This window comes from Hyalangium versicolor (genome assembly GCF_020103695.1).
Lineage (GTDB): Bacteria > Myxococcota > Myxococcia > Myxococcales > Myxococcaceae > Hyalangium > Hyalangium versicolor.
This window is the reverse complement of the sequence record NZ_JAHXBF010000001.1, coordinates 807400-864562: the sequence shown is the minus strand read 5'-3', so window position 1 is coordinate 864562 and position 57163 is coordinate 807400. Positions and strand designations below refer to the sequence as shown.

Below are 57163 nucleotides of genomic sequence, written 5' to 3'. Positions count from 1 at the left end.
CCCGAGGCCACTGTCAATCTGCGCCGGGTCTCGGAAGTGAACCCCGGAGCACTCGCCACCAGATCGTAGCTACCGGGAGCCAGGCCGCTCACGGAGAAGTGGCCCGTACCATCGGTGACGGCTCGGCCCGAGTCCCCGTTGCGGCCCGCGGGGCTGACGTCCACGCTGGCTCCCGAGATAGGCTCTCCGGAAGTGCGCGTCACCACCCGGCCCTCCATCACCGCGCCCTGCCCCAGACGGATCTTCAAGTCTCGCAGCGTCTTCCCCGCACTCACGGTCACGGGCCCGTCCAACGAGCCCGCCTCCTCGCCTCGCCGCGCGGAAAGGGTGTACGAACCCGGCTCGATCTCCACGGAGAAGCCACCTCCCTGCCCGCTCGTCGTCACCTGGGGCACGCGCCCGCCCACCTGCACCTGGGCATCCGCGACCGGGGCCCCCTGCGCGTCCTCCACGAAGCCTTCAATGACCGCCGCCACCTGCAGCCCCACCGTCAACGGCCCCGAGGCCGGCACCTGCACGCTTCGCATCACCGCTCGCGCATGGCCTGGCGCTCGCGCCTCCAGCGCGTAGCTCCCGGGCGCCAGCCCCTCCACCCGGAAGTTGCCCCGCGCATCGCTCGAGCCATACACCCGCTCCTCGGCGGGAGAGGCCGCGTTCTCCCACCGATCCAACTGTCGGCCATGCGCCGTCAAGGCGAGCTCCACCATGGGCAACGGCTCCTCGGTGCCCCGCACCACCGTGCGCCCGGTGAGCACCTGCCCGGCCTGGAGCGTCAGCCGCAGGAAGGTGCGCCTCTCTCCGTACGGGCGCACCACATCGCGAAGCAGCGAGGCGTATCCCTGGACGTGCACCGCCACCTGGTACCCCCCGGGCTTCGAGGCCAGCCGCGCGTACCCCTCGGCATTCGTGGTGCCAGTGCTCGCCAAGCGCCACGACACCTCACCCAGGTTCGGGTCCCGAGGCCCTCGCCAGTACAGCTTCACCTCGGCGCCCGCCACGGGCTTCTCCCCCGCCATCACCACCACTTCCAGCACCCCGTCCTGCTCGGAGGGTGCCTGCGACAGGCTCGGCGTGCTGCCCGCTTCGGCGGTGCCTCGTGCGCCCACATCCGCGGGGTTCCCGGCTTGCACCACCCGCACCGTCCGAGGAGCCGGCTTCGACGCGCCAAGCTTCTCGGGGCTGGCCGATGGGGATGACTCAGCCCCCTCCTGTGACACCGCGAAGAAGACGATCAGACCTGCGACCACCAGGATCGCTGCCGCGACGAAGAGCTTGCGCATGAGTGGTTTCCGGGACCCCGACACGAATGCAGCAGGCCGACCTTACCGCTGCTCGGCCCGTGCGTTCGACCCCTCACGGCAACTCGCGCCAAGACGCTACGGCAGCTTGACGCGGCACGCCTTCACGTTCGAGCCAGTCGTCCCGTTGCACTCGTAGCTGTCACGGCAGTCACCCGAGTTCTCGCAGATGGGCGCGCACAGCAGCGTGTCGAACTGCCGGGTGCAGACGCTGTCCTCCGGGCATCCCCCTTCCTGCCCCTCCTGGGTACAGGACTGGGTGCAAAAGCCTCCGGGGAAGTCGGCGCGGCAGGTCAGGTCAGAGCCACAGCCGTTGCTCGAGCACGTATCACCGATGGTGCTTCCACAGGCGAACAGCGGGAGGGCCATCAGAACGGTCAGCAGGATCTTGCGCATGGGAATTCATCTCCACATCGAGCAGGGCCGGCCCCCTGAGAAGCCATCTTGCCCGCCCGAAAGCGCCAGGTCCATGAGCGCCCGGTGAACCTCGAAGGCTCAGGGCGAGAGCGCCACGTACTGCTGCACGTCTCCACGCTGCACGCGGAGCAGGACATTCGCGCCCGAGCCACCCTTCTCCAGCGTCGCGCGCACACTCGCCACATCCTTCACCCGGCGGCGATTCACCTCGGTGACCAGATCCCCCGCGGTCAGGCCCGCATCAGCCGCGGCGCTGCGCGGAACGACGCCCGTCACCAGCACGCCCGTATAGGGCTCGTACCCCATCTGCGTGGCCACGTCCGGCGAGAGATCCCTCAGCACCAGGCCCAGCTCCTCCATGTTTCCGGGGCTGGACATGGCCTGGAGCGTCTCCGGCGCCGGGCGCGCGGACAGCTTCACCGACACATCCCGGGTCTCGCTGCCACGCATCAGCGTCAGCTTCGTCTCGGTACCGGGAGCCAGCAGCGCCACCTTGCGCAACAGCTGCAGGTACGAACCGATAGGCTTGCCGTTCACCGCCAGCACGCGATCTCCCGCGCGGACCCCCGCGACGGCGGCGGGGCTCTTGCGGTAGACCGACTTCACCACCAGCGCGCGTTCACCCGTACGCCCAGCCTCGCCGGGGAGCGCATCGTCGATGTTCACCCCGAGCCACCCGCGCTCCAGCCGGCCGTTCTCGCGCAGGTTGGGCAGCAGATCCTTCACCATGTTGATGGGCACCGCGAAGCCGATGCCCTGCCCCTGGCTCATGATGGCGGTGTTCACCCCCACCACCTCGCCGCGCATGTTGAAGAGCGGGCCGCCCGAGTTGCCCGGGTTGATCAGCGCATCCGTCTGGATGAAGTCATCGAACACGCCCACGCCCAGCACGCGCTCCTTGGCGGAGATCATCCCGTGCGCCACCGAGTGATCCAACCCGAACGGGTTGCCGATGGCGACCACCCAATCCCCCACCTCGAGCTTGTCCGAGTCTCCCAGGTACACCGCCGGGAGATCCGCCGGCCCCACCTCACTCAGCCGCAGCAGCGCCACATCCGTGGACGCGTCCCGGCCCACCACCTGGGCATCGAACTCGCGCCCATCCGCCAGGCGCACGACGATCTCCTGAGCCTGGGCCACCACGTGGTTGTTCGTCACCACCAACCCGTCCGGCGTCAGTACGAAGCCCGAGCCCGTCGAGCGCCCCGAAGAGACTCCCGTCCGGTCCTGCACGTTCTCCGTGGTGATGTTGACGACGCCCGCCTCCACCGCGTGGATCAGCGGCGCCAGCGAGGTGGGCGGAACGAAATGGGGAATGCCCGGATCCTCCCCCGAGCGCTCGCGCCACAACCCCAGGGGCGCGCCCATGCTCGCGGGCCTCTCCGTGGCAGCATTCAAATAGGCCGCCTGCTCACGTGCCCGCGCCTGCAACCAGGAATCCACACCGGAGTCCGCCCACGCGGACGAGGCGAGCACCAGGGTGAGCAGGAGCAGGCGACGGGGCGAGCAGAGAGCGAGCTTCATTCGGGACATGGCGACGGAGGCAACAGACACCCCCCTCGCCTATTTCCCGCCGGGCTGCCGGTCAAGCCTGCGCTGGGGCAACGTACTTGGCCACCTTCACGCGGGCCGGACGGATGATCCGATCCTTCATCCGGTAGCCGGCCCGTACCTCGGCCACCACCCGCTGATCGTCCTCCGGCTGCGGGGTGATCTCCATGTCCGCGGCCTCGGCCGTGTTGGGATCGAAGGGCTGGCCCACCACCTGGAGCCGCTCGATGCCCAGCGACTGCACCTTGGTGAGCAGCCCGTCCCGGATCATCTTCACGCCCTGGCCCAGGGGTGAGTTCGCTTCCTGGCCGCTCATGGTGAGGCAGCGGTCCAGCTCGTCGATGGCTTCCAGGAGCGAGACGGCCACATTGCCGCGCTCCACATCCATCATCCGCTCGCGCTCGCGAGTGAGCCGCTGCTTGAACTCCTCGCGATCCTTGTTCACCGCCTGGTAGGCCCGCGCCAGCTCATCCACCCGGCGACGGGTCGCATCCAGCTCCGCCTCCAGCCGCTGACGCTCTGCGTCCACCGGGGGCGGGGCTTGCTGCGAAGCCGCCTCCTGCTGCTCCGAGGAGCCATCTGAGGGTTGACCCTGCTGCGAAGCCACCGCCTCATCGGGGCGGGACTGATCCTGGCTCTTGTCCTGAGTACGGGGATTGCCGTCCATATCGAACCTGCGTCGATCCATTGACGCGGGAGTACGCGCCGTTGTGGGTGTCGTTCAATTCCTACATCCCTGAACAGCCCGAACGTAACCGCCGTGTCGGGCCTGTCAACGCGCGTGTGAGGGGCTAGTGCTCGGAGGGGGCCGGTTCCTGGTCCTCGAGCATGAAGCCGTGGTCCACCTGTCCGGTCACCTCGTCGATGATCTCCACCTGGGCGGCGCGCAGGGAGTAGTACAGCAACCAGCGCTCTGCCGCCGTCAGCGTGCCCGCGGGCAGCGCAGTCTCGATTTCCTGCACCGTCAGCCGGCCCTCGCGCAGCCCCTTCGCGAAGAGCGCCTTCCGAGCCATGTAGCTTTTGCCAATCCTGTTCTCCACGGCCGCCGCCTCCTGTTCAGCGAAACGTAATTCTTCTTTTTGACGCTGCAGGGCACGGCCCGTTCCGGCGCCTGCCCTGCTGGGAAGCAGCCTCTCAGGCGTCGGTGGAGGCGCTCGTGTGCTGGGTAGGAGGATTCCCTTCCTGAGCACCGGCCGGATGCGCCGAGACGACCTGTCGGGCCTCGGGGTGGATCAGGCCACGATCGGCGAGCACCTTGGGCCCCAGAAGGGTGACCATGGCGTCCTCCTCCACCACCTCGGTGGCGAGCAGCCGCGCGGCCAGGGCGTGCACCTTGTCCCGATTCATGGTGAGCACCTCGCGAGCCCGATCCAGCGCCTCGGTGACGAGCTTGGTGACCTCTTCGTCCACCATGCGCGCCGTCTGCTCGGAGTACACGCGGGACTCGGGCATCCCGGCGGAGCGCAGGAACGCGGCCCCATGCTCTCCGCCGAGCGACACCGGCCCCAGAGTGCTCATGCCGTACTCGCGCACCATGAGCCGGGCGATCTCCGTGGCCTGTTTGATGTCGTTGGAGGCACCCGTGGAGATCTCCCCGATGAAGAGCTCCTCCGCGGCCCGGCCGCCCATCATCCCGGCCATCTTGTCGCGCAGCTCCTCCAGCGACATGAGGTAGCGGTCCTCGAGCGGCAGGGACATGGTGTAGCCCAGCGCCGCCAGGCCGCGCGGGATGATGGAGACCTTCGTCACCCGCTCGGCGTGGGGCAGCATCCAGCCCACCACGGCGTGGCCGGCCTCGTGGTGCGCGACGATCTCCTTCTCGCGCTCGTTCATGCGGCGGTTCTTCTTCTCCAGACCCGCCACCACGCGCTCGATGGCCTCCTCGAAGTCCGCACGCATCACGGAGTCGCGGTTGCGCCGGGCGGCCAGCAGCGCCGCCTCGTTCACCACGTTGGCCAGATCCGCACCCGCGAAACCCGGCGTGCGCGCGGCGATGGCCTTCAGGTCCACGTCCGGCCCCAACTTCACGTTGCGCGAGTGGATCACCAGCACCTGCTCGCGGCCCCGCTTGTCCGGCCGGTCCACCAACACCTGGCGATCGAAGCGGCCTGGACGCATCAGCGCGCTGTCCAGGATCTCCGGCCGGTTGGTGGCCGCGAGGATGATCAGGCCCGTGCGGCCGTCGAAGCCATCCATCTCCGCCAGCAACTGGTTGAGCGTCTGCTCGCGCTCGTCATGGCCGCCCGCGATGCCCGCGTTGCGGCTCTTACCGATCGCGTCCAGCTCGTCGATGAAGATGATGCACGGCGCCTTGGCGGCCGCCTGGGCGAACAAGTCACGGACTCGAGCGGCGCCCACACCGACGAACATCTCCACGAACTCGGAGCCAGAGAGGCTGAAGAACGGCACCCCCGCCTCGCCCGCCACGGCCCGCGCCAGCAGCGTCTTGCCGGTACCCGGAGGCCCCACCAGCAGCACGCCCTTGGGGATGCGGCCTCCCAGACGGCGGAACTTCTCAGGCGTCTTGAGGAACTCGACGATCTCGCGCAGCTCGTCCACGGCCTCGTCCACGCCGGCCACGTCCTTGAAGCCCACGCCGGTGTCGGCCTCGGCCTGCACCTTGGCCCGAGTCTTCCCGAAGCTCATGACGCTCTGCGGACCCTGGCCCATGCCGCCGGTGACCCGCCGCATCATGAAGCTCCAGAAGAGCAGCACGAGCCCCATGGGGATCAGCCAGATCCACAACACCTCGGAGAAGCCGGATTGGGGCACCGCCTCGTACTGGACGCCCTTCTGCTCCAGCAACTCCACCAGCTTGTCATCGCCAGGGACCTTGTAGGCCATCCACGGCAGCGCGTTCAGCTCGCCGCGCAGGGCCCGCTCCTGGCCCGGCTGCGCCTCGGGCGGCGCCGCGTTGTCCTTCTGAAAGCCCTTCACCCACTCGGGAGAGATCTGCACCCGGCTGAACTGCCCCTTGTCGATCGCCTCACGGAACTGGCTGTAACTGACCCGCTTCACTCCCGCGTCCTGGAAGACATTGCGGAAGAGCAAGAAGCCCAGCACCAGCAGGAGGATGTAGCCAAGCGGTGAGCCCAGCTTGAACCCCTTGCCTGGTGTTGTGGGCTTCTCGGGCTTCCGGGCCCTCGGGCCTGGCCCCCCAGAAGGGATTGGATCCTGCTGCTTCATCGTCGGCACGCTCGCCCTCCCCCAGCCCCGCACGACATGTGCCGAGGCGTCACACCTGTCGGCCAAAGATGGTCACCCCCGCCAACCCGTCAACCCGACACACTCGAAGTGGTGTCGTCACCTGAACTACGGGTCAACGGCACTCGGTCCGATACAAAGGTTGACCAGCGAACTCCGAGCCCAGCAGGTACCCGCGATCGCCCGGGGTGAAGGCGATGGCCTCCGACTGGGCCTGGCTGGCACCGGGCACCTCGGCCACTTCTCCCGTGATCAGCTCCTCCAGGCTCTGGGCCTTCGGGCGCCGCACCTCCCAGACGCGGGTATAGGTGCGCAGCAGCAGGCGCTCGCCCGAAGCGTTCAGATCCGCACCGGTGGTCAGCCGATCCACGTCCTGCGGCGCGTGGAGCGTCCCCAGCTTCCGGGCCTTCACCCGCTCCCCTGGGCTCAAACCATCCAGCGCGTAGACGTCGCCCAGCGACTCGGGTGTCTTGGTGATGACAGCGAGGCGGCCCGTGCGCGCGTCGATGATGAGGGACTCCGCGTTGTGGGGAGCATCCGGGTAGGTGAACGCCAGCGCCTCGACCGGGAGGGTGGCATCCACAATCTGCTCCGGCTCTGGGAGCCGGTAGATGCGGGCCTGATCCCGCCGCTGGAAGTTGTCGCCGATGTCCGCCAGGTAGATGCACGGAGGCGCCTCGGCGCGCGGCTCGCACGGGCCCACGGCGATGTCCTCGATGTCCCGCGGCGTGGAGCCCGTCAGCGTGAGCGTGGCCCGGATCTTCCCGCTGTCCTCCATGGCGAACACCCGGAAGGCGTTGTCCGAGTCGTTGTGGGCCCAGAAGATCCCCGGGTGGCGTGCGCTGGCGGCCAGCCCGGACAGCTCTCCCAGCTCGGGAGGAACGGTGCCCGTCTGCCGGGGCTCTCCATAGAGCCTGCACCCAGGCAGCCCGGTGGCGGGAGCGAAGAGTCCTCCCGCATCGGGAGCGGACTCCTGCGGGGACGTCACGGGCTTGGAGCTCGAGCAGGCACACCAGAGGCCCGCGAGCAGCACCGGGGCCAGGCGTCGCACGTCACGCTTCCAGATCGAGCAGCTTCGCCAGCGTCTTCGCGTCCGCGTCGGGGAACTGGTACTGCGACATCTCCTCGAGCGTCACCCAGCGGTGATCGTGGACGCGCAGGTGCTGGATGGGGGCCTTCGCGTCGGCCAGGCGGCAGCGGAAGACGCGGAAGTCGATGTCGTAGTTCGGATACTCGTGGTGGGTGTGCATGGCCTGATCGAGCACCACCACATGGACTCCCATCTCCTCGAGGATCTCGCGGGCGAGCGCCTGGGCATCGGGCTCACCTTCTTCGACGCGGCCGCCGGGGAACTCCCACAGCAGGGGCAGCGATGCCTTGGGAGGGCGCTGCGTGATGAGGTAGCACCCTTCGTCGTTCTGCAGCATCGCGCCAACGACGCGGATCTGACGGCGACCCATACGTTCTCCTGTCTGCTCGGAGGGGAGAGCGGCGGACTAACACAGCGCTCGGCCCGGCGCCAATCACCGTGAAGCTTGGCACGGTCAGCCGAGGGCGCCAGCCCTGCCTGCCCTCCCCCTCCTACCGGGAGGACGCCTCCTTCTTGCGGCGCCCGGTCGCCGAGGAGCCTCCCCTCCGGCCCGAGCTTGCTCCCCCGGCCTTCGAGGGCGAGGCGCTGGTCCCGGAGGTGACAGCCCGGGCCGGCGGTGCGCCCTTGGTCTTGCCGCGAGAGCCTGCTCGGAACAGGGCCGCGACCTCGCGCTCCGCCTCCTGCCGGCCATAGAGCTGGCCGATGCGCCAGAGCTGGAGGCGCAGATCATGGCCGAACTCCTCGCACGAGGTGTAGCGATCCGTCCGGTTTGGAGCCAGCGCGCGGCGCAGGATGGGACGCAGCCCCGCGGACAGGGTGCGCGTCGCCTCTCCGATATCCCGAGGCGTCAGCTTGCGGATCTTCTCGATGAAGCCCCAGGTCAGCTTCCGGATCTGGGCTCTCAGGTCGATCACCAGCGCGACCGCGGCCTTGTCCCCGGTCCCCAGCGCGACAGCCTCTTCGACGCGCCGGCGCAGCGCAAACAGCTCCTGGGTGACGCGGTCCGAGCCCTCGATCAGCGGCCGGCCCGTGAGCAGGTGCAGCAGCACCGCGGCCAACGAGAACTGATCCGCGCGCCCATCGATCACCCCCTTGCGCGTCAACTCGGGCGAGGCGTAGGCGAGGTTGCCAGGCAGCACGTCGTCCTCCGTGGGTTGGCGCTCCGGCAGCGAGGCCCAGACGGCCCCGAAGTCGGTGAGCTTCACCTCGCCCCGGATGCCCACCATGAGGGTGCGCGGCGACACGTTGCGGTGGACCAAGCGCATCCAGCGCCCTCCCTCGGTGCTCAGCATGTGGGCGTGGTGGAGCGCGTCCGCGGCCTCGGCGCCCACGTAGCACGCGAAGGCCTCTGACAGCGGCTTGCCCAACTGGGCGGAGAGCTCGAGGATCGCGTCGAGCCGGTGCCCCTCCACGTACTCCAGCACCAGGTAGGGGTCTCCTGGAGTGCCCTCCAGATCGTGCATGCCGGCGATGGCGGGGTGCCGCAGCCGCGCGGTGATGGCCACCTCCTCCATGAGCCGCCGGTAGTCCTCCTCGCGGCAGTCACGAGCCAGTCGCTTGAGCACGACATAGTCTCCGGCGGTGGAGTCGAAGCGCCGCCGCGCCAGCAACAACTCTCCGTGAAAAGTCTGCTCCAGCGGCTGCACCAGCTCATAGGTCGTGCGACCGGACTGCAGGAGCACGGGACCTGTGGCCGGCGAACGGTCCGTGGGGGTGCTCGACATGAAGGGGCTCCTCATTTGCGTTCGGTAGGGAGGGTGCTTCCCTCCGGGGGACAACCCAAAGGGTAAATTTACTGCGACTCTACGTCGAGAGTAGCCCTCGCGGGGAAGATCGAGCGGGGAAAGACTCGATGCGTCGTCCTGGCGTAGGCTGGCCCCCTGACGGAGTTCCCCTTTCATGAGCCAGAGACAGCGGGCCCTTGCCCTCGGAGCCGCCATCCGGGCCGCCCGGGAGCGCGCCAGGCTGACACAAGAAGACGTTGCCGCCCGGATCGATCTGCACCCGATGACCTACGGGGGCATCGAGCGAGGCCGGCTGTTGCCGAGCATCTCCACGCTGACGCGCATCTGCGTCGCGCTGAAGATCGACCCGGACACCCTGCCCGACCTGCGGGACGTGCGGGACTGACGCAGGGCGCCGTGCGCTGCATTTGACTCGAAACTCCCGGCGAGCTGCTGAAGACTGAGGCTTATGGCCTCCATCCATTTTCTTGGTGCCGCGGGCACCGTCACCGGCTCGAAGTTCCTGCTGGAGCACGAGGGGCAGCGCGTGCTCGTCGACTGCGGCCTGTTCCAGGGCCGGAAGGAGCTGCGCCAGCTCAACTGGGAGCCCCTGCCCGTTCCGGTTTCGAGTCTGGATGCGATCGTCCTGACGCACGCGCACATCGATCACACGGGCGGGCTGCCACGCGTGGTGCGAGACGGCTACACCGGTCCGGTCTACTGCACCTCCGGGACGCGGGATCTATCGGCGCTGCTGCTGCCGGACTCGGCGCACCTACAGGAGGAAGAGGCGCGCTACGCCAACAAGGAGCACTTCTCCCGGCACGCGCCGGCACTGCCGCTGTACGGCGTGGCCGACGCTGAGCGCACGGTGAAGCTCATGGAGACGTTTGGCTACGAGCGGCCCAAGCAGATCCTGCCGGGCATCACCCTCACCTTCTATCGCGCGGGCCACATCCTCGGCTCGGCGGTGTGCGCGTTCGACTTGAAGAGCACGGGCCAGCGCGTGGTGTTCAGCGGGGATCTGGGCCGCTACAACGCTCCCATCCTGAGGGATCCCGAGGGCGTGAAGGCCGCCACTACGCTGGTGGTGGAGAGCACCTACGGCAACCGGGAGCACGGTGAGACGCAGCCTCAGGAGGCGCTGTGCAATGCGGTGAAGCGGGCCTTCGATCGCCGGGGCATGGTGATCATCCCCGCCTTCGCCATCGGGCGCACCCAGGAGTTGCTCTACCACCTGCGCAACCTGGAGGAGGCGGGCCGCATCCCCGAGATGGATGTGTTCGTGGACTCGCCCATGGCGTGCGATGCGACGCCCATCTACCTGGCGCATCCGGAGGAGCATGACCTGGCGATGAAGGATCTGGTGGAGCGCGGGAAGACTCCGCTGGCCACGCGGCGCACGCGCTTCGTCACCTCGCCGAACGACAGCAAGCGGCTCAACATGCAGGAAGGGCCGGGGATCATCATCTCGGCCTCGGGCATGGCCACGGGTGGGCGCGTGCTGCACCACCTGAAGCACCGATTGCCGGATGCCCGCAACACCGTGCTCTTCGTGGGCTACCAGTCCGAGGGCACGCGCGGGCGGCGCCTGCTGGACGGCGAGAAGGAACTCAAGATCCACGGGCAGATGATCCCGGTGGAGGCGGACATTCGCGTGGTGAGCGGCTTCTCCGCGCACGCGGACTGGACCGAGACGCTGCGCTGGATGGAGGGCTTCGAATCCCCACCTCGGCAGACGCTGCTGGTCCACGGTGAGCCCGCGGCGCTCCAGGCCCTCAAGCAGCGCGTCGAGGCCAAGGGCTGGAACGCGGCGGTTCCGCAGTACCTGGAGCAGGTGGAGCTGGCCGCCTGAGTCCTGCCTGAGCTCTCTCGTTCGCCCCTCGGGCGCGCGGGAGAGCGTTGCCAGCGGTCCTTCCGGTCACGACCTTCACTTTGCGCGGGGCTCACACCAAGGCCTCCGCGAGGAACCGCCCTGCCGGCCAGACGCCGGGCGAGGGCGCGAGCAAGGGGCTGGGGACAAGCCCCTCGGGAGGCCGTGATGGCTGACAAGCGAGATGACCGAGAGCAGCACAGGGGTGAACGACGGGATCTGGAGAGCGAGCGGCGGTTCGATCGACGGGCCGAGCCATATCGGGGCTCGGACGAGCGCGGCTACGGAGGAGGCGAGCGGCTGGGTCGGGAATGGGAGATGGAAGAACCCGGCGGGCCGGAACGGTCCGGCCGGGGCGAGCGCCTTCGGAGCTCAGATGAGGAGAGATTCGAGCGAGGAGGCCCGGAGCGCTACAACCGGGACTGGGAGGAGCGCGGCTTCCGGGAAGCACCGCGTGACCACGGCGAGCGCAGGTTCCGCGACAGTGGACGTGACCGGGACGTGCTTCGTGCCTCCCGCTGGGATCGGGAGGATCTGCGCACCAGCCCGAGTGGCTCTTTCCACGATGAGCTACGCGAGGAGCGGGAGCGTCCCCGGCGCTATGGCGATCGGAGCCGCCCGACCAGCCTGCCCTACGAGACCGAGCGCTGGAACTCGGGCTACGGCGGAGACGTGGGCCGGTTGGGGCCGGAGCGAGGGCGCTACGGCTTCGGGACTCGTGGCATCGGAGAGGTGACGGATCGCGAGGGGCACCACCGCCACTACAGCCTTGCCGGGCTGCACGATCTGGACGACCTGTCGGAGCTTCGCGAGCGTTACCACGAGCGCCGCAGCGAGCGGGACTACGAGCCGCGCTATGGGCACGGCCCGGGCATCGAGAACATGGAGGCGCCTCGGGTGGGCTACGGCACCAGCATGACCCGGGACATATCGGATCGGGATTTGGGCCACGGAGGCATGCTGGGCGACACCTACCGTGCGGGCTCACCGCGTCCGCTGGGACGCGCTCCAAAGGGGTACCAGCGATCGGATGACCGCATCCGTGAGGATATCTGTGATCGGCTGATGATGAGTTGGATGAACGCCGAGAACGTCGATGTCCTTGTGAAGAATGGCGAGGTGACGCTCCAAGGCACGGTGAAGAGCCGGGACGAGAAGCGTGCCATCGAGGCGCTCGCCGAGTCCGTGCTCGGGGTGAAGGACATCACCAACGCGCTGCGCGTCGAGCGTGAGGGGCAAGGCCGCGTCGAGGCTCGACCCGAGGTGCGCGGCGAGCCCATGCCGCAAACGCAGAACCTGAAGGATCGGCCCCAGGGACAGGATCGCCGGGCGCAGGAGCAGGAACAGACCTCGGCGCAGAAGCCTGGGGATACTTCACTGCACTCGTGATGCGGCGCGGGTGCGGAGAAAGTGGCAGCGGCGCCTCGTGCAAGTTCGAGGCGCCGCTCGCGGGAGCTCAGCCCACCGCACCATCCGAGGGCGCCACGCTGATGACCACCGACTTCGAGGCCGGCGTACGGCTCTTCTCCGCGATGCTGTCGATGGGTACCAGCACGTTCGTCTCGGGGAAGTACGTCGCCGCGCATCGCCGGGGAATCCGGTACGGAACCACCAGGAAACGCCGCGCCACCCGCGTCTCGCCCCGGAAGTGACTCGTCAGATCCACCACCTGACCCTCGGACACACCGAGCGCCTTCATGTCCTCCGGGTTCATCATCACCACCCGCCGCCCGTTGCGGATGCCTCGGTACCGGTCATCCAGTCCGTACAGCGTCGTGTTGTACTGATCGTGGCTGCGGATCGTCATCATCAGCAGTTGCCCCGGCCCCAGCTCGATGCGCGGCAGCGGGTGGACCGTGAAGCGCGCCTTGCTGTCCACCGTCGTGAACCGCCCCTCGCGCGGCCCGTTGGGCAGGTAGAAACCGCCCGGCTCCCGCACCCGCGAGTTGAAGCGATCGAAGCCAGGAACGACGCGCGAGATGCGCTCCCGGATCCGATCGTAGTCCGCTACCAACTCCTCCCAATCCACCTGGCTCCGTGCCCCAAGCACCGCCCGCGCCAGCCTCGCGACGATCTCCGGCTCGCTGCGCAGGTGCTCGGACGCCGGATCCACCGCGCCCCGCGAGGTGTGCACCACCCCCATCGAGTTCTCCACCGTCACGAACTGCTCCCCGCCCGTCCGCACATCCCTCTCCGTCCGTCCCAGGCACGGCAGGATCAACGCTCGCCGCCCGTGGACCAGATGCGCCCGATTCAACTTGGTCGACACATGCGCCGTCAGACGCGTGCGCCGCAGCGCCGCAGCGGTGAACTCCGTATCTGGCGTGGCCGACAGGAAGTTGCCTCCCAGTGCGAAGAGCACCTTCACCCGCCCCTCGTGCATGGCGCGAATCGTGGCCACCGTATCCAGGCCCGGCGCCTTCGGCGGCTCGAAGCGGAACTCGCGCCCGAGCGCATCCAAGAACGCCGGGCTCGGCTTCTCGACGATGCCCATCGTTCGATCACCCTGCACGTTGCTGTGGCCCCGCACCGGGCACAGCCCCGCGCCCGGCTTGCCGACACTGCCTCGCAGCAGCGCCACGTTGACGATCTCCTGGATGTTCGCCACCGCGTTCTGGTGCTGCGTCAGCCCCATCGCCCAGCAGAAGATCGTCCGGTCCGAGTTCGCCAGGATCTCCGCCGCGGCCAGGATCTGCTCCTTCGCCACTCCGCTCTGCTCCACCACCTCGTCCCACGAGACGGCGCGCAGCGCCTCCACGTACGCCTCGAAGCCCGTCGTCCGATCCCGGATGAACTCCTTCGCCACCACTCGCCCCGGCCGACGCGCCTCGTCCTCCAGCAGCGCCTTGCCCAGTCCCTTCAGCAGCGCCACGTCTCCATTGATTCGCACCGGCAGCCACAGCCGATTGATCGCCGTACCCGGCCCGATCAGCTGCACCAACTCCTGCGGGTGCTTGAAGCGGTTGAGCCCCGTCTCCGGCAGCGGGTTGATGCTGACGATCTGGCACCCGCGCCGCGCCGCGGCCTGCAGCGACGTGAGCATCCGCGGATGATTCGTCCCCGGATTCTGTCCGATGACGAAGATGGCCTCGGCCTTCTCGAAGTCCTCCAGCGTCACCGTGCCCTTGCCGATGCCAATGGCCTCGTTGAGCGCCGTGCCGCTGGACTCGTGGCACAGGTCCGCGCAGTCCGGCAGGTTGTTGGTGCCGAACTGCCGCACGAAGAGCTGGTACAGGAACGCGGCCTCGTTGCTCGTGCGCCCGGAGGTGTAGAAGCACGCCTCGTCCGGAGCACCGAGCCCGTTCAGCTCCTCCGCCACCAGCGCGAACGCCTCCTCCCACGAGAGAGGCTCGTAGTGCGTGGAGCCCTCGCGCAACACCATCGGGTGCGTCAGCCGCCCCTGCTTGCCCAACCACAAGTCCGACTGTTGGGCCAGCTCCGCCACGCTGTACTGGCGAAAGAACTCCGGTGTCACACGCGCCTTCGTCCCCTCCTCCGCCACCGCCTTGGCGCCGTTCTCACAGAACTCCGCCACGGAGCGCTCGGCATCTGGATCAGGCCAGGCGCAACCGGGGCAATCGAAACCGTCCTTCTGGTTCAACTGGAGCAGCAGCTGGGTCCCCCGAACGGGCCCCATCTCGCCCCACGCGTGCCGGAGCGAGGACACCACCGCCGGCACTCCACCGGCCACCTCCTGCACGGGGCCCACGTCCGGCGGCTTCGGCTCCAGCGGAGGCTGCGCGCTCGGAAGCACCGGGACGAGCGTCACCGTGCCACGAGGGGACTGCTCCGGCGTTACCTGCTCCGTGCTTCGCGCGTCCGCCATGGGGCCTCCAGAGAAGCACCCGGGCCGGGCTGCTCCGGCTCGGGTGCCCGGCCCCACACTCTACCGCGCCCCACGCGCGGGGCACGTACCAGCCGAGCGGCTCAGCACTCGGTCGTGCCTCGGAACTCGAGGACGTAGATCGTCGTTCCGGAGAGCATCTCGTACGCGTCACCGAGCTCGCAGTTCTCCTCCGTTTGCGGCCGGAAGAAGTGGTAGTAGCCGGTGGTGTAATCCGCGTCCGCGCCCAACTCGGCCTCGATGGTGGGGATCAGCCCCTCCACATACCGCAGCGAGGTGCGCGTCTCCTCTCGGCTCCGCGCCACGTCCGCATGCCAGGGCAGGTTCGCCGGATCCGACACGCCCTGCTGGAACGCCGCAGCCATCGCCTCATCCGCCGTGTACTCGCCCGGAGTGGACTCGATCGAGAAGGCACGCACCGTGGCGTTCCCCTCGGCGGCCGCCAGCACCGCGGCGCTCACTGGAATCTCCCGGAGGGCCACACTGCCCTCCAGCGCCTGGGTCCGCTTCTTCACCTGGCTGTGCTGGGTAGGAGTCGGTGCGCTCTCCTGCGCTGGGTTGCTACAACCAACCCCCAAACCCACCACCAGAGAGAGGGACAGCAGCGGAAAGCGTTTCATCCGAGGCTCCTGTCTTCGCGGGGTTCCAATTTCCCGCTTTGGGATGATTCGACAATAGTCGAATTTTACAGGAACATCAAGCTAGCGCCGGATTCCACTCCGAGTACGAAATCATAGCAAAACCAGCCTAACCAGCAGAGCCGGGAGTGTAGATGGTGGACTGGACGAGCTTCAGCCGCTGGGTGAGTCCGCCCAGGCTCTCGGCATGGCCGACGAAGAGGAAGCCCTGGGGCGACAGGTGATCCAGCAGCCGATCGAGGGCCCGGGTCTTCGAGGCCGCATCGAAGTAGATGAAGACGTTGCGGCAGAAGAGGAGATCGAAGCGGCCCAGATCCGGGAAGCGCTCCTCGTTGAGATTGAGGCGCTGGAAGCGCACCAGCGTGCGCAATTCGGGACCGGCCTTCATCTTCCCCTCCTGGCTGCCGGTGCCGCGGAGCATGAAGGCCTTGAGGTAGCGGGTGGGGATCTCCTGGGCGCGCTCCACCGACCACAGCGTCTGGCGGGCCCGCTCGAGGATGCGCGTGGACAGATCCGTGGCGACGATCTCGATCTGCCAGCCCTCCTCCGCAGGCAGGTGGAGGCGCAGCACCATGGCCGTCGTGAAGGCCTCCTCCCCCGTCGAGCACCCCGCGCTCCACACGCGCACCTTGCGCACCCCCGTGCCGGAGTGTCCCTGCGCACGCCACCGGGGCAGCACCTCCTGCTCGAGGAACTCGAAGTGCCGGGGCTCGCGGAAGAAGCGCGTCTCGTGCGTGCAGATGGCATCCAGCAGCCGGAGCCGCTCGGCCTGATCCTCCTCCACCAGCTCGAGGTAGGCACTGAAGGAGGCACATCCCAGCTCGCGCAGCCGGCGAGACAGCCGGCCCATGAGCAAGGCCTTCTTGGTGGGCCCCAGGTAGATGCCGGCCTCGCGGTAGATGAGCCGCTGGTAGCCTTGAAAGACGCGGTCAGGGAGATCGGGTGGGTTCGCGAGCGGATCCCACATGATCGCCGAAGCTCGGGAAGCAGCGTGCTCACTCATGCCGTGCCTCACCCTCCCACCTGGGGCTCACTCGCGCCGGCTTCCGCGGAGGGGGGCTCCGGCTCGGAGGGCGGCGCTTGCGGCTCGGAGGCCGCCGCGCTGGCCGCACGGATCTCCTGGGTGTTCAGCACGCGATCGATGTCGAGCAAGAGGATGAACTTCTTGCCGGCCCGGCCCATGCCAAGCAGGTAGTCGGCGTGGATGGGAGTCCCGAACGCCGGAGGCGGCTCCACGTCCCCCGGGCCGAGATCGAGCACCTGTCCCACGGCATCCGCCATCACGCCCATCACCAGCTTCTCCCCCTGGAAAGTCACCTCCACCACGACGACGCAACTGCGGCGGTGGAGGGAACTCGGAGGGAAACCCAGCTTGAGGGAGAGATCGATCACGGGCAGCACGCTGCCGCGCAGGTTCGTCACGCCACGGACCCAGACCGGCGCGCTGGGCACCCGCGTCACGGTGTCGTACTCGATGATCTCCCGGACCTGAAGGATGCTCAGGGCATACTCCTCTCCGGCGACGAAGAAGCTCAGGTATTGGACAACAGGCGCGGTCGCGGTCGGATTCACGGCGAACTCCTAGAAGCGCTTGAACTCATGATCCTCGGAAGGCAGGGCTGAGGAACTCTCTTCACGAGGCGTGGGGTTCGTCCCCTGGCCGATGACCTTCGGCCCCACCCCCGAGGCCGCCCCGGACACCGCGTCCGAGGTACTCACGCCGCCCAGCGCCTTCAGTCCCACGAGCCCCCGAGGCCCCGCAGCCCGCGGAGACCTCGGACCCTCCTCTCCCAAGCGGAAGAACGATACCAGCTGCTGCAACGTCTCGGCCTGGGCGGACAACTCCTCGGCGGTGGCGGCCAGCTCCTCGGAGGCGGAGGCATTGCGGTGCGTCACCTGCTCCACCTGCAGCATCGCCCGGTTCATCTGCTTCACCCCTTGGGCCTGCTCCGAGCTGGTGACGACCACCTCCTGGACCAACTGGGCCGTCATCTGGATGGAGGGCACCAGTTCCTCCAGAAGCTCGCCCGAGCGCTGGGCCACCTTCACGCTGCGGCTCGCCAGCGCGCTGATCTCCTTGGCGGCCACCTGGCTGCGCTCGGCCAGCTTGCGTACCTCCGTGGCCACCACCGCGAACCCCCGGCCGTGCTCTCCGGCGCGCGCCGCCTCGATGGCCGCGTTCAGCGCCAGCAGGTTCGTCTGGTAGGCAATCTCCTCGATGATGTCGATCTTCTCGGCGATCTCGTTCATCGCCTCGACGGTCTCCTTCACCGCCACCCCGCTCTGGCCGGCCTCCTGGGCGCCCTTGAGGGCCATCTGCTCCATCTTCCGGCTGTGCTGGCTGTTCTGATCGATGGTGGCGCTCATCTCCTCGAGGCTGGCCGTCGTCTCCTCCACGCTGCTGGCCTGCTCGCTGGTGCCTTGGGACAAGCTCTGCGAGGAGGCCGAGACCTGAGAAGCCGCGGACGTCAGCGCCACCGCGCCCTCCCGCATCTCGCCCAGCACGAGCGCCAGCCGCTGCACCATGCCCTTCAAGGCGTTGAGCAGGCGCCCCGTCTCGTCCTCGCTCGGGACCTCGATGCGAACCGTCAGATCGCCCTCGGCGATGCGATCGGCCACCGCCACCGCCTCCGCCAACGGCCGGGAGATGATCATGGCGATGAACAGGCAGAGCAGCAGCCCCAGCACGATCCCTCCCGCGGCGATCACCGTGACCCAGCGCTGGGCCTCCTGGTGGGTGCGCTCGGCCGACTCCGCGGCGAGGCGGCTGCGCTGGCTGTTGAACTGCGCCAGCGCATCCAGCTTGTCGGCGATCTGATCGTAGAGCCGCGAAGACTCTCCCGAGAGCAGCTCGCGGGCCCGGACACCGGAATTGTGCCGGGCCTCGAGCACCCGCTTGTTCTCCTGGACGTACTTCTCCCAGAGCCCCTCGAACTCCAGGAGCATGCGGCGCTCATCCTCCTGCGCGATGAATCCCTCGTATGTCTGGATGTTCCGCTGGATGTCCTCCATCTCGTGCTTCATGGAGTCCTCGTACTGCTTCATCTGCGCCGGATCCTCGGTGAGGATGTGCCGGAGCTCGTAGATGCGGAAGTCTCCCACGTTGGTGTGCAGCTGCTCGACCTCCGCCAGGCTGGGCACGCGCACGTGGGACAGGTGGCTCGTCACCGCTTCCAGCGAGGCGATCTGATCCAGGGCGAACAGGCCCAACCCGGTGGAGATCGCCAGCACGACGCCGAAGGCGAGGAGCAGCTTCTTGAGGATCTTCAGGTTATGGAACCAGTTCATCGGAACACCGTGGCGCCGCCGGCTCAGGAAGCCGGGGACGAGGAAGGATGGAGGGCGCGCTGGAGGAGCGCGGCCACATCGAGGATGAGGGCCACCCTGCCCGTGCCAAGGATGGCGGAGCCCGAGACACCAGAGACGTATTGAAAGAGCCGGCTGAGCGGTTTGACGACCGTCTGCCCCTGCCCGAGCAGCCTGTCCACGGCCAGCCCCGCCTGCCCTCGGCCATTGCGGATGATGACCACGCTCTCTCGAGGTGGAGGCGGCCCCTGCACGGAGAAGTGCTCCCGTAGGCGCAGGTAGGGCAGCGGATGGCCCCGCAGGTTCAGCACACCGGAACGGCCGGTCCGCTTCTCCTCCTCCGGCAGCTCCACGCACTCGAGCACGCTCTGGAGCGGCAGCACGTAGGTCTCCTCGCCCACGCCCACCGAGAAGCCTTCGATGATGGAGAGCATCAGCGGCAGGCGCATGCTGATGGTGGTGCCCGCCCCCACCTTCGTCTCGACGGAGAGCGAGCCCCGCAGGCTCTCGACGCGGCGCTTCACCACGTCCATGCCGATGCCGCGGCCCGACAGCTCGGTGACGCGCTCGGCGGTGGAGAAGCCCGGGATGAAGATGAGCTGGAACAGGTCGGAGTCCTCCGGCTCCTCGCTCTGCCCCAGCAGCCCCATCGTGCGAGCCCGCTCGAGGATGCGCTGCCGATCCAGGCCCGCGCCATCATCCTCCACCTCGATGACGATGCTCCCGGCGTCCGGGAAGGCCCGAAGCTTCAGCGTCCCCTTGTAGTCCTTGCCGCGCTGCTTGCGGATGGCGGGGGACTCGATGCCATGGTCCATCGCGTTGCGGACCAGGTGGGTGAGTGGATCGCGAACGAGCTCGACGATGGTGGTGTCCACCTCCACCTCCTCGCCGCTCACCTCCAGCCGCACCAGCTTGCCGGTGCTCTCGCACAGATCGCGCAAGGTCCGCGCGAAGGGCTGGAACGCCCGACCGATGGGCACCATCCGCGCCTTCAGCACCAGCTCCTGCAGATCCAGATAGAGGCGGTCCGCCTCGCGGTGCGCCTCGAGCAATTCCCGGGGCGAGTGGCGCTCCGGGTTTTCGAGCAGCGTGGTCAGCCGCCCCCGCGCAATGGCGATCTCCCCAGTGAGGTCCAGCATCCGATCGAGCTTGTCCAGCCCCACCCGGAGCGTGCGCTCGAGGGCGGCGGAGGCCGTGGCTTCGGCGGGACGCTCGGGGAAGGAGTCCCCACCACGCTCGGGCGTGGCCTCCGGCATGTTCCCCGCGCCCGCCGCCTCCTTGAGGCGCCGCTGAAGCTCCGACACGTCTGGGCCCTCGCGCCCCTGCTCTCCGGGCGTCGAGCTGATCAGCGCCCGCAGCGCGTCCACCGCCTGGAGCAGCAGCGTGACCACTCCTGGTGTCACCAGGAGGAGGCGCTCGGAGACACGGCCGAGCAGATCCTCCAGGGTGTGGGCCACATCCGAGGCGGCCGGGAACCCCATCAGCAGGGAGTTGCCCTTGAGGGTGTGGATGGAGCGAAGGATGCCCTCCACGGAGCCGGGCGCCGAGGAGGCCTCGAGCGCGAGAAAGTCCCGCTCCAGGGCCGCGAGCAACTCCGTGGCCTCGGTGCGGAATGCGGCGAGGACCGCGTCCATATCGGTCGTCACGAGTCACCACCGCGCTGCGAGCTCTCCTGACTTCCCGACACGGCTTCTCCCCGGGGCGTCTCAGCCCGCTCCCAACAACTTGATCAACGCGGTCCCATCATCGGTCCGAAAGCGGAGTTTACGCCCCGAGCCGCCTCCCAGGTCCGTCGCGAGGATGGGGATGCCCAGCTCCTCGAGCATCTGCCGAGCAAGCTCGGCGTTGCGCTGGCCCAGTCCGGGCTTCGCGCCGGGCACGGGGGGCCCCGCCATGTGCGCCCCGCCGAACAGCTTGGCCCGTAGATTCTTGCGCTGACTGCCCATCCGCTCCAACTCCCGGAGGAGCATGGGAATGGCCGCGTCTCCGTGACGGCCACCAGGCTGCTGCCCCACGAGCGCCGAGGGCAGCAAGAAATGATTCACCCCGCCCACATGCAGCTGCTCGTCCCACAGGCACACGGCGACACACGAGCCGAGGATGGTTGTCACCTCCGTGGGGCGCGCCGCGGCCACCAGTCCCCCGGGCTCGAGGTACACCGTCCTCACGCCCCCGGGATCCGCCACGAAGGGCGGAGGAAGCACCGGGGCGCGAGGGACGACGACGCCCTTCGGCCGGGGTACCAGCGCCGCGACGCCCCGCTCGGAGAGCAGGTCCATCAGCTCGAGATCTTCCTCGTTGATCCCGCGCTTCTGCGGGAGCATCCGGAAGAGCACGAGCACGCCCATCACCTGCCTGCGGCTGATCAGCGGGATGCAGGCGGTCATCCCCACCTCGTGGGGGCCCGCGCCGATGGAGCTGGTCCGGCCGACGATGTACTGCACTCCGTGGCGGGCCACCTGGCCGACGATCCCTTGCGGCACCAGCAGTGCGTGGAAGCGCTCCAGGGACAACCCCATGGCCGCCACGGGCACCAGGCGCTGGCCGTCCTCCTCCACCGCGAACAGCGCGTACTCCTCACACCCCAACAACTGGGAGATGATCTCCTCGATCAACTCCAGCATCCCCTCCTCGCGGCTGTCCTTCAGTCGTTGGAGGGCTGCAGCCATCCTCGGGCGAAGGACGGGGTCGGGTTTGGAGTCAAGAGACATCAATGTCCTAGGAAGCTCTCGATCTTGGCCCTGAGTTCGTTGCCGTCGAAGGGCTTGGTGACATAGTCGCTACAACCGCTCTCGTAGCCGCGCTCGACGTTCTCGGAGCCGCCGCGGGTGGTCACCAGGATGATGGGAGTGGTGCGCGTGGCCTCCTCGGCCCGCAGCCGGCGGCAGACCTCGAAGCCGTCCATGCCCGGCATCACCACATCCATGAGGATGAGCTCCGGGCGCACCGAGAGCGCTGTCTCCACCGCCTCCCTGCCACTGGTGGCGCTGAGCAGTTCATAAGGCCCGTCCTGGAGGAGCAAGCGCTCCATCAACAGGACCGTGGGCGAATCATCGACGAGCAGGATCTTCTTCGGAACGGGCATGAGCGCACGTAGCTCCAGAGTCTACCAGTGGTGAGTGGAGGTGTCCGCTACCGTGGTCCTCAGGCCTGGGGGGTGTTCCCCAGGATGCTTGACTTGCAGCCACCGTACGTTCCGCATCGAGTTCCCCCCAATTCAGCTAGTCTGCCCGCCCCCCTGGCGGTCGTTCCCAACCCATGGAGTCTTGCATGTCCCGAGTCGTTCGCGCAGCCCGAGGCACCACCCGCTCCTGCAAGGGTTGGGTCCAGGAGGCCGCGCTCCGGATGCTGATGAACAACCTGGATCCCGAGGTAGCAGAGCGTCCCGAGGATCTCGTCGTCTACGGTGGCACGGGCAAAGCGGCCCGAGACTGGCCGTCCTTTGACCGCATCGTCGCCAGCCTGACGGATCTCTCGGACGATGAGACACTGTTGGTCCAGTCCGGCAAGCCCGTGGGCATCCTGCGGACCCACCCGGACGCCCCTCGGGTGCTCCTGGCCAATTCCAACCTGGTAGGTCGTTGGGCAACGTGGGAACACTTTCGGGAGCTGGAGCAGAAGGGCCTGATGATGTACGGCCAGATGACGGCCGGTTCGTGGATCTACATCGGCACGCAAGGCATCCTCCAGGGCACCTACGAGACCTTCGCACAGGCGGGTCGGACACACTTCGGCTCGGCGGATCTCTCGGGCCGGCTGGTGCTCTCGGGAGGCCTGGGCGGCATGGGCGGAGCGCAGCCCCTGGCGGCCACCATGAACAACGCGGTGTTCCTCGGGGTGGAGATTGACCCGCAGCGCGCTCAGCGCCGCGTGGAGACGCGTTACCTGGACGTGGTCGCTCGGGATCTGGACGAGGCCCTGGCGCTCGTGAAGGAGGCGCAGAAGAAGCGCGAGGGCCGATCGATCGGCGTGATTGGCAACGCGGCCACGGTGTTCCGCGAGCTGTACCGGCGCGGCGTGAAGCCGGATCTGGTGACGGATCAGACGAGCGCGCACGATCCGCTCAATGGCTACATCCCCGCGGATCTGTCGCTGCAGGCCGCGGCGGAGCTGCGCCAGCGCGACCCGGAGGGTTACGTGCGCCGGGCTCGCGAGACGATGGCCGTCCACGTGCAGGCGATGCTGGACTTCCAGGCGGCGGGCAGCCACGTGTTCGACTACGGCAACAACCTGCGAGGGCAGGCGCAGCTGGGCGGCCAGGAGAACGCGTTCGAGTTCCCGGGCTTCGTGCCCGCGTACATCCGCCCCATGTTCTGCGAGGGGCTGGGGCCCTTCCGCTGGGTGGCGCTCTCCGGGGATCCGGAGGACATCCGCCGCACGGATCAGGCGGTGCTGGAGCTGTTCCCGGAGAAGGAGTCGCTGCGGCGGTGGATCACCATGGCGCAGCAGCGCGTGGCCTTCCAGGGCCTGCCGGCGCGCATCTGCTGGCTGGGCTATGGCGAGCGCGCCAAAGCGGGGCTGGCCTTCAACGAGCTGGTGCGCAAGGGCCAGGTGAAGGCGCCGATCGTCATCGGGCGCGATCACCTGGACTGCGGCTCGGTGGCCTCGCCCAACCGGGAGACGGAGGCGATGAAGGACGGCTCGGACGCGGTGGCGGACTGGCCCATCCTCAACGCGCTGGTGAACGCGGTGAATGGCGCCTCGTGGGTGTCCTTCCACCACGGCGGTGGCGTGGGCATGGGCTACTCGCTGCATGCCGGCCAGGTCATCGTGGCGGACGGTACACCCGAGGCGGCCCGGCGCATCGAGCGCGTGCTCACCTCGGATCCGGGTATGGGCGTGCTGCGTCATGTGGACGCGGGGTACCCCGAGGCCGTCGAGGTGGCCCAGAAACGGGGCGTGAAGATCCCTGGCGTCACGGTGTGAGGTGACTCGTGAGAGCGGATGGCCTGAGCCTGGGGAGTTGGAGCGTGGCGCTCGTGGCGCTGGCGTCACTGGCTGCCTGCGCCCCGGCCACCATGAGCCCCATGGTGATGCGCATGGGGCCCGGCAACCCGGAGGACTCGACGATCCACGGAGGGCTGAGGGCAGGCCCGCGCTTGTCGGCTCCCCTGGCGGACCGGACGAGCCCCTCTGGCGTGGACAGCTTCTCCGGGAACCGGGCGCCCTTCTCGACGCACCAGTGGTCCCTGGCCTACGACTTCGCGGTGACGAAGCCCATCGACGAGAAGTTCTCACTGCACCTCGGCGTCCAGGGCGAGTTCTATTACCCGGTGCCCCTGCCGGGCTACGGCCTCTACGCCGGCGTGTCATCCTGGTACGGCACGAAGACGCTCGGGGTGGCGCCCGCGCTCGTGGTGCGCGGCGCCACGGACTTCGGTCTCGATACGCGTGGCGGTCCCGGGAGCATCATCGGGGCCGAGGCCTCCGCCTCCATGTACTTCAGCCCCGAGGATCGCGTGGCGGTGGGCCTGGTCCCCTTCTTCGGAGTCCACCGGGTCTCCTCTGAAGGGGCCAACACCACCTCGCTGTACTACGGCGGGGCGATGGTGCTGCAGTTCCCCCTGGGCCGGAAGGATCGGCTGGAGTTGTCGGGGGGCTTCGGGCAGGTGAAGGAGCGCGGGCAGTCGACCTGGAACTCACCCATCATCGGAGCGCGCTGGGAGCGCTGAGCCATGGAGCCACTGGATCTGCTCATCCGCAACACCTCGGAGGTGCTCACCGTCGAGGGCACGCACCGGGAGCCCGCGGAACAGGCGCTGACGCCCCGGCCGAACGCCTGCGTGGGCGTGCGCGGAGGCCGCGTGGCCTGGGTGGGGCTCGAGGCGGAGCTGCCCCGAGGTGCCATCGGGCCGAACACCGAGGTGCTGGACGCCGAGGGCCGGATGGTGGGCCCCGGCTTCGTGGATCCCCACACGCATCTGGTCTTCGCGGGTGAGCGCTCCACCGAGTTCGATCTGCGCTGCCAGGGGGCCACGTACCTGCAGATCGCCCAGGCGGGCGGAGGCATCGTCAGCACCGTGCGCGCCACGCGGGCCGCGAGCGAGGAGGAGCTGATCCGCCTCGCCCTGCCCCGCCTCCGCCGCCTGCTGGAGCACGGCGTGACGACGGCCGAGGTGAAGAGCGGCTACGGGCTGGACGTGGACAACGAGCTGAAGATGCTGCGCGTGGTGCGCCGGCTCGCGGAGCTCACTCCGGTGGAGCTGGTGCCCACGCTGCTGTGTGCCCACGCCGTGCCCGAGGAGTTCAAGGGCCGCCGCGAGGCGTACGTGGAGCTGTGCGAGCGGGAGATCCTCCCTGCGGTGGCTCGCGAGGGCCTGGCCCGCTTCTGCGACATCTTCGTCGAGCAGAGTGCCTTCACCCCGGACGAGGCGCGCAGGCTCCTCACGGCCGCGAAGGCGCTGGGGCTGCGGCCCCGGCTGCATGGAGATCAGCTCACCTCGGGCGGTTGCGCGGAGCTGGCCGCCGAGCTGGGCGCTGCTACCGTGGACCACCTGGAGCACGTGAGCGACGCCGGTATCCGTGCCCTGGCGACAGCGGACGTCACCGCCGTGCTGGTGCCCACCTCCACCCTCTTCCTGCGCATGCGCCCCTACGCCCCAGGCCGCAAACTGCGCGATGCCGGCGTCAACGTTGCTTTGGGCACCAACATCAATCCCGGTTCAGCGATGTCTGAGAATCTTCCGCTGGCCATGGGGCTCGCCTGCCTGGAGAACGGGCTGACGGCAGCGGAGGTGTACTGGGCAACCACCCGAGGAGCCGCTCTGGCCCTGGGCTTGTCCTCTCACGGGAGGCTGGCCGTGGGCGATATCGCAGACATGGTTATCTTTTCGTGCACAAACTATCGACACCTTCCCTACCACCTCGGAGTGAATCACGCGCGCACGGTGTTGAAAGGCGGGCGCGTTGTCATTCGAGACGGCGTGTCGCACTGTGAATAAGAGGAGGGACCCGGCTTCTTGACAGTGACCGCTGCTCCGAGCGACACAAGACACATCGCTCGGGCCGGTTGTTATCATTCCGTCGTCCAAACACTATGTGCCGTCTCTTTGGTTTCCGCTCTGCTGTGCCCGCTGCCGTTCACACGGCTCTGGTGACCGAGAAGAACTCGCTCGTCATCCAGTCACGGGAGCACAAGGATGGATGGGGAATCGCTGCCTACGGCGCCGAGATCCGCCCCACCGTCGCCCATGGAGTAGGTCCTGCGCACAGTGATCCCGACTTCCATCGCGTGAGCAGCCTGGTGTCTTCGCACACGGTGGTGGCGCACGTGAGGCAGGCGTCGGTGGGGGCTGTGGAGTTGCGCAACTCGCACCCGTTCCTGTTTGGCCGCTGGTCGTTCGTGCACAACGGCACGCTGAAGAACTTCGATCGGCACCGCGCCGCGGTGGAGTCACTCATCCGTCCGGATCTGCGCCCGAACATCCACGGGACGACGGACTCCGAGCGCTGCTTCCACCTCTTCCTCACGCGGCTGGCCGAGCGGTGCCCGCTCGACGGCCCGGCGGGCTTGGAGGATGTGGCGCGCTCGGTGGCCGAGACGATGCAGTTGGTGGCGTCCATCACGGATGAGCCCGGGAAGGATCGCTCGGCGATGAACTTCCTCATCACCGATGGAGAGGTGATGGTGGCGACGCGCCGCAATCGGACGCTGTTCCTGTCGGATGGCCGGCGCTCGACGACGTGCAAGGCGTCGGAACCGCTCCGGCATGGCACGCAGTTGGGTCAGCTCCTCATCGCGAGCGAGGTGCTATGCGGCAACCACACCGCGTGGAACGAGGTCTCCGAGGAGGAGGTCATCGGCGTGGATGGCCGCCTCGTGCTGCACCGCTGGCGCATCACTGAGCTCGCGGGTTCCGTCTCGCACGAGCCCGTTGCCGCTGCTGGCATCTAGCCGTTCCCGGCCAACCATGCGGTGAGCAGCGCCGCGGGCCGGGTCCCGAACGCTTCGGCTCGAAGCTCTCGCGCCTCATCTCCCACGGGACTCAACGTGAGGCGCAGATACTCGCGTGGGGCGGCCTCGGGGACACGGTCCAACCACTCCACCAGCACGGCGCCGTCGCCACCGATCAGATCGAGGAACCCGGTGGCATACAGCTCGTCATAGTCCGCGATGCGGTAGAGGTCCGCGTGGTACAGCGGGATGCGTCCTCGGTAGGGATAGACGATGGCGAAGGTCGGGCTGGCCACCTCCGAACGTGCCACCTGGGCTCCCTCGGCCACGCCGCGCACCAGGTGCGTCTTGCCCGCTCCGAGATCGCCGATGAGCCCGACGAAGTCCCCAGGCTGGAGCAGTCCGCCCAGCCGTACACCGAGTCGGTGAGTCTCCTCGGGAGACTCCGAGCGCACGGTGCGCGTCAGCGTGGGCGTGCTCATCGGCCCCACCGGACCCAGACGTCGCAGAGCCCCTTGATGATGTCCCCCGCGATGAGGCCCACCTTCCCTCGCCGCTCCGCCGCGAGATCTCCCGCGAGGCCATGGGTGTAAACGGCTGCCCAGATGGCCTCCGGGACGCGCAACCCCTGAGCGAGGAACGCTCCACAGATGCCGGAGAGCACGTCTCCCGAGCCACCAGTCGCCATCCCTGGATTGCCCGTGGGGTTGACGTAGATCTCTCCATCCGGGCTCGCGATGAGCGTCCGTGCGCCCTTGAGGACGACCGTCACCCCGTGCCCCGTGGCGAGATTCCGTGCCACCTCCACGCGGTGAGCCTGGACCTCCTTGGTGGAACGTCCGGTGAGCCGGGCCATCTCGCCCGGATGAGGAGTGAGCACGACCGGTCCCTTCGCCTTGCGGAGGACGCCGAGATCCTCCGCCACGGCGTTGAGCGCGTCCGCATCGAGCACCGCGGGAATCTCCACGCGCGAGAGCAGCTCTCCGATGAGCGCTCCCGTCTCGGGCCCCCGAGGAATCCCCGGCCCGATGACGAGCGCTTCCTTCCCCTCGGCAGCCGCCACCAGCGGCTCCAGATCCGAGAGGCCGAGCGGACCATCTCCCTCCAGGGGCACACCCATGATCTCGGGAGCGTGCGCGAGCACGGCATCCACCAGATCAGCGCGAGTGGCCACGGACACGAGCCCCGCCCCGGAGCGCAGCGCGGACCGGGCCACAAGCGCCGCCGCACCCGACTTCCCTCGGCTCCCAGCCACCACGACCACGTGGCCGTAGGTGCCCTTGTGCGTATCCGATCGGCGAACGGGCAGCGCCTCGCGAGCATCCGCCTCTTCCACGAGCCGCAGCACCAGCCCCTTGAGTCCCTGGGATGCCGCAGCGCTCAGTCCAATGTCCACGCGCCGGAGTTCGCCACAGAGGGTCGCGCCCGGCTCCAGCACCTGCCCGCGCTTCAGGAGTCCGAAGGACACCGTGACGTCCGCCACCACGCAGGGAGAGAAGGACTCGCCCGTATCGCTCTGCAACCCCGAGGGCACATCCGCCGCGACCACCTTCGCTCCTGCACGGCGCCACTGGCCAATCCTGTCGATGGCCTCCGCGAAGGCTCCTTCAGGCGCACGGCTGAGTCCGGTCCCGAAGATCGCATCCACCACCACATCCCTAGCACCGGGAGTTGGAAGCACATCCAGCGCCTGAGGTGACACCCCATAGGCTCCCAGCGCCTGCAGGTTGCGCTGGGCCTCGGTCGTCATCCGGCCCTGATCGCCCACCACGGCCACGGAGACCCGCGCCCCACCCTCCTGGAGGAACCGAGCCGCCACCAGACCATCGCCCCCGTTGTTCCCGGGGCCGCAGACAACGATGAACCTCCCGCCCTGCCCTGCCACGCTCCGCGCCACATCCGCCAGCGCGCGCCCCGCGTTCTCCATGAGCAGAGCCGAGGGCATCCCGAACCGGGACTCAGCGGCCTGCTCGGCCTCGCGCATCTGTGCGGCGGTCAGGACGCTCTGCATTCAGGGGCGCTCCTGCAGGATGACGGTGGCCGCAGCCACCCCTGCGTCATGGGTCATCGTCAGCAGGGCGTCCACGCGCCGCTGTTCCATCACCTCTCGGGCCACGCCGGAGAGCGCGAAGCGCGGCATGCCCGAGCCTCGCACCACCTCCATGTCCCGCCAGCGGATGCCCGGAGGAGCCCCCAGCGCCTTCACCAGCGCCTCCTTGGCGGCGAACCGCGCGGCGTAGGCACTGGCGGCATCGGCCCGCTCGCTGCACAGGGCGCGCTCGGCGTCCGTGTACACGCGCTCCAGGAACTTCTGGGCGCGCGGGCCCTGGAGGATGCGCTGGATGCGCTCCACCGAACAGATGTCCATCCCCAGGCCGACGATCGCCATGGCCCTACCCCGGGTTGCGCATCAGCTCCAGCATCTCGCGCACCGCTCGATCGAAGCCCACGAGCACCGCCCGTCCCACGATCGCGTGCCCGATGTTCAGCTCGTCGATCTCGTGGATGCGGGCGATCGGCTGCACGTTGTCGTAGTTGAGCCCGTGGCCCGCGGCCACGCTCATGCCCAGCTTCGCGGCGGCCTTGGCGGCGTCCACGATGCGGCTCAGCTCTCGCCCGCGCTCGCGCTCGTTGCGCGCCTCGCAGTAGCGGCCAGTGTGCAGCTCGATCCGGTCCGCATCCACCTTATGCGCCGCGCGGATCTGATCCAGGTCCGGGTCGATGAACAGCGAGACGGTGATCTCGCCGTCCTTCAGGTTCTTGATGATCTTCGCCACGTGCTCGCGCTGGCCGCCTACGTCAAGCCCGCCCTCGGTGGTGAGCTCTTCGCGGCGCTCGGGCACCAGCGTCACCACGTCAGGCTTGTACTCGTAGGCGATCTTCACCATCTCCGCGGTGGCGGCCATCTCCAGGTTGAGCAGCGTCTGGCACGTCTCCCGGAGGATGCGCAGATCGCGATCCTGGATGTGCCGCCGATCCTCACGCAGGTGGATGGTGATCTGCTGCGCTCCGGCCAGCTCGGCCAGGGCCGCCGCCGTCACCGGATCCGGATACGTGGTACGCCGCGCCTGCCGCAGCGTCGCCACGTGATCCACGTTCACACCCAATCGCTGTCCCATGGGCCGCTCCTCGTGCGCGGAGAACCGTGGGCTTACCTGACCCCGTCCGCGACGGCTTCTCTATTGGGGGCGCGCGCTCGGATGTCAACAGTTCACTTGAGCTCTATTCCTCCTTGGGCTCGGGACGCTTGAACTCCTCCTGATTGTACGTGCTCGCCTTCGCATCCCAGGTGTAGCGCTTGAGGAGCTGCCGCGGCGCCTTCTCCTCCGGAGCGACGAATGCCTCGATCTTCGACAGGTTCGGAGAGATCTCCCACTCCAGCTCCTCACCCTCGCTGTATGCGCCCTCCAGTTCCTCGGCCTTCGAGAACCGGCCCTGTGCATCCATCTTCACGTAGTGGAAGGACAGCATCGGGCATGCGCCGCAGGCTCCCGTGCCCAGAGCGGACATCGTGCCCTCGTACACTTGAATGATGGCCAGCCCCCCGGCCCGAGGAGCAACCCGGAGTTCCTTCGTGTCAGCCCTCTGGGCATCCAGCACGGTCTTGCCCCGGCGCGAGACCATCCAGAACTCCGCGTAGCCCCTCCAGTCGGACTGCATGGGCACCGAGAGCAGCTCCACGTCCCCCAACTTGCCCTGGCTCAGCTCACCCGAAAGGTCGACGGTCACTACCTTGGGGCTGTCCGCTTCGGGCGCGTACTGGTAGCCCACTGCCGGGTTGATCCACACCTCGATCGAGTGGGCATCCGGAGCGGGCTGGTACGACGTGCCCGGATCGGCCTTCACGGCGCGCTCGAGCAGTTCCGGCCAGGTGCCGAACCGCAGCGGCTGCGTGAGCGTCACTGCGTGGAAGGTGCTCGGGTCTCCGAACTTCCGAGTCTTCGACGAGCTCAGGAACGTCTCCAGCTTGCCGGTGCCCTCGTCGCTATCAACCAGGTCCACGAGCACCCGCAGGTTGCGCAGCGGCGCCTCTCCCGAGCGCGGAAAGGCCGTCGGGGGAATGAGCGCCTCGAAGCGGTAGCCGTCTGGCTGGGGCTCGTAGCGAATGGAGCCCACGGTGCCCTTCTGGTCGAAGCGGACCAGGCTCCCCGAGAGCAGCCCGTACTGTGCGGTGAACGCGCTCACGAGCTTCTTGCGGCGCGCCGCTTGCTCCTTCCACCACTTGCGGCACTCCTCGGGCTTGCCGTCGACGATGTCTTCGTTGTTCTCGCAGGAGTCGGGCGTGGGCAGCGCGTGCTCGCCGAACTGGTTGACGAACTCCACGTCAGGCATCTGCGGTTGAGGCAGTGCGAGCCAGAGCTCCACGTGATCGTTGTTCACCTGCTCCGGGCTCGTGGAGAGCTGGACCTTGTCGTCCTTCACCTCGCCGGCCACGGCGAGCCCCTCGGGGCCCACGGCGACCCAGATCCGCGCGGACAGATCCTGTGGCGAGGCGATCTTGGACTTGCCGGCCACCTGGCTGGACGCGTCGAACGTGACGGAAGGCGGCAGCTTCCACTCGTCGAGCTTCCCGTCGACCTTGAAGCCAACCGGGAGCCCCTCGTGGAGCTGGAACCCCGAAGAGGGGGAAGCGCCAGCCGCCGGAGCGGCGGCCAGCAACATCAGGGCAGTGGATGCCAGGGCGAACATGCCCTGACACCTTAGTGCAGAACCCCGCTCGCGCGGCTCAGTTCAGCGACTTGGAGAGCGCCTCGGCGATCTCCTTCGCGTACGCCTCGTTGCGCGCCGCGTCCTCGCCCTCGATGAGCACGCGGACCTTGGCCTCGGTGCCCGAGAAGCGCACCAGCACGCGGCCCGCGCTGCCCAGCCGCTGCTCCACGCTGTGGATGACCTTCATCACCTCGGGCAGCTCGCCCAGCTCACGCTTCTCCTTCACCACCAGGTTCAGCAGTGTCTGCGGCACCGGCTCGAAGATGGAGGCCAGCTCGCTCAGCGGCTTGCCCTCGCGGCACATCACCGCCAGCAGCTGCAGCGCCGCCAGCGTGCCGTCTCCCGTGGTCGACTGATCCAGGAAGATCAGGTGGCCGCTCTGCTCGCCGCCCAGGTTGTAGCCGTGCTTGCGCATCTCCTCGACGACGTAGCGGTCTCCCACGCGCGTACGAGCCACCTTCACGCCCCAGCGCGACACCGCGCGCTCCAGGCCGATGTTGCTCATCACCGTGGCCACCAGCGTCTTCTTCTTCAGCTGCTCGCGCGCCACCAGGTTGCCGGTGCAGATGGCCATGATGGCGTCGCCATCCACCACCTTGCCCTTCTCATCCACCACGATGAGCCGGTCCGCGTCGCCGTCCAGCGCCAGGCCCAGGTGCGCCCCGTGCTCCAGCACCGCGCGAGACAGGCCCTCCGGGTGCAGCGCGCCGCACTTCTCGTTGATGTTCTTGCCATCCGGCGACACGCCCAGCGAGATCACCTTCGCGCCCAGCTCCTCCAGCACCGAGGGCGCCGTCTTGTAGGCCGCGCCGTTGGCGCAGTCGACGACGATGGTCATCCCCTCGAGCGTCAGCTCACGCGGGAAAGTGGCCTTGAGGAACACGATGTAGCGGCCCCGAGCGTCATCCAGCCGGAACGCGCGGCCGATGTTGTCCGCCGTGGGCCGGATCGTGTCCATGGCGCCCGTGGACAGCAGCTCCTCCAGCTTCGCCTCCGTCTCATCCGGAAGCTTGAAGCCATCGCGCCAGAAGAACTTGATGCCGTTGTCCTGGTACGGGTTGTGGGACGCGGAGATCACCGCGCCCGCGTCCGCCCGCATCGAAGTCGTCAGGTTGGAGATGCCCGGCGTGGGCAGTGGCCCGGTGAGCCACACGTCCACGCCCATGGACGTGATGCCCGCCGCCAGCGCCTGCTCCAGCATGTAGCCGGACAGCCGCGTGTCCTTGCCGATGATCACCCGATGCCGGTGCGGCCCGTTGCGAATGAGGTACGCGAGCGCTCGCCCGAGCTGCATCGCCACCTCGGCCGTCATCGGATGGACGTTCGCCACGCCTCGCACGCCGTCCGTGCCGAAGAGCCGCTGCGAAGTCCGCTCGTCCTTGGAGGACATGTTCATCTTGTAAGCCATGTGTGCCGCCTCTCACCTTTTCCCGCGCCGGAGCACCTCCGGCAGCCCCTTCCCGCCGGGCTTATACCGCCCCTTGACACGGCATCGAAGCTAGGAAGCCGGACCCGACCAGGCAACCGCCCAAGTGTCTCGTATTCCAAGGGATCACTTGTACCTTCAGCCAACTACCCGAGGGGTTCCAAACAGAGCGCCGCCCTCGGAGGCGGCTCGGAGCGCGTCGGCTACTGCCAACGCATCTCGGGTTTCTGCCACGTCGTGCACGCGCACAAAATCCGCGCCTCCCAGCGCAGCCACCGCCGCCACCGAGCCAAGCGTGGCGGCAAGTCGCTCGGCAGCCGGCTTGCCTCCCGTGAGCGTCCCGAGGAAGCCCTTCCGGCTGGTACCCACCAACACCGGCAGCCCCAGCACCCGTAGATCATGGAGCCTCCGCAGCAAGAAGAGATTGTGTCCCAGGGTCTTGCCAAAACCGATCCCGGGATCCACCAGGATGGACTCGCGAGCCATTCCGGCGGCCACCGCACGGGCCACGCCTTCCTCGAGGAAGGCGAGCACCTCGTCCAGGATGTCATCGTAGTGAGGCGATTGCTGCATGGACTGCGGTAGCCCCTGGATGTGCATGAGGCAACACGCAGCCCGCGCCTCCGCGACGACTCGAGGCAACTCCGGATCGAAGTGGAAGCCGCTGATGTCGTTGATGAGCGAAGTGCCGGCCTTCAGCACCTCGCGAGCCACAGCAGCCTTGGTGGTGTCCACCGAGATGGGCACCTGCGTGCGCGCGCGCAGGCCCTCGATGACGGGGAGCACGCGCTCGAGTTCCTCCTCGGCGGGCACGGGCAGGGAGCCGGGACGAGTGGACTCGCCGCCCACGTCCAGCACGTCTGCTCCCGCCTCGGCCAGCCTCAGCCCGTGAGCGATGGCCGCATCCGTCGCGGCATACCGCCCGCCATCGGAGAAGCTGTCCGGCGTCACGTTCACCACGCCCATGACATAGGTGCGCGCACCGAAGGTGAAGGTGCGGCCACCGAGCGTGAGAGGCGCGGGCGCTGTCACTGAACCCAGCGCCTGGGTGAGCGCGCCCGCCAGCTCGGAGAGCTGCGGATCCGCCTTCGCCGCGGTGATGAGCCGCTCGAACTGCTCGCGCCGCCCCGTGAGCATCCCGCTGCCCAGCCGGGTACGTGGATCTCCGGCGACATAGACGGGGTACTCCTCGCGTCCGGGAGCATCCGCGGCCTCGAAGAGACCCTTGAGGAAGCGTCCCTCCGTCCTCGTCAGCCCGGTGAGCAGCAGCCGGTATTGGGGCAGCTTCTCGAGCAGATATTCGCGGGCGGGGGTGGGCAGCCCCATCCGTCGGAACGCGAGTTCGAGCTCCTCCGGACGCTCGGCGAGCAAGGGGTGGGCACGGATCATCTCACGGGCTCCAAGGCTGACGGCGAAAGCAGAAAGGCCCTCCCGGCACGGAGCAGGGAGGGCCTCGGTTCTACGGGAGCGGCAGGCTTACGCCTTGTTCGGCTCCATCTTCGGGATGGCCTCGAGCGCGTCGAGGATCTTCCGCTTGTCCTTCTTCTCGGTGGACTTCGGCGGAGTGATCACGCGCGGGGGCGGACGCTCGCGGGTCAGGGTTCCACCCTGGAGCAGGATGTTCACGTCCTCGGCATCCAGCGTCTCGTACTCCACGAGCGCGTCGGAGATGCGCTGCAGGCTCTCCTTGTTCTCGATCAGGAGCCGCTTGCCGTTGTCGTAGCAGCCCATGACGATGCCGCGCACCTCGGAGTCGATCTGCCGCGCCGTGTCCTCGGAGTAGTCCTTGGTGGCGCTGAAGTCGCGGCCGAGGAACACCTCGCCCTCGTTCTTGCCGAAGGCCAAGGGCCCCAGCTTCTCGCTCATGCCCCAGCGGCAGACCATGGCGCGAGCCGTCTCGGTGGCGCGCTCGATGTCATTGGCGGCGCCGCTGGACATCTCGCTGAACATGATCTCCTCGGCGAGGCGGCCACCCATGGCCATGGTGATCTGGTCGAGGATCTGCTTCTTGTACCCGTTGACCTTGTCCTCGGTGGGCAGGCTCCAGGTGACGCCCAGGGCCTGACCGCGCGGGATGATCGTCACCTTGTGGAGGGGATCGCACCCGGGCAGCAGCTTGGCCAGCAGCGCGTGGCCGGCCTCGTGCACCGCGGTGTTCCGCTTCTCCTTCTCGGTCATGATCATGGACTTGCGCTCGGGGCCCATGAAGACCTTGTCCTTGGCGGCCTCGAAGTCGCTCAGGTCCACGCGCTCCTTGTTCTGCCGCGCGGCCATCAGCGCCGACTCGTTCACCAGGTTCTCCAGGTCCGCGCCCGTCATGCCCGGCGTTCCGCGGGCGATGACCTCGAGGTCCACCTCGGGAGCCAGCGGCACGCGCCGCGTGTGCACCTTGAGCACGCCCAGGCGGCCCTTCAGGTCCGGCCTCGGCACCACGATGCGGCGGTCGAAGCGGCCAGGACGCTGGAGCGCCGGGTCCAGCACGTCCGGACGGTTGGTGGCGGCGATGAGGATGACGCCCTCGTTGGACTCGAAGCCGTCCATCTCCACGAGCAGCTGGTTCAGCGTCTGCTCGCGCTCGTCGTGACCGCCGCCCAGGCCCGCACCACGGTGGCGGCCCACGGCGTCGATCTCGTCGATGAAGATGATGCACGGGGCGTTCTTCTTGCCCTGCTCGAAGAGGTCGCGAACGCGGCTGGCGCCCACGCCCACGAACATCTCCACGAAGTCCGAGCCGGAGATGGAGAAGAACGGCACGCCCGCTTCACCGGCCACCGCGCGGGCCAGCAGCGTCTTGCCCGTACCCGGCGAGCCCATCATCAGCACACCCTTGGGGATGCGGCCGCCCAGCTTGGTGAACTTCTTCGGATCCTTGAGGAACGCGACGATCTCCTCGAGCTCCTCCTTGCACTCGTCAGCGCCAGCCACGTCGGCGAACGTCACCTTGTTGTGGCTCTCGTTGAGGAGCTTGGCCTTCGACTTGCCGAAGGTCATCGCCTTGCCGCTACCGCCCTGCAGCTGGCGCATGAAGAAGATGAAGAACAGGAAGAGGAAGACCACCGGCATCCACTGCCCGAGGATGGTCAACCAGAGGTTGTTCTGCTCCTCCTTCTCGTACTTCACGTCCACGCCCATGTTCTGCAGCTTCGTGAGCATGGTCGTGTCAGCGACGGGGCCGGTGGTCCGGAACCGCGTCTTGGAGTCAGCGTACTCACCCGAGTAGACGTTGCCCTTGATGGAGATCGCCCGGACCTCCTTCTTCTCGACCTTGGAGAGCAGCTGAGTGAACGCGGGTTCGTCCACCTGCTCGCTGCCCTGCGAGAAGAAGTTGTAGAAGGCCACGAACAGGACGATCAGGATCACCCAGAGGCCGATGGTCTTGTAAGTCGAACGCACGTGTCTGCTGCCCTTTCGATGCTCGGCGGATGCGGGCCATGCCGGAAAACGCCCAGCTATTTCAACAATTTGGGCCGAGGCCTGGCGAGACGCCCAACTTCGGACCGTATCAGCAACAGCAAAAAAGCCTCAACTATTTAGGGGGGCATGGCCCTTCTCCATCCACCCCATGCCCACTCTATAACGGACCGCTGCCCCCGTTGCTCGGACTGGGGGGAAACGCCCAGAGCGATTGTCCGGAAACAACACCGGACTGCCCTTCCGGCGGTACCCACAGCCCTGGAACCCAAAGCACCTTCCCTTCCGCGTCGATCACCACCGGCTGGAGATCTCGACGCTCGGCGGGCACCCGAAGGTCCACGAATACGTCCTGCAACTTTCGCGAACCGCGAAGCCCGCGAATCCGATCCCCCGGGTTCCGTGTCCGCACGGTGAGCGGCCAGCGGGTCTCGCTCGGCAGAGCGAAGCGAAGGGCACCTGGAGCGTCGGGGGAGCCCCCCACCCTGAAGCGCCAGCCCGTTCCCTCCAGCGCACCTGTGGCGCCCTCTCCCTCCAAGGAGCACGCACTGCGCACCTCGGCCCGAGCACGAACGCAGCGCACACTCCCGCCCGAGGCTCGAAGCTGGACGCCGCCGCTCAAGGGGGTGCTGCCGCCGCGCGTCACGGCATCGAGCACCCGGCTCAGGGTCGCATCGTCCACGGTCGTTCCCTCTTGGGCGAGCAGGCGTGCGAGCACGCGCCGCCGCAGGGGAGGCTCGAGCGCCCGCAGCCCGACCGCATCCAGGCCGCCGCCCGAGAGCACGAGCCGCTGCCAGGCGCTCGCCGCCATGTCCTCCAGCAGCGCGTCATCCTCCGCGGCCAGCCGAGCGAAGGAGGCGAGCCGCTCAGCCACCGGGAAGCCCGCCGCCCGAGCGAGTGCCGGCAGCACGTCCTTGCGGACGCGCGTTCGGAAGAACCGCAGGTCCGCGTTCATCGGATCCGTGACGAAGTCCGTGCCCTGCTCGCGAAGGAAGGCCTCGATCTGCTCGCGCGTGAGCTCCAGCAGCGGGCGGACGATCGTGCCACGCCTCGGCAGGATGCCTGCCGCTCCCCGCAGGGCCGTGCCGCGTGCGAGGCGCATCAACAAGGTCTCCGCTTGATCCGTGGCCGTGTGCGCGGTGGCCACGGCCTTGAGCCCCCGCTCCAAGCGGATCGCCTCCAGCGCCTCGTACCGCGCCTGGCGCGCGCGCAGCTCCACTCCCGCTCCGGGCCGCAGCTGCAGCTGGCGCACGTGACACGGGAGCGCATGGCGCGCGGCCAGCCGCTCGACCGCTCGCACCTCCTCCGCCGACTCGGGCCGCAGCCCATGATCGAGCGTGGCCACCTCCACCGAGAGCCCCAACTGCTCGCGCACGAGCGCCGTGCCCACCAGCAGTGCGGTGGAGTCCGCACCGCCCGACACGGCGAGCAGCACCGAAGCTCCCGAGAGCTCGAAGCCCCGGTAGGCCGCCACGAGTGTTTGCGAGATCAAGTCTCTTGCGGGCCTGGTGCGCGGCATCGGACAGAAGAGGGAATGGTTTTTCCGGAGACCGCGTTAACTCAGGAGCCGTCGGTTGAAGGCGCTGGGGGTGGTTCTTATGATCCCCAGGGCGCCGGGTGGGGCGGAATGAATGGCGCGGTGGGCGGTGTTGAGGGAAGGTTGATTTTCCAGATTTCATGGCGTTGGGCCTAGGGGTCCCCCCCCTCCCCCTCTGGGCCCACGGGACCGCTGGGATTCGTTCTAGCGGTCCCTCTTTCCGGAGCGCCCCGGGCCTCGCAATGAGGCCCGGGGCGTTTCCCTTTTCTGCCCTGAATCTCGCCCTTCCGTTCCTTTCGCGAATTCCATGCACCCGAGACGCTTCCACGTGGAGCAGAAATGCGCTCGGATGTCACACCCATGTCTTATCGAGTGGAATAACTGAAACCGTTGACCGGCTAGGGCGTCTGTCGGATAACCCCGCCGGTGTGTCTCAGGTCGTCACCTCGCATCCGCTCCGGAGACTCGGTATGGCAGGCACCGACAAGCGCAAGCAATCCCTGTACTTCCCCGAAGAGATGTTGAAGGAGATCCAGGAGGAGGCGAACCGACAGGACCGCTCCCTTTCGTGGGTCGTCCAGCAGGCCTGGAAGATCGCGCGAGAGCGCATCAAGGCCTTCCCGGCCGTCAACGATGTCACCGGCGACGAACGCCAGGATCCCCGTGAGGAGTAGGTCATCGCATGTCCTCAACTGATCATCGCAAGCAAAGTCTCTACTTCCCCGAGGACATGTTGGAGGAGATCCAGCGCGAGGCGACTCGCCAGGATCGCTCTCTCTCCTGGATCGTCCAACAGGCCTGGAAGGTGGCCCGTGGGGACATCCGCAAGATGCCCTCGGTCAACGATGTGCTCACCCCGGCGCCCAAGCCGGTCGCAGCACCCACGCCCGCGCCCGTAACCGACGGCGAACCGAAGCCCTGAGCAGGCTTCGAGCCACGGCCCTCTCAGCGTGAGGGCCGGGCGGGCTGCGCACAGTTCTCGAAGATGATGCGCGGGGCCTCTTTCAGGGGCCTCGCGTCGCTCGGGAAGGACGTGCGCATGTACCCGGCGACAATGTTGGAATCCACGCCCCCGAGCTTGCGGGATTGGGCCGGGTTGCGCGCGGGATCCGTGCCGGCATCGCCGAAGATGGTGCCATAGCCGTCTCCTCCCTGGAGGAGGAAGCTGGTCAGGGCCACCCGGTACTGCCGGGAGGCATCCGTGCGCGGAGGCAACGGCACGGGGACGCCTCCGATGACGAGTTCGCGCACGCGCTGGCCGCTGGGATAGCCACAGTCCACGCGCAGCGTGGTGCTCTCGGAGATGTGCAGGAAGCCACCGCTGGGCGAGATGATGGACTGGCCGGCGGGGATGAGATCCGCCGCCGAGTGCTCGAACATGTCCACCAGCTGCTTCTCGGTGAGGTTCACCGTGATGACCTGGTTCTCGAAGAGGAACACCTCGTGGAGCACGCCGTTGGTGAGCGGGCCCTTCGGGAGCATGGTGCGGGTGATGCACAGGCCTTCGTCGCGGATGGATCCCCCGTTGACGACGCCCAGCTGAGCGGGCGCCGACGAGTCATCCTCCGCGTGCTGGAAGGAGTCCGCGGCGAGCTGCCCCAGGGCGTTGTTGTCGTGCCGGGCGTAGGGTTTTTCCAGGTACACGTCCTCGCCCAGGTAGCCGAGCACCGAGTCCGGCTCCGGCACCAGCGGCTGACACGGATCGTTGTAGGCCAGGCAGCCGAAGCCTGGTGCGAGCATGGCGGCCAGCAGAGCGGTGAGCAGCGGGCGGTTCATCAGTAGCGGCCCCGGACGGTGAGGTAGACGGACTGGCCCTCGCGCGGCAGCAGCCCCGGAACCCGGTCCGGGCGGGGCACGTCATCGCGCAAATCGTGATCGAACAGGTTCTGCGCCGAGAGCGTCACCTCGAAGTGATCGAGGATGGGCTCGGTGCGCAGCTGGGCCGTGATGAGGCTGTAGGCGGGGATCTGGTAGCGGCGGATCAGCTCCAGCACGGAGCGGGTGTCGTTGCGCCGCTCGGCGCCAGCGCGCACCACCACGTCCAGGTTCACCCAGTCGCCAATGGGCATGGACATGCCCGCGTTGAAGCGGGCCTGGGGTGTGTCGGTGAGCAGGCGCGACTGCGAGGGCAGCTCCAGGTCCTCGGCGCGGAAGAAGCTGGCGTTGATCCAGGCGTTGGCGCGCTTGGAGGCCTCGAGGCGGGCCTCGCCCTCCACGCCATACACGCGCACGCCCAGCTCACGGTTGCGCAGGGGGATGATGTTGCCGGAGGTATCCACCGGGATGATGGGCGAGCGGAAACGCTCATAGAAGGCGTTGCCACGCAGGCGCACGCGCGACTCCCCCGCGGCCTGGATGAGATCCACGCCCAGTTCCACGGTGTCCACGGTGGCCGGGCGCAGCAGCGGGTTGCCCTCGAAGCGACCCTGGTTGTAGTCGGTGTCGGGGATGCTCTCGACCAGTTCCTGGAGCGTGGGAGGGCGGAACGCGCGGCCATAGAGGGCCTTGAGCACGAACGAGTCCGTGGCCGCGAAGACCAAGCCCACACGCGGGTTGAGGCTGGTAACCATGTGGGTGCCGTTGATGGCACCGGAGCTGTCCGTGGTGGGCAGCTGGGTCACGTCCGCGCGCACCCCCAAGGTGAGCGTCAGCGGGTTCACCACCGTCCACTGGTCCTGCACGAACAGGCCCAACGAGGTGCGCCGGGCAGCCGCCCCGTTGGCGATGTCCTTCACGTTCACCAGCCCATCGGGAGGAGCGAGCGCGGGCCGTGCTCGGTTGTCGAGGGTGTAGTTGGTCTCGTATTCGTAGTTGGCGAGCATCTGCAGCTCAGCCACCAGGCCCGCGGAGAGGCGGTTCGTCCCGCCCAGGACCATGTCCGTGTCCACGCCCAGCCCCACGGTGCGCACATTGACGCGCGTCTCCTCACGCAGGCCCTCGAGGAAGACCTGATCGGCCCCGTCTCCGGTGCGGAAGCCGTCGGGGGTGAGCTGGAAGAGCCGGTCGCTGGTCTGCTGATCGCCATAGAGGCGCGCCCGCAGGAGGATGCCTTCGGCCAGGGGGCGCTCGTACTCGACGTCCAGCAGCCCCACCGTCCAATTCAGGTCCGAGTCTGGTCCGACGGTATCGAACAGCCCCATGAGGGCGGTGCGGTCCTCGGTGAGGAAGCGCAGCGACGAGGTCAACCGGCCGGCGTCGCCGAAGTCGTAGGAGAGGCCCAGCCCCACATTGAAGAGCAGGCGCTCGTCATGCGTGGTCCCCGCGGGATCGGTGGCAACTCGCAGGTTCTGGGTGAGCGTGTCCTCGCTCAGCGCATCCGTGTCGATGCGGGCGGTGTCTCCCGACTGGCTCCACACGTCGAGATCGCCGAAGAGGCGGAGCTCTCCCGCCGTGGAGGCGGCCGAGGCGTGCGCATCCAAAGTGGGAGCAAACTGCCCATCCCCTCGATTGGTGAAGCCTCCGCCCGAGACGGCGGCACGGACGCCCTCGCTGCGATCGGTGACGAGGTTGACCACCCCCAGGAAGGCGCCCGCGCCGTACAGGGCGGAGCCCGGACCGCGGATGACCTCGATGCGATCCAGGTTCTCCACCGGCAGGTTCATCAGCGCCCGGCCATCGAAGAAGTTGTTGAGCCGGTGGCCATTGAGCAGGAAGAGCACCTCGGCGTCATTGCGCAACCCACGGATGCCGACGCGGTAGAAGCCCTGCACATCCCGGCTCACCGAGAGCCCGGGCACCACATCGAGCACGTCCGCCACGGTGCGCGCTCCCAGCGCCCGGATCTGATCCCGCCCGAAGGACGCGGCGATGGCGGGCACTCGGGTGACGGACTCCGTGTGGCGCGTGGCGAGCGCGAGCGTGTCCTCGGCACTGTAGAGGGCCAGGTCCTCCTCCAGCGCCGAGTGCGAGGCGGCCTCCGTGCCGGAGTGAGCCGGGGGTGCTGGGGTGCTTGGAGCCGCCGGCTCCACCGGGCGAGCCGCGGCGGGCGATGCCGGCGAGTGCGCAGGAGCCGCGGGGGCTGCGGAAGCGGTGGTCGTCGCAGGTTTGGGAGCCGGCGGGGATGCTGGCGGAGGCGCGGACTTGCGACCGTTGCTGTTCCCGCTGGAGGGGGCAGGCGCGCGAGCAGGAGGCGGCGCTGAGGCTGGCTCTTCGGTGGGGGCCTCGGCGGCGAGCGCGGCCAGTGCGTCATCGGAGAGGGTCCCCTGCTTCTTTCCGGGTTTGCTCGGGGCCGCCACGGGTTCGTCTTCGTCGAACGCCTTCTCTGGCTCCTTCTCGGGCTCCTTCTTCCGAGCGCCTCCCTTGGTGGCTGGCGGTGGCGAAGCCGCTGGAGGGGGCTCCGGAGTCTCCGCAACGGCCACCTTGGGCCGAGGAATCTCTCCCGGGACGATGACGCGGGCGGGCTTCGCCGCCGACTGGAACACCGCGACACGATCACCACTCTTGAGCGTGCCCTCGATGTAGTACTCGACGCCGGGAGGCACCATGTGCTCGGCGGGGATCACCGCTCGGTACAGGTCGCCGTACTGCCGCTCCAGGGGGAGCTCGGCATAGGGTTCGCCCGGTCCCCGGTAGCGGACGAAGAGCTCCGAGATCCGCCGATCGTCGTCGACCAGGGTGCCTTCGAGCCGGAGAGGCTTGTTCGCCTCGGCCTTGGCAGGAGCGGAATGCAACAGGACGGCCTGCTCCTCAGCGCGGGCGGGGGACGCCGCGAGGAGCACGACGGTGAGCAGCGTCGTTCGTGCGAGAGCGATCTTCAAGAGCACGAGGATGGTCCTTTGCCACTCCCTGAGAAGTCAAGGAAGGGGGGTTGGGTAGCGGCGCCGTTTTTTTGCCGGGTGTGGAGGCACATGCGACCTTGATCACCGCTTTCCCATGCGTGCGTCGCTAGCCCTCCACCTCGCTCTCTTTCGTCGGCAGAAGGCGCAGATCGCCCGAGCCGTCGAGGGTCATACCCCCACCTTCCGGGCCTACGAGGCACGGTACAGGCGGCGGACGGCCGGCTACCGCCACACCCTCCCCCTCTCCACCGTGTACCAGCGGGTGCGGGCCGCGGATGTCGTGTACGTCGGCGACTACCACACCCTGCCGCTGGCCCAGGAGACATACCTGGGGCTCGTGGAGCGGGCCCTGGAGTCCGGGCGCCGTGTGATCCTGGCGCTGGAGTGCGTGGAGGGACGCCATCAGGCCTCGCTCGATGCCTATCTGACAGGCCGTCTGCCCGAGCGCGCACTGCTGGAGCGGCTCGGCCGGGCTCCGGGGCCTGGGCTGGATGGCTGGTCGGGCTTCCGTCCCCTGCTCGCCTTCGCCCGGCGCCACCGCCTGGAGGTGGTGGGCATCGATCGCCGGGTCCAGGGAAAGCGCTCACTGGAGCTCCGGGATGCCTATGCGGCGGAGCGCATCGCCCGCGCGGCCCGAGCCGAGGATCGCCCCCAGGTGATGGTGCTGGTGGGCCAGTACCACGTCACGCCCTGCCACCTGCCCGAGCAGGTGGATCGAGCGCTCGGGGAATCGCACGCGCGCCGGGGCCTGGTGCTCTACCAGAATTGCGAGGGAGTCTACTGGCGGCTGGCCCGCGAGGGCCGAGCTGGAGCCGTGGAGGCCGTGGAGCTGATGGACGGCTCGCTCTGCCTGCTCAACGCGTCTCCGGTGGTGTGCCAGCAGAGCTTCCTGGACTACCTGGAGGCCGAGACCGGTGATGCGCCACTGAGGGAGCGCGGCGCGGCGGACCGGTTCCGGGAGATGGCGGGCCTGATCGCCCGCCTCGCGGGTGTACAGGTGGGCCGCTCGCTGGACGAGGTGGAGGTGGCGACGGCGGCGGATGGAGATGTCCTGGCGCGCATCCAGCAGCGCGGACGGTTCACGCAGACGGAGCTGGCGCAGTTGCGGCGGCACATCCTCTCGCGGGAGAGCAGCTACATCCCTCGAGCGCGGATGGCGTACCTGGCCTCCCTGTCCCTGAACCACGCTGCGGAGGAGGCGGCGCACTTCGTCCGGCACTGCGCGGTGGGCGACGCGATGGAGGCGCCTCGGCGGGCCTCGGACGCGTTCTACGCGCGGTGCATGGAAGAGGCGCTGGGCTTCTTCGGCTCGAAGCTGGTGAACCCGCGCCGAGGCTGCGCGGGGCCGGCGGAGTGGGCACGGCGGGTGGCGCGGATGCGCGGAGTGGAGCGGCAGATCGCGGCCTTCGTGCTGGCGCACAAGGCGGCGGAGGTCGAGGGTCCGGACGAAGCGGTGAAGTTGCTGCCGCTGCGCAGGGACCGGCTCTTCCACGGCGTCAGCCATGCGCTGGGCTATCTGCTGGGAGATGCCCTGTACCAGGCCTTCGACACGGGCCGGGTGGAGAAGGCGGACATCCGCACCCTCTTCCGGGATGCGCTCCCGGACCCGCGGAGTACCTATTTTCACTGGGTGCAGCGACTGAGCTGAACCTCGATGGTACAGGGGTGACGGTCAGCGAGCCTTCTTCGCGCGCGCCCCTGCCTTCTTGCGTGCCGGCGCTGCCTTCGCGCTCGCACCCTTCTTCGCGCTCGTGCTCTTCCTGGGTGCCGCAGCCTTCTTCGCAGCGGGAGTCTTTACTCGCGCCGGACTTGCCTTCGCAGGCGCCTCGGACGTCGAGTTGCTCCCCAGCTGAGCCACGAGCTTCTTCGGCGCGACGGCGCGGTAGCTCTCGTCGAGCCACTGACGCAGCATCTCCATAGGAGGCTGCTGGCCCTTGGGGAAATCGGCCGACACCCAGCCGCTCTTGCCCAGTCCGTACCCCGTGGGCGTGGCGAACGGCATCATCAGGGCCGCCGCGTTGGAGTGAGGCAGCTTGACGGAGAGCCCGAGCCCTCCGTCCTCGTTCCCCATGAAAATGAAGGCCTTGCCCTTCACCTTGATGACTCGATGTCCCCACGGGAAGTCCTCGTGGGTTTCAGGGTAGCCGAGCGCAATCTCACGCAGGGCCAGCTCGTACGGGTTGTCCCGATTCTTGGACTCGGACATGGGTGCCCTCGGGGCGGGAGGAGTGCAACGCACCTATCTAATGGGATTCCCAGCGTCGGGCGAGCCCCCGCGGACGATCTGGAACCGCAGGGCCTGGGAACGCAGGGACTCCGAGTTCTGGCTCCCCAGCACATTGGGCACATACCAGAAGGCGCCCTCGGCGGAGAGGGCCCAGAGCTGATACTCGCCCACGGGGATGGCTGGGAGCGGCATCAGCACCTGCCCTCCATCCGCTTCCACCGAGACGGCCTGGGCCTGGGGCACGACGAAGAGTTGAACGCTCGCCGCCGAGGCCTCCCGCGTCACATCACCCTGGAGCACCGTGACGAAGGGCACCGGGTTGATGAGCAATGGCACGATGACCTGGTCCACCCCACCATCCGATGCCCCCGGCACCGTCTGCCCCGGCCGAGGCACGAAGCGCAGGAAGAACTGGGGGAACAGCTCCGGGAGTCCGTCCCCGTTGAGATCATCCGCGGTCCCGTCCCCATCCGCATCGCGCAGGCGGACGAAGAACCGCGCCTCCTCGCCGCGCAGAAGCCCCAGGCCATCCGCCTCCACGGTGAGCGACGTGAGCGACAGCACCGAGTCCGGCACCGTCACGACACCACCATCCGTCCCCTCCCCTGTCACCCGGAACGCGGGAGGTCCGTGGCGCATCCTCCGCGTCAGCGCCAGATCCTGCTCCACTCGGCCGGCCACGGGGACCTCCAGCTCCACGGCGGCCTCGGGGGTCCAGTCACCCGCTCCGGGCTGGGCGAGCACGTCCACGGACAGATCTGCGTCCCCATTCGTGTCCAGGAAGCCCCACAGCCGATACGGCCCGGGAACAACCTCCGCGAACTGATAGCGCGGATCTCCCGAGGCCCACCGCATCTCGGGAACGGCCGTGACATATCGAGGCTCGGCGGGCCCTCCGGGAGGCCCCTCACCCGGAGCGAACAGGAAGACATATGCATCTCCCCGCGGAGCCCCTGGCCCCTGCACCTGTCCCTCGAGCCGACCGGCCTGCAGCCCGGGTCCCCCTTCCTGCGGGCACCCACCGAGCACCAGCAAACAGGCGGATAGGGCCAGACGCGAAGGGTTCACGGGCATGCCTCCTCGATGTGCCAGCCACCGCGGACACAGCCTACGTGTACACGGTGCAGCCGCGCTGCTCGAGCCGATGGAACCAGTCTGGGATGGACGACAGCTTGTTCCATCGCAGGTCGAGCTTCTCAAGGTGCGGGAGCTCGCCAATGCCCGCGGGGAGCGTGCGCAGCTGATTGCCTCGCAGATCGAGGACCTTCAGGTACGTCAGCTGGCCTATCGAAGCGGGAAGCGCGCTCAGCCGGTTGTTCCTCAGATCGAGTTCCACCAACCGGGTGAGTCCGCCCAGGGACTCGGGGAGCGATTCCAGCCGGTTGTTCTCCAGGCTGAGCTTTCGGAGGCGCGCCAGCCGGCCGATGGACTCCGGGAGCGCCACCAACGCGTTGCCCTTGAGGTGGAGTTCCAGGAGGTTCTCCAGTCCGCCCAATGAGTCCGGTAGCGCCTTCAACCGGTTGTTGTAGAGGCGAAGCTCGATGAGCGCCCGCATCTGCCCCAGTGACTCGGGGAGGACCTCCAGCCGGTTGTCCGTGGCGTTGAGATACCTCAGCGCCTTCAGATTCCCGAGCGAAGCGGGAAGCTCCGTCAGCTGGTTGTCGCTGAGATAGAGGAAGCCCGACAGCCCCGTCAGCTTGCCAATCTCCTCGGGAACCGCGGTCAGCGCGTTGTGCCCTAGATCCAGCATCCGCAGTTTCGTCAGCGCTCCGACGCGAGCCGACAGGGAGCCGATGCGGTTCTCCCCGAGATCCAGCGTCTCGAGTTCCGTCAGCTGCCAGAGTGACTCGGGCACCGACGTCAGGAGGTTCTTCCCCAACCGCAGGTCCCGCAGCCACGTCATCTGTCCCAGGAACTCCGGCACGGACTCCAACCGGTTGCGGCGCGCATCGAACCGCTGGAGGCGCATCAACCGCACCAGACTATTCGGGAGGGCGGCGATCTGGGTGCCATCCGCGAAGAGCTGCTCAAGCGTTCCCAGCTCCCCCAGCCACTCCGGGAGCGCCCCAAGCGGGTTGTCGTCGAGCACGAGCCGCGTGAGCTGCGTCTGCTGTCTCAGGCTCTCCGCCAGGGCGCTGAGCTGTTGGCCCGTCAAATCAAGAGTGGTCATGGAGTGAAGGGCTCAGCGAGTCGAAGGTTTTACCGCGCGAGTCGCACAGAGCGCCGGCAGATACTCCGAGAGCCGATCCTCCTCGACGTGCTTGTCCTCGTAGAAGCCCGCGAGAAGGAACCCGGCCGCGAGCTGCCCGCCGATCTGATCCTCCAGCGAGTGGGCTATGCACAGGGGCTCGCCCTTGTCCGTGTACCTGCGGCGCTCCTGCTCCGTGAGGCTGGCGAAGTCCGAGTAGGGCATCCGGTACTTGAGTTGCAGGATGCCCTTGGGCTCCAGATCCGGATCGAACAGGAACATGATGGGGTTGCAGAACCCGGACAGCATCGCTCCACCCGGGCGCAGCACGCGGTACGCCTCGCGCCAGACGCGCCGCACGTCGTCCACGAAGCAGTTGGAGCACGGGTGGAAGATCAGATCGAAGCTCTCGTCCGGGAAGACGGACAGATCCCGCATGTCGCCTTCGACGAGCCGAATGGACAACCCCTCCCGCTCCGCCACCAGCCGGTCCTGGCCAAGTTGAGCCGGAGAGTTGTCGAAGATCGTCACCCGAGCCCCCGCCGCCGCGAGCACCGGCCCCTGCTGCCCTCCCGCACTGGCGAGGCCCAGCAGCTCCTTGCCCTTCAGCTCTCCGAACCACTCGCGAGGCACGGGCTTGCGTGGGGTCAGCACGACGCCCCACTCGCCCCGGCGCGCGGCGGCGATGACCTCGGGGCCCACGGGCCGGGTCCACCTGTTCCCCCTGGCCACCTCCCGGTTCCACGCCTCGCGGTTGTACGTGCGCACATCCAGTTCAGTTGTCATGAAGCACCCGCCCCTCCATGCCGCCGGCCACGGTGACGATCTCTCCCGTCACATGTCCGGAGATCCGATCCGACGCGAGCGTCACGATGACGCGCGCCATGTCCTCGGGCCGGCCCACCTTGCGCAGCGCCATCGTCCGCGTCACGCGCGAGACGAACGCCGGGTCCTGGACCTTCGCCCGGTTGCGCTCCACCTCCGTCCAGCCGGGGCACACCACATTCACCCGAGCCAGCGGAGCGATGCGCCCCAATTCATTCTTCAGGCTCTTCACGAAGCCCCCGGCCAATGCCCCCTTGGCCGCCGCGTAGTCCGAGTGCCCTGCCTCGCCGAAGATCCCCGCCGTGGAGCTGATCAGCACCAGGCTGCCCGTCTTCGTTGTCTCCACGTGCCGCAGGAAGGCCCGGCACGAGAGGAATACGCTGTCCAGGTTCTCCGCGAGCGTGCGGCGCCACCGCTCCAGGGACATCTGCCACACCGGTTCGTCCTGCGGCGGCCAGTGCCCCGCGTTGGCCACCAGCACATCCAACCTCCCGAGCTCCTTCACCGCGGCGGGGATGAGCGCATCCACCTCGGCCTCGACGGTGAGATCCGCGCGCAGCGCCACGCCCCCGATCTCAGCCGCCAGGGCCCGCGCCTGCTCCTCCTTGTTCCGGTAGTGCACCGCCACGCGCGCGCCCTCCTCCGCGAACGCACGCGCGGTGGCCGCGCCGATGCCGCTCCCCGCGCCTGTGACGAGTACGCCCTTGCCCTTCAGGTCCGTATCCATGGAGTCAGCTTCTCCAGGGACCCGGCCTTCGTCCAGCGCCTTGGCTACGTCAGGCGCAGGATCTTCCGGGCCTCGGCCGGAGTCGCGAGCGTGCGGCCCTTGGACTTCGCCAGCTTCGCCGCCTCGGCCACGAGCTCCCAGTTACCCTTGGCCAGCACGCCCTTGGACACGTAGACGTTGTCCTCGAGTCCGACCCGCGCGTTGCCGCCGCGCTCCGCCGCGTGCGCCACGAACGGCAACTGGTGCCGCCCCACGCCCGCCACCGTCCAGGTGCTCCCCTCGGGCAACGACTTGATCATGAACTCCAGCGCATCCACCCGCGCCGTCAGCGCTCCCGGCACTCCGAGCACGAAGTCATAATGCGCGGGCAGATCGACCAGCCCCTCCTTCGCCAGGATGCTGGCCTCGTCGACCATCCCCACGTCGAAGCACTCGATCTCCGGCTTGATGCCCAGGGCCCGGATGCGCTTCGCGATGTCCCGCACCAGCGGCCGCGGATTCCAGAACACGTCCTGGCCGAAGTTCACCGTGCCCGTCGTCAGCGTGGCCATGTCCGGACGATCCTCGCCCGTGAGCGTCAGGGGCCCGCAGCGCTCGTCCACGCCCATGCCCACCGCGCCGCCCGTGGACGTCTGGATGAGGATGTCCGTGCGCTTGCGGATGGCGCGGATGGCGGCCCGGAACAACTCCGCGTCCTGGGACGGACTGCCGTCCGCCTTGCGCACGTGCAGGTGCACCATCGCCGCGCCGGCCTCGCGGCACTTCACCGCGTCCTCGGCGATCTCCTCGGCGGTGATGGGCAGGTGTGGCGTCTGCTCGCGCGTGGTCTCCGCCCCTACCATCGCCGCCGTGATGACCATGGGCATGCTCATGACAGTCCCTTCCCTCGGTTACCGCTGGATGCGCTGCTTGTCCTTGGGGACGACGCAGGTGCCCGAAGCACGGCACACCACCACCGGCTCCGACAAGAGGTCCGCCGCCGAATCGTTCACGTCCGTGCGCGGCCGGATCACCTTCCGGGCCTCGAAGCGCATCTTCCGCGACGTGTTTCCCACATTGACGATCTCGCCCTCCGCCTCGATGAAGTCCCCCGCGTACACCGGGGCCAGAAACTCCACCGAGTCATATGCGCGGAACAGCCCCTCGTCCCCGTCGTGGCGAATGCACAGCTCGGTGGCCACGTCGCCGAACAGGCCGAGCATGCGAGCCCCATCCACCAGGTTCCCGCCATAGTGCGCGTCATGGCTGCTCATGCGCAGCCGGATGATGGCCTTGGTGCTCACTTCGGCTCTCCCTGGTAGTGCGTGTTGGGATCCTCCTCGCCCATGCGCTTCAGCAGGGCGTGGACGATGAAGTTGGCCACATCCGAGGGCTTGGTCCCCGGCCCGAAGCCCGCGTCGAAGCCCAAGTCCAGTGCCAGCTTGTGGTCCACGCGAGGCCCGCCTAGCAGCAGCGTCACCCTCCCGTGGAGGCCCTTGGCCTTGGCGACATCGATGAACTGGCGCGAGTTGTCCTTGTGCACGTCGCGCTGGGTGACGATCTGGCTCACGAGGATGGCGTCCGCGTTCTTCGCCACGGCCTTGGCGATCAGATCCTCGTTGGGCACCTGACTGCCGAGGTTGTACGCCTCGAACCACGGGTAGCGCTCCAGGCCATAGTCGCCCGCGTAGCCCTTCATGTTGAGGATGGCGTCGATGCCCACTGTGTGCGTGTCCGTGCCGGTACACGCGCCGAACACGACGATGCGCCGCTTCACCTTCTTCTCGATGAAGGCGTTGAGATCGTCGAACCCCATCTTCTTGATGACGACCTCGGGGACGTCGATCTCGGCGTAGTCGATGTACATGCCCGAGCGGGCGTACACGATGAAGAAGGAGTAGTTGTCCGCGGCGCGCTCGGCGGCGGCCACCTTCACGTCGGAGAAGCCCATCTTCTTCGCGAACTGGGCGGCGGCCTCCTTGGCCTTCTCCGAGAGTGGCACCGGGAGCGTGAACGACAGCTGCACCACGCCGTCGTCACGCCGATCTCCATAGGGCCGGATGATCTGCTTGGTCGGCTTCACCATGAGGCTACTTCCCCTTCGAGTACGAAACGCTCTGGGTGATCTTCGCCACCACCGGCTCGAACTCGTCCTTCTTCTTGTCGTTGCCGGAGAAGATCATCGACCAGGTGGTCTTCCCGTTGCAGCCCACGTAGGTGATGGAGCGCACCTTCTCGGAGCCCGCCTCGTTGGCGTTGTCCAGGTTGACGCGGCGAGCGGCCGGGTTCTTGCCGAGCTTCAGCTTCTCCCAACCCTCGGCGCCCATGGCGGCGAGGATCTTGTCCAGGCACACGTCTGCCTTCATGCCGGCTGTCTGCACGGCGCCCACGTCCAGGGTGAAGAAGACCTCACCGGTGGGGGACTTGAACTTCTCGGTGCCCTCTTGCGAAGAGCGCTCCCAGGAGGCCGGCGCCTGAAGGGACAGCGTCTTGACCTGGTACTTCTTCATCGCATCGGGGGAGCCGCCACTGCTGGCGGCCAGGGCCACCGTCAACACCAGGGAACCGATCATGAGTGCGAACCCTCCAGGATCTCCAGGAATGGATTGAAGTAATCGGGCCCCTTCTCCAGCACGCCATCCAGGCCCTTGCCGCCCGTCTCCTCACGCTTCACGTCTCCGAAGCGCCCCTTGCCGATGGCAGCCACCATGCCCTCCTTGTGGCACTCCTCGAGCAACTCCATGGCCTTGGCGAAGACTTCACGGGCGCGGTTGGCGATCTTGCCGTCCTCGCGCACGGTGAACTCCTCGTCGATGCCGCGGGCGGCGCGGTGGATGTACGCGGCCGACTTCAGCGCCACATAGCGATCCGCCAGGAGCGGGGTGTGCATGGCCTCGGTCATCATCCCGAGAAGCTGGATGCCCTGCCGCGTCCAGATGGCCACCAGGTCCGCCATCACGTCGTAGGCATGGCTGAAGAAGATGTCCGTCTCCTTGTGCTTGGTGGGCGGCATGTACTTCAGCGGCGCGTCCGGGAAACAGCGGCGCACCAGCATGGCCTGGGACAGCTCCAGCAGCAGCGTGTCCGCGCGGTACGGATCGATCTCGTATGAGTGGCCGATGCCCAACTGCCAGTCCTTGAGGCCCGCGCGCTTGGCGAAGGACTCGTTGATGAACTGGCTGGCGATGACGGTGTGGGCCGCATCGTAGGCGTCCGCGGTGGTGATGTAGTTGTCCTCGCCGGTGTTGATGATGATGCCGGCCAGGGCGCAGATGCGGCGGCTGAAGTACTGATCGATGAACGTCCGCCGCATGTTGATGTCGCGGAAGAGGATGCCGTACATCGCGTCGTTGAGGAGCATGTCCAGCTTCTCGTAGGCCGCGCAGAAGGCGATCTCGGACATCGCCAGGCCGGACGAGTAGTTGGTCAGCTGGATGTAGCGCTTGAGCTTCCGGCTCTCATCGTCGAGCGCCTCCCGCATGATGCGGAAGTTCTCCTGGGTGGCGTACGTGCCGCCGTAGCCCTCGGTGGTGGCACCGTGGGGCACGTAGTCCAGCAGCGACTGCGCGGTGGAGCGGATGACGGCGATCACGTCCGCTCCAGCCTGAGCGGCCGCACGCGCCTGATCCACGTCGTCATAGATGTTGCCCGTGGCGACGATCACGTACTTGTGCGGCGCCGGGGACATGGGGAACTGTTGGCGCAGCTCGTTGCGCTGGGCGATGCGCGACTGGAGATCCTCGAGCGCGGCGCGGGCCTCGGCGCGTACCTCGGCGCGCAGGTGCTGCTCCTGCTCTGGCGGCAAGGGCCCCAGCTTCTCGGTGGGCAGCGCGGTGAGGCGCTCCACGGCCTCCAGCGGGCTCTTGGCTCCCAGCTGCAGCGCGCGGCCGTACCAGTAGGCGGCCCCGCGGTTGAGCACCCCAGCGGCCTTCAGCTTGTCCACCATGAGGTTGGCCAACGGCACCCCGCGGGCTCCCGCGCCCGAGATGCCAAAGAAACGCAGCACGGTGCGCTCGATGGACACCGTGGTGTTGCGGCGGATGAGATCGAAGATCGGGTTGACGATCTCCTCAGCCAGCTTGCGCGCGTGCGCAATCTGCTCGTCTTGGATGAACGGTCCCGGCATGGGCGTACCCTACATCTAAAGGGTTATAAATGCTGAACTTTTCCGCTTCACGGGCATTGCGGGGATGACGCTTTGCAGCACGGGAGACGGCTCGCCCTCCTCCCAGGCCCGCCCACGAGAGTACTTCTTGACGGTGCCCGGGCCGGCCGCTCGGATGGCTGGCCTATGACCGACCCGCTCCTGACCCGAGCTGAAGCCTCGAAGTATACGCAGACCTCCCGTCACTCGGATGTGCTCGCTTTCGTGGACGAGCTGTGCCGCCGCACGAAGCTCGTTCGACGGGTGGACTTCGGACAGAGCGGTGAGGGGCAACCCCTGGTGGCGCTCATCGTCAGCGACCGCGCCTGCTTCACGCCCGAGCTGGCTCGCAAGCAGAAGAAGATCGTGGTGATGGTGGAGGCCAACATCCACGCCGGCGAAGTCGAGGGCAAGGAATCCGTGCTCGCGCTCGCGCGGGATCTGACGCTCACCTCGCTCGGGAAGAAGCTGCTGGACAAGCTGTGCCTGGTGCTGATTCCGAACTTCAACCCGGATGGCAATGACCGCATCAGCCCGAACAACCGCAAGCTCGATCTGAAGAACCTCGAGGGCCAGGTGAACCCCGAGGGCGGCGTGGGCATGCGCTACACGGGCGAAGGCTGGAACCTCAACCGCGACAGCATGAAGCAGGAGGCTCCGGAGACCCGGAACCTGGCGAAGCTGTACCAGGCGTGGTGGCCGCACCTCTTCATCGACTGCCACACCACGGACGGGAGCATCCACGCCTTCGATCTCACCTACGACACGTCGCACTCCAACGAGCCGCTCTTCTCGGAGCTGCGCGCCTTCAACCGCGAGATGCTGGAGCGCGTGGCGGGCGAGGTGAAGAAGCGCCACGGCTTCGACAGTTTCTGGTACGGCAACTACAAGACCGAGGGGGATCCCCGCTCGGGCTGGCACACCTACCCCGCCCTGCCGCGCTTCGGCAGCCACTACCGAGGGCTGCTGGGCCGGATGGACGTGCTGCTGGAGACGTACAGCTACATCGACTTCCCGCGTCGCTGCGCGGTGATGCGGGCGTGGCTGCTGGAGCTGTTCCGGGATGCGGCGAAGAAGGCCAAGGCCTACCGCGCCATCACCGAGGCCGAGGAGGAGCGCATCATTGCTCGCGGCGAGTCCCCCGATGTGCAGCAGCTGGTCGGCATCAACTATGGAGTGGCCACGCGCGATGACAAGGGCGCGCTGGTGTTCGAGTACCCAGCCCACGCGAAGCCGGGCGACGAGGCTCGGCTCCTCTCGTTCGACGAGGCGAGCATCACCGAGCGCCGCTACCCGGGGAAGCGCCGGAAGGTCTACAAGGCGCCCCACCACCGGACGTTCGTGCCCACGCAGGCGGTGAGCACGCCCTCGGCGTACCTGGTGCCCGCGGAGCTGGGCGCGAGGCTCGAAGGGCATGGCATCCGCTTCGAGCGATTGGAGGCTCCGCGGCGCTTCACGGTGGACAGCTACCGGGTGGCCCGGCGTGAGGAAACGTTCAGCCCTGATGTGGCGACCAACGTCCCGCCGCCCGGAGAGTCCGAGGTCCCGCTCAGCCAGAAGCCCAAGCCGGTACGCTTCGAGACGGTGCTGACGGTCGCCCCCGAGCGCACCACGCGCGAGTTCCCCGCCGGGACGCTGTACGTGCCCACCGCGCAGCGCGCCGGGACGCTGGTGGTATACCTACTGGAGCCGCACTCGGACGACGGCTTCACCCGCTGGCAGTTCGTCGACGGGCTCATCACCGTGGGCGAACTGCACCCGGTCCACCGCGTAGTGAGCGCGGCCACTGCTCCCAAGAAGGCCGAGTAGAGGTACGGCCCCTCCCTCTCGAGGGGGTCTTGGGCCGGACTTGGAACCAACTGGTATGCCTGTCGTACCAGTTGGCTCAGCGGGTTCCCGACAGGGCAGGCGGGTTCGGGCTCGGGGGGCTGGCGGTGAGCGGTCCGTGCTCGCGCATGAGGGTTCAATGTGGGACAACGCGTTGAAACTCCATCTCGTCCGGCCCCGCCATGAGCCTCTCGCCGCCCATCACTCCGCCTTCCGAACTCACCTCCGCCCTGCGTGAGCGCGGCTATGCCGTCCTCAGCCGCGAGGGTTTCTGCCAGTTGGTGGGAACTGAAGCTGCGGCGCTCGAGGCTCTGCGTCCCACCTGGGATGACCTGGCGCCCGATACCTATCTCCGCGATGGAGGCCGCTATCGTTCGCGTCGGCACTCGTGCTTCATCGTAGAAGGGGAGCAGGTCCGTCAGGTGCCGCATCGCGCGCACTGGCAGCCCATCGAGTACAACGCGCTGCACGGCGGTCTGGAGCGGTGGTTCGAACCGGTGATGCCCACGGTCACCGAGCAGCCAGTCTGGACGCGGATGCTTCAGACGCTCGCCGCGAGTTGCTCCGCGTTGAAGGGAGCGCAGCCGTGGTACGTCGAGGCGCACCAGTTCCGCATCGACACGACGGATGGCATCGGCCGGCCGACTCCCGAGGGAGCGCATCGCGACGGAGTCGACTTCGTGGCGGTGGTGTTCATCGGACGCACGGGCATCAAGGGCGGAGAGACGCGCGTGTTCGAAGCGAACGGGCCGCATGGCATCCGCTTCACGCTGAGCGAGCCATGGTCCGCGCTGCTGCTGGATGACGAGCGCGTCATCCACGAGAGCACGCCCATCCAACCGCTGGCGGACCGGGGGCACCGGGACACACTGGTGCTCACCTTCCGCGCGAACGGGTTCCAGGGTCCGAAGTAGACTGAAATCTCCAATCCCCCAGAACCACTCGGCTTTTCTCAGCGGGAGTGCTCGCTTCTTACGGCCACTGAACCCTTGCCTCCAGCACAAGCGAGCGCATCCTGTGGTCCGGACTGTGAGCAAGACCTAAGATCGCACCATGGCGCGCCCGACCGTCTCCGACCTGCTGCACCTGAGTGTTGCCGAACGGCTCCAGCTGATCGAAGACCTCTGGGAGAGCCTGGCAGCACATCCCGAGCAGTTGGAGCCCCCTCGCGAGCAACTGGCTGAACTGGAACATCGGCTGAAGGAGTTGGACGAGAATCCCGAAGCTGGTGAGTCCTGGGAGCAGGTCAAATCACGGATCCTCGAGTCGTTGTGAAACGCGAGCTGGAAATCCGTAAGCCCGCCCGGGCCGACATGACGGATGCCGCCAAGTGGTATGAAAAACAGACCAAGGGCATGGGGGTGAAGTTTCTTCGAGAACTTGAGTCGTGCCTCGCGAGCATCAAGCGCAGTCCTGAGCGCGCCTCCCTTGTCCATCCACGTGTCAGACGCGCACTGCTCCACCGCTTCCCCTATGGGGTCTTCTATGTGGTGGATGAGCGCCGAATCCGCGTGATTGCCTGTCTCCACGTTCGTCGGGAACCGGCAACCTGGAAGAGCAGGACCTGAAGCACCTGTCGCTCAGACGTAGCGCGTCTCGAACAGCTTGCGGAGCGCGGGCTCGGAGCGCAGCAGGTCCAGCGTCAGGTCCGCGTGGCCGGGCGCATAGCCGTTGCCCACCAGCATGGTCACGTCCTTGCCCACGCCCTCCGCGCCGAGCGCCGCTGCCGTGAAGCTGGTCGCCATCGAGAAGAAAATCACCGTCCCCCCGTCCTTCACGGACAGGATCGACGCCATCTCCGTGTTCCCCACCGAGGCGCAGTTCACGACCAGATCACACAGCGCTCCGCCCGTGGCCTGGGACACCGCCTCCATCACGTCCACCGCCTGCGTGGCATCCACCTTCAACGCCGTGTCACACAAGCCAATGCCGGACAGTGCCGCCAGCGCCTTCTCGGAGATGTCGAGCGCCAGCACCTTCCCCTGCCCCTTCAGGTCCCGCCGAGCCTGAGCCAGGCACAGCGCCCCGCTCTTGCCCGCGCCCAACACCGCCACCGTCATCCCCGGCCGCACGTACCGCGCCACCAGCGCCGGAGCACCACACACGTCCAGCGCCGCCAGCGCCAACGTATCCGCCATGTCCGAAGGCAGCTTCGCGTAGATGCCCGAGGCAAACAGAATCGCATGGCCTCGGATGTCCACCCGGTCGATCTCCGGGTGCACCGCCTTGATCTCCTCGATCACCAGCGGCGTCAGCGACAGGCTCACGAGTGTGGCGATCCGATCACCCGGCTTCAGCACCTCACGAGCCGGATGCTTCGGGCCGATCTCCTTCACCCGCCCCAGCAACATGCCGCCCGAGCCCGTCACGGGGTTCTGCATCTTCCCGCGCTCGCGGACGATCTCTTGGATGCGCGCGGCGATGCGCCCAGGCTCCCCGCCCACCTCCTCCTTGATCTGCTTGAAGGAGGCCGCGTCGATGTTGAGGCTCTCCACATCGATGAGCAGTTCCGCCTCGCGGCACGGCAGCGCGGGATCCAGCTTGC

General features: G+C 67.8%; 53 protein-coding genes (2 of these 53 running past the window's edge). 14 read left to right on the top strand and 39 right to left on the bottom strand.

The genetic code is table 11. From position 1 onward, the window contains the following. From KY501_RS03085 to KY501_RS03045, 9 genes are all read right to left on the bottom strand, one after another. Window positions 1-1280: the 5' portion of a carboxypeptidase regulatory-like domain-containing protein gene (locus KY501_RS03085; RefSeq protein WP_224360959.1), read on the bottom strand. It extends 1645 nt beyond the left edge of the window; 1280 of the gene's 2925 nt are visible here — the first part of the coding sequence; it begins with the start codon at window positions 1278-1280; its stop codon lies off the left edge, out of view. Between the two features lie 96 nt (window positions 1281-1376). Further along, entirely contained in the window at window positions 1377-1694 is a 318-nt protein-coding gene (locus tag KY501_RS03080) for a hypothetical protein (RefSeq protein ID WP_224360958.1), read from the bottom strand. Window positions 1695-1793: 99 nt separating this feature from the next. Next, window positions 1794-3248, bottom strand: a complete 1455-nt coding sequence (locus tag KY501_RS03075) for a trypsin-like peptidase domain-containing protein (protein ID WP_373691541.1) — start codon at window positions 3246-3248, stop codon at window positions 1794-1796. A gap of 52 nt (window positions 3249-3300) precedes the next feature. Next, the gene (locus tag KY501_RS03070; protein ID WP_224360954.1) at window positions 3301-3933 is read right to left on the bottom strand and encodes a nucleotide exchange factor GrpE; all 633 of its coding nucleotides are present in this window, start codon (window positions 3931-3933) and stop codon (window positions 3301-3303) included. 124 nt (window positions 3934-4057) lie between these two features. Further along, on the bottom strand, window positions 4058-4306 hold the full coding sequence (locus tag KY501_RS03065; RefSeq protein ID WP_224360952.1) for a hypothetical protein: 249 nt from the start codon (window positions 4304-4306) through the stop codon (window positions 4058-4060). Between the two features lie 94 nt (window positions 4307-4400). After that, the gene (ftsH, locus tag KY501_RS03060; protein WP_224361072.1) at window positions 4401-6452 is read right to left on the bottom strand and encodes an ATP-dependent zinc metalloprotease FtsH; all 2052 of its coding nucleotides are present in this window, start codon (window positions 6450-6452) and stop codon (window positions 4401-4403) included. Between the two features lie 133 nt (window positions 6453-6585). After that, complete coding sequence (locus KY501_RS03055; protein ID WP_224360951.1) at window positions 6586-7521, bottom strand: hypothetical protein; 936 nt, start codon at window positions 7519-7521, stop codon at window positions 6586-6588. 1 nt (window position 7522) lies between these two features. Then, window positions 7523-7930: a (deoxy)nucleoside triphosphate pyrophosphohydrolase gene (locus KY501_RS03050; protein ID WP_224360949.1), complete on the bottom strand. Its 408-nt coding sequence runs from the start codon at window positions 7928-7930 to the stop codon at window positions 7523-7525. A gap of 121 nt (window positions 7931-8051) precedes the next feature. Further along, window positions 8052-9284, bottom strand: a complete 1233-nt coding sequence (locus tag KY501_RS03045; RefSeq protein ID WP_224360948.1) for a serine/threonine protein kinase — start codon at window positions 9282-9284, stop codon at window positions 8052-8054. A gap of 175 nt (window positions 9285-9459) precedes the next feature. On the opposite strand from KY501_RS03045, the gene KY501_RS03040 reads away from it, so the two are divergent. The 3 genes from KY501_RS03040 (at window position 9460) to KY501_RS03030 (ending at window position 12546) form a co-directional block, all read left to right on the top strand. Beyond that, window positions 9460-9690, top strand: a complete 231-nt coding sequence (locus KY501_RS03040; protein ID WP_224360947.1) for a helix-turn-helix transcriptional regulator — start codon at window positions 9460-9462, stop codon at window positions 9688-9690. 63 nt (window positions 9691-9753) lie between these two features. Continuing rightward, on the top strand, window positions 9754-11139 hold the full coding sequence (locus KY501_RS03035; protein ID WP_224360945.1) for an MBL fold metallo-hydrolase RNA specificity domain-containing protein: 1386 nt from the start codon (window positions 9754-9756) through the stop codon (window positions 11137-11139). Between the two features lie 186 nt (window positions 11140-11325). After that, window positions 11326-12546 carry a BON domain-containing protein gene (locus KY501_RS03030; RefSeq protein ID WP_224360943.1) on the top strand — a complete coding sequence of 407 codons (1221 nt, stop codon included), beginning with the start codon at window positions 11326-11328 and terminating at the stop codon, window positions 12544-12546. Window positions 12547-12613: 67 nt separating this feature from the next. Here KY501_RS03030 and KY501_RS03025 read toward each other — a convergent pair whose 3' ends face one another. From KY501_RS03025 to KY501_RS02990, 8 genes are all read right to left on the bottom strand, one after another. Continuing rightward, window positions 12614-14983, bottom strand: a complete 2370-nt coding sequence (locus KY501_RS03025; RefSeq protein WP_224360942.1) for an FdhF/YdeP family oxidoreductase — start codon at window positions 14981-14983, stop codon at window positions 12614-12616. A 101-nt stretch (window positions 14984-15084) separates the two neighbouring features. Continuing rightward, window positions 15085-15621 carry a hypothetical protein gene (locus tag KY501_RS03020; protein ID WP_224360941.1) on the bottom strand — a complete coding sequence of 179 codons (537 nt, stop codon included), beginning with the start codon at window positions 15619-15621 and terminating at the stop codon, window positions 15085-15087. A gap of 127 nt (window positions 15622-15748) precedes the next feature. Then, complete coding sequence (locus KY501_RS03015) at window positions 15749-16642, bottom strand: CheR family methyltransferase (protein WP_309242940.1); 894 nt, start codon at window positions 16640-16642, stop codon at window positions 15749-15751. 8 nt (window positions 16643-16650) lie between these two features. Next, complete coding sequence (locus KY501_RS03010) at window positions 16651-17211, bottom strand: chemotaxis protein CheW (protein ID WP_224360939.1); 561 nt, start codon at window positions 17209-17211, stop codon at window positions 16651-16653. 9 nt (window positions 17212-17220) lie between these two features. Further along, complete coding sequence (locus tag KY501_RS03005; protein WP_224360938.1) at window positions 17221-18927, bottom strand: methyl-accepting chemotaxis protein; 1707 nt, start codon at window positions 18925-18927, stop codon at window positions 17221-17223. Between the two features lie 23 nt (window positions 18928-18950). Further along, complete coding sequence (locus KY501_RS03000; RefSeq protein WP_224360936.1) at window positions 18951-20591, bottom strand: chemotaxis protein CheA; 1641 nt, start codon at window positions 20589-20591, stop codon at window positions 18951-18953. Between the two features lie 60 nt (window positions 20592-20651). Beyond that, the gene (locus KY501_RS02995) at window positions 20652-21614 is read right to left on the bottom strand and encodes a GAF domain-containing protein (protein WP_224360935.1); all 963 of its coding nucleotides are present in this window, start codon (window positions 21612-21614) and stop codon (window positions 20652-20654) included. Between the two features lie 41 nt (window positions 21615-21655). After that, window positions 21656-22030 (bottom strand): response regulator, encoded by a 375-nt coding sequence (locus tag KY501_RS02990; RefSeq protein WP_224360933.1) that lies wholly within the window; start codon window positions 22028-22030, stop codon window positions 21656-21658. A gap of 185 nt (window positions 22031-22215) precedes the next feature. Here KY501_RS02990 and hutU point away from each other — a divergent pair, with 185 nt between their 5' ends. From hutU to KY501_RS02970, 4 genes are all read left to right on the top strand, one after another. After that, on the top strand, window positions 22216-23871 hold the full coding sequence (gene hutU, locus KY501_RS02985) for a urocanate hydratase (RefSeq protein WP_224360932.1): 1656 nt from the start codon (window positions 22216-22218) through the stop codon (window positions 23869-23871). 8 nt (window positions 23872-23879) lie between these two features. Continuing rightward, a complete protein-coding gene (locus KY501_RS02980; RefSeq protein ID WP_224360930.1) occupies window positions 23880-24617 on the top strand; it encodes a hypothetical protein in 738 nt (245 codons plus the stop codon). A 3-nt stretch (window positions 24618-24620) separates the two neighbouring features. Then, window positions 24621-25886 (top strand): imidazolonepropionase, encoded by a 1266-nt coding sequence (hutI, locus tag KY501_RS02975; RefSeq protein ID WP_224360928.1) that lies wholly within the window; start codon window positions 24621-24623, stop codon window positions 25884-25886. 95 nt (window positions 25887-25981) lie between these two features. After that, on the top strand, window positions 25982-26839 hold the full coding sequence (locus tag KY501_RS02970; protein WP_224360927.1) for a class II glutamine amidotransferase: 858 nt from the start codon (window positions 25982-25984) through the stop codon (window positions 26837-26839). Here KY501_RS02970 and tsaE read toward each other — a convergent pair. The 9 genes from tsaE to tilS form a co-directional block, all read right to left on the bottom strand. Continuing rightward, window positions 26836-27321, bottom strand: coding sequence for a tRNA (adenosine(37)-N6)-threonylcarbamoyltransferase complex ATPase subunit type 1 TsaE (gene tsaE / locus KY501_RS02965; RefSeq protein ID WP_224360926.1), 486 nt, complete (start codon window positions 27319-27321; stop codon window positions 26836-26838). The genes KY501_RS02970 and tsaE overlap by 4 nt on opposite strands. Continuing rightward, on the bottom strand, window positions 27318-28850 hold the full coding sequence (locus KY501_RS02960; protein WP_224360924.1) for an NAD(P)H-hydrate dehydratase: 1533 nt from the start codon (window positions 28848-28850) through the stop codon (window positions 27318-27320). Before KY501_RS02960 ends, tsaE begins: the two co-directional genes overlap by 4 nt. Then, a complete protein-coding gene (gene acpS, locus KY501_RS02955; RefSeq protein WP_224360922.1) occupies window positions 28851-29228 on the bottom strand; it encodes a holo-ACP synthase in 378 nt (125 codons plus the stop codon). It lies immediately after the preceding gene. 4 nt (window positions 29229-29232) lie between these two features. Beyond that, entirely contained in the window at window positions 29233-29958 is a 726-nt protein-coding gene (locus KY501_RS02950; protein WP_224360921.1) for a pyridoxine 5'-phosphate synthase, read from the bottom strand. A gap of 103 nt (window positions 29959-30061) precedes the next feature. Next, window positions 30062-31528 carry a DOMON domain-containing protein gene (locus KY501_RS02945; protein ID WP_224360919.1) on the bottom strand — a complete coding sequence of 489 codons (1467 nt, stop codon included), beginning with the start codon at window positions 31526-31528 and terminating at the stop codon, window positions 30062-30064. 37 nt (window positions 31529-31565) lie between these two features. Beyond that, window positions 31566-32957, bottom strand: a complete 1392-nt coding sequence (glmM, locus tag KY501_RS02940; protein ID WP_224360918.1) for a phosphoglucosamine mutase — start codon at window positions 32955-32957, stop codon at window positions 31566-31568. Between the two features lie 156 nt (window positions 32958-33113). After that, window positions 33114-34364: a dihydropteroate synthase gene (gene folP, locus KY501_RS02935; RefSeq protein ID WP_224360916.1), complete on the bottom strand. Its 1251-nt coding sequence runs from the start codon at window positions 34362-34364 to the stop codon at window positions 33114-33116. An 87-nt stretch (window positions 34365-34451) separates the two neighbouring features. Beyond that, window positions 34452-36368 (bottom strand): ATP-dependent zinc metalloprotease FtsH, encoded by a 1917-nt coding sequence (ftsH, locus tag KY501_RS02930; protein WP_224360914.1) that lies wholly within the window; start codon window positions 36366-36368, stop codon window positions 34452-34454. 178 nt (window positions 36369-36546) lie between these two features. Further along, window positions 36547-37878, bottom strand: coding sequence for a tRNA lysidine(34) synthetase TilS (tilS, locus tag KY501_RS02925; RefSeq protein ID WP_507236545.1), 1332 nt, complete (start codon window positions 37876-37878; stop codon window positions 36547-36549). A 515-nt stretch (window positions 37879-38393) separates the two neighbouring features. On the opposite strand from tilS, the gene KY501_RS02920 reads away from it, so the two are divergent. Beyond that, window positions 38394-38597, top strand: coding sequence for a TIGR04563 family protein (locus KY501_RS02920; protein WP_044186644.1), 204 nt, complete (start codon window positions 38394-38396; stop codon window positions 38595-38597). 8 nt (window positions 38598-38605) lie between these two features. Continuing rightward, window positions 38606-38845: a TIGR04563 family protein gene (locus tag KY501_RS02915; RefSeq protein ID WP_224360910.1), complete on the top strand. Its 240-nt coding sequence runs from the start codon at window positions 38606-38608 to the stop codon at window positions 38843-38845. Window positions 38846-38868: 23 nt separating this feature from the next. Here the strand turns inward: KY501_RS02915 and KY501_RS02910 are convergent, their stop codons facing one another. Then, complete coding sequence (locus KY501_RS02910) at window positions 38869-39699, bottom strand: 5'-nucleotidase C-terminal domain-containing protein (RefSeq protein WP_224360908.1); 831 nt, start codon at window positions 39697-39699, stop codon at window positions 38869-38871. Then, window positions 39699-42686 carry a TonB-dependent receptor plug domain-containing protein gene (locus KY501_RS02905; RefSeq protein ID WP_224360907.1) on the bottom strand — a complete coding sequence of 996 codons (2988 nt, stop codon included), beginning with the start codon at window positions 42684-42686 and terminating at the stop codon, window positions 39699-39701. The genes KY501_RS02910 and KY501_RS02905 overlap by 1 nt, the downstream gene beginning before the upstream one ends. Window positions 42687-42795: 109 nt before the next feature. Between KY501_RS02905 and KY501_RS02900 the strand changes: the two genes are divergently transcribed. Next, window positions 42796-44349 carry a ChaN family lipoprotein gene (locus tag KY501_RS02900; protein WP_224360906.1) on the top strand — a complete coding sequence of 518 codons (1554 nt, stop codon included), beginning with the start codon at window positions 42796-42798 and terminating at the stop codon, window positions 44347-44349. A 24-nt stretch (window positions 44350-44373) separates the two neighbouring features. Here KY501_RS02900 and KY501_RS02895 read toward each other — a convergent pair whose 3' ends face one another. Genes KY501_RS02895 through kamD form a run of 10 tightly spaced genes read right to left on the bottom strand, consistent with a single transcriptional unit; the run spans window position 44374 to window position 52773 of the window. After that, window positions 44374-44907, bottom strand: coding sequence for an MmcQ/YjbR family DNA-binding protein (locus tag KY501_RS02895; protein WP_224360904.1), 534 nt, complete (start codon window positions 44905-44907; stop codon window positions 44374-44376). Between the two features lie 33 nt (window positions 44908-44940). Next, window positions 44941-45996: a hypothetical protein gene (locus KY501_RS02890; protein WP_224360903.1), complete on the bottom strand. Its 1056-nt coding sequence runs from the start codon at window positions 45994-45996 to the stop codon at window positions 44941-44943. A gap of 40 nt (window positions 45997-46036) precedes the next feature. Beyond that, entirely contained in the window at window positions 46037-47098 is a 1062-nt protein-coding gene (locus KY501_RS02885) for a leucine-rich repeat domain-containing protein (protein ID WP_224360901.1), read from the bottom strand. 12 nt (window positions 47099-47110) lie between these two features. Then, window positions 47111-47902: a class I SAM-dependent methyltransferase gene (locus KY501_RS02880; protein ID WP_224360900.1), complete on the bottom strand. Its 792-nt coding sequence runs from the start codon at window positions 47900-47902 to the stop codon at window positions 47111-47113. Then, window positions 47892-48668 carry an SDR family NAD(P)-dependent oxidoreductase gene (locus tag KY501_RS02875; RefSeq protein WP_224360898.1) on the bottom strand — a complete coding sequence of 259 codons (777 nt, stop codon included), beginning with the start codon at window positions 48666-48668 and terminating at the stop codon, window positions 47892-47894. The genes KY501_RS02880 and KY501_RS02875 overlap by 11 nt, the downstream gene beginning before the upstream one ends. Window positions 48669-48712: 44 nt before the next feature. Continuing rightward, the gene (kce, locus tag KY501_RS02870) at window positions 48713-49540 is read right to left on the bottom strand and encodes a 3-keto-5-aminohexanoate cleavage enzyme (RefSeq protein ID WP_224360896.1); all 828 of its coding nucleotides are present in this window, start codon (window positions 49538-49540) and stop codon (window positions 48713-48715) included. Window positions 49541-49558: 18 nt separating this feature from the next. Further along, window positions 49559-49951, bottom strand: coding sequence for a 3-aminobutyryl-CoA ammonia lyase (gene kal, locus KY501_RS02865; RefSeq protein WP_501550162.1), 393 nt, complete (start codon window positions 49949-49951; stop codon window positions 49559-49561). Then, a complete protein-coding gene (kamE, locus tag KY501_RS02860; RefSeq protein WP_224360895.1) occupies window positions 49948-50733 on the bottom strand; it encodes a lysine 5,6-aminomutase subunit beta in 786 nt (261 codons plus the stop codon). Before kamE ends, kal begins: the two co-directional genes overlap by 4 nt. 4 nt (window positions 50734-50737) lie before the next feature. Further along, window positions 50738-51220: a hypothetical protein gene (locus tag KY501_RS02855; RefSeq protein WP_224360893.1), complete on the bottom strand. Its 483-nt coding sequence runs from the start codon at window positions 51218-51220 to the stop codon at window positions 50738-50740. Continuing rightward, complete coding sequence (kamD, locus tag KY501_RS02850) at window positions 51217-52773, bottom strand: lysine 5,6-aminomutase subunit alpha (RefSeq protein ID WP_224360892.1); 1557 nt, start codon at window positions 52771-52773, stop codon at window positions 51217-51219. Before kamD ends, KY501_RS02855 begins: the two co-directional genes overlap by 4 nt. Before the next feature lie 165 nt (window positions 52774-52938). On the opposite strand from kamD, the gene KY501_RS02845 reads away from it, so the two are divergent. The 4 genes from KY501_RS02845 to KY501_RS02830 all read left to right on the top strand — a co-directional run bounded on the left by KY501_RS02845 (window position 52939) and on the right by KY501_RS02830 (window position 56186). After that, window positions 52939-54600 (top strand): M14 family metallopeptidase, encoded by a 1662-nt coding sequence (locus KY501_RS02845; RefSeq protein ID WP_224360891.1) that lies wholly within the window; start codon window positions 52939-52941, stop codon window positions 54598-54600. 200 nt (window positions 54601-54800) lie between these two features. After that, window positions 54801-55532 (top strand): 2OG-Fe dioxygenase family protein, encoded by a 732-nt coding sequence (locus KY501_RS02840; protein ID WP_224360890.1) that lies wholly within the window; start codon window positions 54801-54803, stop codon window positions 55530-55532. 139 nt (window positions 55533-55671) lie between these two features. Further along, the gene (locus KY501_RS02835) at window positions 55672-55893 is read left to right on the top strand and encodes an addiction module protein (protein WP_224360888.1); all 222 of its coding nucleotides are present in this window, start codon (window positions 55672-55674) and stop codon (window positions 55891-55893) included. Further along, the gene (locus KY501_RS02830; RefSeq protein ID WP_224360887.1) at window positions 55890-56186 is read left to right on the top strand and encodes a type II toxin-antitoxin system RelE/ParE family toxin; all 297 of its coding nucleotides are present in this window, start codon (window positions 55890-55892) and stop codon (window positions 56184-56186) included. Before KY501_RS02835 ends, KY501_RS02830 begins: the two co-directional genes overlap by 4 nt. A 12-nt stretch (window positions 56187-56198) precedes the next feature. Here the strand turns inward: KY501_RS02830 and kdd are convergent, their stop codons facing one another. Then, on the bottom strand, window positions 56199-57163 hold the 3' portion of the coding sequence (gene kdd / locus KY501_RS02825; protein ID WP_224360885.1) for an L-erythro-3,5-diaminohexanoate dehydrogenase. Its footprint extends 67 nt past the window's final position; the window shows 965 of its 1032 coding nt (coding positions 68-1032); its start codon lies off the right edge, out of view; it ends in the stop codon at window positions 56199-56201.

Bases quoted from the DNA above. Each gene is read 5' to 3' on its own strand.
- KY501_RS02990 (WP_224360933.1), bottom strand. From the start codon at position 22,030: ATGCCCGTTCCGAAGAAGATCCTGCTCGTCGATGATTCGCCCACGGTC.
- KY501_RS02960 (WP_224360924.1), bottom strand. From the start codon at position 28,850: ATGCAGAGCGTCCTGACCGCCGCACAGATGCGCGAGGCCGAGCAGGCC.
- KY501_RS02875 (WP_224360898.1), bottom strand. From the start codon at position 48,668: ATGGATACGGACCTGAAGGGCAAGGGCGTACTCGTCACAGGCGCGGGG.
- KY501_RS02910 (WP_224360908.1), bottom strand. From the start codon at position 39,699: ATGAACCGCCCGCTGCTCACCGCTCTGCTGGCCGCCATGCTCGCACCA.
- KY501_RS02970 (WP_224360927.1), top strand. From the start codon at position 25,982: ATGTGCCGTCTCTTTGGTTTCCGCTCTGCTGTGCCCGCTGCCGTTCAC.
- glmM (WP_224360918.1), bottom strand. From the start codon at position 32,957: ATGGCTTACAAGATGAACATGTCCTCCAAGGACGAGCGGACTTCGCAG.
- KY501_RS02845 (WP_224360891.1), top strand. From the start codon at position 52,939: ATGACCGACCCGCTCCTGACCCGAGCTGAAGCCTCGAAGTATACGCAG.
- KY501_RS02835 (WP_224360888.1), top strand. From the start codon at position 55,672: ATGGCGCGCCCGACCGTCTCCGACCTGCTGCACCTGAGTGTTGCCGAA.
- kamE (WP_224360895.1), bottom strand. From the start codon at position 50,733: ATGGTGAAGCCGACCAAGCAGATCATCCGGCCCTATGGAGATCGGCGT.
- KY501_RS03080 (WP_224360958.1), bottom strand. From the start codon at position 1,694: ATGCGCAAGATCCTGCTGACCGTTCTGATGGCCCTCCCGCTGTTCGCC.
- KY501_RS03050 (WP_224360949.1), bottom strand. From the start codon at position 7,930: ATGGGTCGCCGTCAGATCCGCGTCGTTGGCGCGATGCTGCAGAACGAC.
- KY501_RS03015 (WP_309242940.1), bottom strand. From the start codon at position 16,642: ATGAGTGAGCACGCTGCTTCCCGAGCTTCGGCGATCATGTGGGATCCG.
- kce (WP_224360896.1), bottom strand. From the start codon at position 49,540: ATGAGCATGCCCATGGTCATCACGGCGGCGATGGTAGGGGCGGAGACC.
- hutI (WP_224360928.1), top strand. From the start codon at position 24,621: ATGGAGCCACTGGATCTGCTCATCCGCAACACCTCGGAGGTGCTCACC.
- KY501_RS02945 (WP_224360919.1), bottom strand. From the start codon at position 31,528: ATGTTCGCCCTGGCATCCACTGCCCTGATGTTGCTGGCCGCCGCTCCG.
- folP (WP_224360916.1), bottom strand. From the start codon at position 34,364: ATGATCCGTGCCCACCCCTTGCTCGCCGAGCGTCCGGAGGAGCTCGAA.
- KY501_RS02855 (WP_224360893.1), bottom strand. From the start codon at position 51,220: ATGATCGGTTCCCTGGTGTTGACGGTGGCCCTGGCCGCCAGCAGTGGC.
- KY501_RS03040 (WP_224360947.1), top strand. From the start codon at position 9,460: ATGAGCCAGAGACAGCGGGCCCTTGCCCTCGGAGCCGCCATCCGGGCC.
- hutU (WP_224360932.1), top strand. From the start codon at position 22,216: ATGTCCCGAGTCGTTCGCGCAGCCCGAGGCACCACCCGCTCCTGCAAG.
- ftsH (WP_224361072.1), bottom strand. From the start codon at position 6,452: ATGAAGCAGCAGGATCCAATCCCTTCTGGGGGGCCAGGCCCGAGGGCC.
- KY501_RS02840 (WP_224360890.1), top strand. From the start codon at position 54,801: ATGAGCCTCTCGCCGCCCATCACTCCGCCTTCCGAACTCACCTCCGCC.
- tsaE (WP_224360926.1), bottom strand. From the start codon at position 27,321: ATGAGCACGCCCACGCTGACGCGCACCGTGCGCTCGGAGTCTCCCGAG.
- KY501_RS02920 (WP_044186644.1), top strand. From the start codon at position 38,394: ATGGCAGGCACCGACAAGCGCAAGCAATCCCTGTACTTCCCCGAAGAG.
- KY501_RS02895 (WP_224360904.1), bottom strand. From the start codon at position 44,907: ATGTCCGAGTCCAAGAATCGGGACAACCCGTACGAGCTGGCCCTGCGT.
- KY501_RS02885 (WP_224360901.1), bottom strand. From the start codon at position 47,098: ATGACCACTCTTGATTTGACGGGCCAACAGCTCAGCGCCCTGGCGGAG.
- KY501_RS02995 (WP_224360935.1), bottom strand. From the start codon at position 21,614: ATGGCTGCAGCCCTCCAACGACTGAAGGACAGCCGCGAGGAGGGGATG.
- KY501_RS03070 (WP_224360954.1), bottom strand. From the start codon at position 3,933: ATGGACGGCAATCCCCGTACTCAGGACAAGAGCCAGGATCAGTCCCGC.
- KY501_RS02915 (WP_224360910.1), top strand. From the start codon at position 38,606: ATGTCCTCAACTGATCATCGCAAGCAAAGTCTCTACTTCCCCGAGGAC.
- KY501_RS03045 (WP_224360948.1), bottom strand. From the start codon at position 9,284: ATGTCGAGCACCCCCACGGACCGTTCGCCGGCCACAGGTCCCGTGCTC.
- KY501_RS03030 (WP_224360943.1), top strand. From the start codon at position 11,326: ATGGCTGACAAGCGAGATGACCGAGAGCAGCACAGGGGTGAACGACGG.
- KY501_RS03005 (WP_224360938.1), bottom strand. From the start codon at position 18,927: ATGAACTGGTTCCATAACCTGAAGATCCTCAAGAAGCTGCTCCTCGCC.
- kamD (WP_224360892.1), bottom strand. From the start codon at position 52,773: ATGCCGGGACCGTTCATCCAAGACGAGCAGATTGCGCACGCGCGCAAG.
- KY501_RS02900 (WP_224360906.1), top strand. From the start codon at position 42,796: ATGCGTGCGTCGCTAGCCCTCCACCTCGCTCTCTTTCGTCGGCAGAAG.
- KY501_RS02880 (WP_224360900.1), bottom strand. From the start codon at position 47,902: ATGACAACTGAACTGGATGTGCGCACGTACAACCGCGAGGCGTGGAAC.
- KY501_RS03035 (WP_224360945.1), top strand. From the start codon at position 9,754: ATGGCCTCCATCCATTTTCTTGGTGCCGCGGGCACCGTCACCGGCTCG.
- acpS (WP_224360922.1), bottom strand. From the start codon at position 29,228: ATGGCGATCGTCGGCCTGGGGATGGACATCTGTTCGGTGGAGCGCATC.
- KY501_RS03020 (WP_224360941.1), bottom strand. From the start codon at position 15,621: ATGAAACGCTTTCCGCTGCTGTCCCTCTCTCTGGTGGTGGGTTTGGGG.
- KY501_RS03075 (WP_373691541.1), bottom strand. From the start codon at position 3,248: ATGTCCCGAATGAAGCTCGCTCTCTGCTCGCCCCGTCGCCTGCTCCTG.
- KY501_RS03025 (WP_224360942.1), bottom strand. From the start codon at position 14,983: ATGGCGGACGCGCGAAGCACGGAGCAGGTAACGCCGGAGCAGTCCCCT.
- KY501_RS02950 (WP_224360921.1), bottom strand. From the start codon at position 29,958: ATGGGACAGCGATTGGGTGTGAACGTGGATCACGTGGCGACGCTGCGG.